This is a genomic window from Pelorhabdus sp. sgz311002 (assembly GCF_056134285.1).
Genome location: NZ_JBWBCL010000008.1, coordinates 115344 through 173014 on the forward strand (window position 1 = coordinate 115344; position 57671 = coordinate 173014).

General features: G+C 44.4%; 52 protein-coding genes (2 of these 52 cut by a window edge). 9 read left to right on the top strand and 43 right to left on the bottom strand.

Going from position 1 to position 57671, the window contains the following annotated elements; genetic code table 11:
* Positions 1-289, top strand: partial view of an ABC-F family ATP-binding cassette domain-containing protein gene (locus AC0NJP_RS12820; RefSeq protein WP_474700043.1) — the final stretch only. 1268 nt of this gene lie to the left of the window's left edge; 289 of the gene's 1557 nt are visible here — the last part of the coding sequence; its start codon lies off the left edge, out of view; the stop codon is at positions 287-289.
* A gap of 71 nt (positions 290-360) precedes the next feature.
* Here the strand turns inward: AC0NJP_RS12820 and AC0NJP_RS12825 are convergent, their stop codons facing one another.
* The 4 genes from AC0NJP_RS12825 to AC0NJP_RS12840 all read right to left on the bottom strand — a co-directional run bounded on the left by AC0NJP_RS12825 (position 361) and on the right by AC0NJP_RS12840 (position 5475).
* The gene (locus tag AC0NJP_RS12825; RefSeq protein ID WP_474700044.1) at positions 361-1980 is read right to left on the bottom strand and encodes an ABC-F family ATP-binding cassette domain-containing protein; all 1620 of its coding nucleotides are present in this window, start codon (positions 1978-1980) and stop codon (positions 361-363) included.
* Between the two features lie 139 nt (positions 1981-2119).
* Positions 2120-3313, bottom strand: a complete 1194-nt coding sequence (locus AC0NJP_RS12830) for a metallophosphoesterase (RefSeq protein ID WP_474700045.1) — start codon at positions 3311-3313, stop codon at positions 2120-2122.
* 2 nt (positions 3314-3315) lie between these two features.
* Positions 3316-4998, bottom strand: coding sequence for a glutamine--tRNA ligase/YqeY domain fusion protein (locus tag AC0NJP_RS12835; RefSeq protein WP_474700046.1), 1683 nt, complete (start codon positions 4996-4998; stop codon positions 3316-3318).
* 69 nt (positions 4999-5067) lie between these two features.
* Positions 5068-5475 carry a VOC family protein gene (locus AC0NJP_RS12840; protein WP_474039411.1) on the bottom strand — a complete coding sequence of 136 codons (408 nt, stop codon included), beginning with the start codon at positions 5473-5475 and terminating at the stop codon, positions 5068-5070.
* Positions 5476-5711: 236 nt separating this feature from the next.
* Here AC0NJP_RS12840 and AC0NJP_RS12845 point away from each other — a divergent pair, with 236 nt between their 5' ends.
* A complete protein-coding gene (locus AC0NJP_RS12845; protein ID WP_474700047.1) occupies positions 5712-6884 on the top strand; it encodes a M20 metallopeptidase family protein in 1173 nt (390 codons plus the stop codon).
* 113 nt (positions 6885-6997) lie between these two features.
* Here AC0NJP_RS12845 and AC0NJP_RS12850 read toward each other — a convergent pair whose 3' ends face one another.
* From AC0NJP_RS12850 to AC0NJP_RS12865, 4 genes are all read right to left on the bottom strand, one after another.
* On the bottom strand, positions 6998-8455 hold the full coding sequence (locus AC0NJP_RS12850) for a sodium:solute symporter family protein (protein WP_474700048.1): 1458 nt from the start codon (positions 8453-8455) through the stop codon (positions 6998-7000).
* A gap of 32 nt (positions 8456-8487) precedes the next feature.
* Positions 8488-8685 carry a DUF3311 domain-containing protein gene (locus tag AC0NJP_RS12855; protein ID WP_474039414.1) on the bottom strand — a complete coding sequence of 66 codons (198 nt, stop codon included), beginning with the start codon at positions 8683-8685 and terminating at the stop codon, positions 8488-8490.
* Between the two features lie 109 nt (positions 8686-8794).
* Complete coding sequence (locus AC0NJP_RS12860; RefSeq protein ID WP_474700092.1) at positions 8795-9574, bottom strand: tRNA threonylcarbamoyladenosine dehydratase; 780 nt, start codon at positions 9572-9574, stop codon at positions 8795-8797.
* Positions 9575-9588: 14 nt separating this feature from the next.
* Positions 9589-10737, bottom strand: a complete 1149-nt coding sequence (locus tag AC0NJP_RS12865; protein WP_474700049.1) for a cobalamin B12-binding domain-containing protein — start codon at positions 10735-10737, stop codon at positions 9589-9591.
* Between the two features lie 199 nt (positions 10738-10936).
* Here AC0NJP_RS12865 and AC0NJP_RS12870 point away from each other — a divergent pair, with 199 nt between their 5' ends.
* The 5 genes from AC0NJP_RS12870 (at position 10937) to AC0NJP_RS12890 (ending at position 15432) form a co-directional block, all read left to right on the top strand.
* A complete protein-coding gene (locus AC0NJP_RS12870) occupies positions 10937-12388 on the top strand; it encodes a bifunctional diguanylate cyclase/phosphohydrolase (RefSeq protein WP_474700050.1) in 1452 nt (483 codons plus the stop codon).
* 20 nt (positions 12389-12408) lie between these two features.
* Positions 12409-12741, top strand: a complete 333-nt coding sequence (locus tag AC0NJP_RS12875; protein WP_474700051.1) for a hypothetical protein — start codon at positions 12409-12411, stop codon at positions 12739-12741.
* Positions 12742-12858: 117 nt separating this feature from the next.
* Positions 12859-13056: a hypothetical protein gene (locus AC0NJP_RS12880; protein WP_474039418.1), complete on the top strand. Its 198-nt coding sequence runs from the start codon at positions 12859-12861 to the stop codon at positions 13054-13056.
* A gap of 226 nt (positions 13057-13282) precedes the next feature.
* Positions 13283-14350: an HD-GYP domain-containing protein gene (locus AC0NJP_RS12885; RefSeq protein WP_474700052.1), complete on the top strand. Its 1068-nt coding sequence runs from the start codon at positions 13283-13285 to the stop codon at positions 14348-14350.
* Positions 14351-14364: 14 nt separating this feature from the next.
* Entirely contained in the window at positions 14365-15432 is a 1068-nt protein-coding gene (locus AC0NJP_RS12890) for an HD-GYP domain-containing protein (RefSeq protein ID WP_474700053.1), read from the top strand.
* A gap of 62 nt (positions 15433-15494) precedes the next feature.
* Here AC0NJP_RS12890 and AC0NJP_RS12895 read toward each other — a convergent pair whose 3' ends face one another.
* From AC0NJP_RS12895 to AC0NJP_RS12915, 5 genes are all read right to left on the bottom strand, one after another.
* Positions 15495-16607 carry an acyl-CoA dehydrogenase family protein gene (locus tag AC0NJP_RS12895; protein WP_474700054.1) on the bottom strand — a complete coding sequence of 371 codons (1113 nt, stop codon included), beginning with the start codon at positions 16605-16607 and terminating at the stop codon, positions 15495-15497.
* Positions 16608-16611: 4 nt separating this feature from the next.
* Positions 16612-17277 (bottom strand): 3-oxoacid CoA-transferase subunit B, encoded by a 666-nt coding sequence (locus AC0NJP_RS12900; protein ID WP_474700055.1) that lies wholly within the window; start codon positions 17275-17277, stop codon positions 16612-16614.
* Positions 17278-17315: 38 nt separating this feature from the next.
* Positions 17316-18059 carry a CoA transferase subunit A gene (locus tag AC0NJP_RS12905; protein ID WP_474700056.1) on the bottom strand — a complete coding sequence of 248 codons (744 nt, stop codon included), beginning with the start codon at positions 18057-18059 and terminating at the stop codon, positions 17316-17318.
* Between the two features lie 228 nt (positions 18060-18287).
* Positions 18288-19643 carry a sigma-54 interaction domain-containing protein gene (locus tag AC0NJP_RS12910; protein ID WP_474700057.1) on the bottom strand — a complete coding sequence of 452 codons (1356 nt, stop codon included), beginning with the start codon at positions 19641-19643 and terminating at the stop codon, positions 18288-18290.
* A gap of 19 nt (positions 19644-19662) precedes the next feature.
* Positions 19663-20502: a DMT family transporter gene (locus AC0NJP_RS12915; protein WP_474700058.1), complete on the bottom strand. Its 840-nt coding sequence runs from the start codon at positions 20500-20502 to the stop codon at positions 19663-19665.
* A gap of 139 nt (positions 20503-20641) precedes the next feature.
* Here AC0NJP_RS12915 and AC0NJP_RS12920 point away from each other — a divergent pair, with 139 nt between their 5' ends.
* Positions 20642-20794, top strand: coding sequence for a hypothetical protein (locus AC0NJP_RS12920; protein WP_474039426.1), 153 nt, complete (start codon positions 20642-20644; stop codon positions 20792-20794).
* Between the two features lie 107 nt (positions 20795-20901).
* Here AC0NJP_RS12920 and AC0NJP_RS12925 read toward each other — a convergent pair whose 3' ends face one another.
* From AC0NJP_RS12925 to modA, 23 genes are all read right to left on the bottom strand, one after another.
* Entirely contained in the window at positions 20902-21960 is a 1059-nt protein-coding gene (locus AC0NJP_RS12925; protein WP_474700059.1) for an Ldh family oxidoreductase, read from the bottom strand.
* A 53-nt stretch (positions 21961-22013) separates the two neighbouring features.
* Positions 22014-22844, bottom strand: a complete 831-nt coding sequence (locus tag AC0NJP_RS12930) for a transporter substrate-binding domain-containing protein (protein ID WP_474700060.1) — start codon at positions 22842-22844, stop codon at positions 22014-22016.
* Positions 22837-24042 (bottom strand): pyridoxal phosphate-dependent aminotransferase, encoded by a 1206-nt coding sequence (locus AC0NJP_RS12935; protein WP_474700061.1) that lies wholly within the window; start codon positions 24040-24042, stop codon positions 22837-22839. Before AC0NJP_RS12935 ends, AC0NJP_RS12930 begins: the two co-directional genes overlap by 8 nt.
* 190 nt (positions 24043-24232) lie before the next feature.
* The gene (locus AC0NJP_RS12940) at positions 24233-24922 is read right to left on the bottom strand and encodes an HAD family hydrolase (protein ID WP_474039430.1); all 690 of its coding nucleotides are present in this window, start codon (positions 24920-24922) and stop codon (positions 24233-24235) included.
* A 28-nt stretch (positions 24923-24950) separates the two neighbouring features.
* Positions 24951-26660 carry an ABC transporter ATP-binding protein/permease gene (locus tag AC0NJP_RS12945; RefSeq protein ID WP_474700062.1) on the bottom strand — a complete coding sequence of 570 codons (1710 nt, stop codon included), beginning with the start codon at positions 26658-26660 and terminating at the stop codon, positions 24951-24953.
* A gap of 231 nt (positions 26661-26891) precedes the next feature.
* On the bottom strand, positions 26892-27707 hold the full coding sequence (iolB, locus tag AC0NJP_RS12950) for a 5-deoxy-glucuronate isomerase (protein ID WP_474700063.1): 816 nt from the start codon (positions 27705-27707) through the stop codon (positions 26892-26894).
* 128 nt (positions 27708-27835) lie between these two features.
* Positions 27836-29086 carry an ROK family transcriptional regulator gene (locus AC0NJP_RS12955; protein WP_474700064.1) on the bottom strand — a complete coding sequence of 417 codons (1251 nt, stop codon included), beginning with the start codon at positions 29084-29086 and terminating at the stop codon, positions 27836-27838.
* A gap of 157 nt (positions 29087-29243) precedes the next feature.
* The gene (locus AC0NJP_RS12960; RefSeq protein WP_474700093.1) at positions 29244-30458 is read right to left on the bottom strand and encodes an ABC transporter permease; all 1215 of its coding nucleotides are present in this window, start codon (positions 30456-30458) and stop codon (positions 29244-29246) included.
* A gap of 2 nt (positions 30459-30460) precedes the next feature.
* Positions 30461-31150, bottom strand: coding sequence for an ABC transporter ATP-binding protein (locus tag AC0NJP_RS12965; RefSeq protein WP_474039434.1), 690 nt, complete (start codon positions 31148-31150; stop codon positions 30461-30463).
* Between the two features lie 5 nt (positions 31151-31155).
* Positions 31156-32256: an efflux RND transporter periplasmic adaptor subunit gene (locus AC0NJP_RS12970; protein ID WP_474700065.1), complete on the bottom strand. Its 1101-nt coding sequence runs from the start codon at positions 32254-32256 to the stop codon at positions 31156-31158.
* 16 nt (positions 32257-32272) lie between these two features.
* Positions 32273-33553, bottom strand: coding sequence for a TolC family protein (locus AC0NJP_RS12975; RefSeq protein ID WP_474039436.1), 1281 nt, complete (start codon positions 33551-33553; stop codon positions 32273-32275).
* Between the two features lie 118 nt (positions 33554-33671).
* Entirely contained in the window at positions 33672-34901 is a 1230-nt protein-coding gene (locus tag AC0NJP_RS12980; protein WP_474700066.1) for a sensor histidine kinase, read from the bottom strand.
* A 3-nt stretch (positions 34902-34904) separates the two neighbouring features.
* Positions 34905-35579, bottom strand: a complete 675-nt coding sequence (locus AC0NJP_RS12985) for a response regulator transcription factor (protein ID WP_474700067.1) — start codon at positions 35577-35579, stop codon at positions 34905-34907.
* A 169-nt stretch (positions 35580-35748) separates the two neighbouring features.
* Complete coding sequence (locus tag AC0NJP_RS12990) at positions 35749-36981, bottom strand: amidohydrolase family protein (RefSeq protein WP_474700068.1); 1233 nt, start codon at positions 36979-36981, stop codon at positions 35749-35751.
* An 89-nt stretch (positions 36982-37070) separates the two neighbouring features.
* The gene (locus AC0NJP_RS12995; protein ID WP_474700069.1) at positions 37071-40325 is read right to left on the bottom strand and encodes a DEAD/DEAH box helicase; all 3255 of its coding nucleotides are present in this window, start codon (positions 40323-40325) and stop codon (positions 37071-37073) included.
* A 13-nt stretch (positions 40326-40338) separates the two neighbouring features.
* Positions 40339-41202 carry a pyridoxamine kinase gene (locus AC0NJP_RS13000; RefSeq protein WP_474700070.1) on the bottom strand — a complete coding sequence of 288 codons (864 nt, stop codon included), beginning with the start codon at positions 41200-41202 and terminating at the stop codon, positions 40339-40341.
* 67 nt (positions 41203-41269) lie between these two features.
* Entirely contained in the window at positions 41270-42322 is a 1053-nt protein-coding gene (locus AC0NJP_RS13005; RefSeq protein ID WP_474700071.1) for an HD-GYP domain-containing protein, read from the bottom strand.
* A gap of 141 nt (positions 42323-42463) precedes the next feature.
* Positions 42464-45337 carry a PAS domain S-box protein gene (locus AC0NJP_RS13010; RefSeq protein WP_474700072.1) on the bottom strand — a complete coding sequence of 958 codons (2874 nt, stop codon included), beginning with the start codon at positions 45335-45337 and terminating at the stop codon, positions 42464-42466.
* Between the two features lie 105 nt (positions 45338-45442).
* Entirely contained in the window at positions 45443-47425 is a 1983-nt protein-coding gene (locus AC0NJP_RS13015; protein ID WP_474700073.1) for a methyl-accepting chemotaxis protein, read from the bottom strand.
* Positions 47426-47612: 187 nt separating this feature from the next.
* Positions 47613-47816, bottom strand: coding sequence for a TOBE domain-containing protein (locus AC0NJP_RS13020; RefSeq protein WP_474039445.1), 204 nt, complete (start codon positions 47814-47816; stop codon positions 47613-47615).
* Positions 47817-48005: 189 nt separating this feature from the next.
* Positions 48006-48674: an ATP-binding cassette domain-containing protein gene (locus AC0NJP_RS13025; RefSeq protein ID WP_474039446.1), complete on the bottom strand. Its 669-nt coding sequence runs from the start codon at positions 48672-48674 to the stop codon at positions 48006-48008.
* Positions 48674-49357, bottom strand: a complete 684-nt coding sequence (modB, locus tag AC0NJP_RS13030) for a molybdate ABC transporter permease subunit (protein WP_474700074.1) — start codon at positions 49355-49357, stop codon at positions 48674-48676. Before modB ends, AC0NJP_RS13025 begins: the two co-directional genes overlap by 1 nt.
* 20 nt (positions 49358-49377) lie before the next feature.
* Positions 49378-50181, bottom strand: coding sequence for a molybdate ABC transporter substrate-binding protein (modA, locus tag AC0NJP_RS13035; RefSeq protein ID WP_474039448.1), 804 nt, complete (start codon positions 50179-50181; stop codon positions 49378-49380).
* Positions 50182-50441: 260 nt separating this feature from the next.
* Here modA and AC0NJP_RS13040 point away from each other — a divergent pair, with 260 nt between their 5' ends.
* Positions 50442-51377 (top strand): substrate-binding domain-containing protein, encoded by a 936-nt coding sequence (locus AC0NJP_RS13040; RefSeq protein WP_474700075.1) that lies wholly within the window; start codon positions 50442-50444, stop codon positions 51375-51377.
* Between the two features lie 21 nt (positions 51378-51398).
* Here AC0NJP_RS13040 and AC0NJP_RS13045 read toward each other — a convergent pair whose 3' ends face one another.
* The 7 genes from AC0NJP_RS13045 to AC0NJP_RS13075 all read right to left on the bottom strand — a co-directional run.
* The gene (locus AC0NJP_RS13045; RefSeq protein WP_474700076.1) at positions 51399-52142 is read right to left on the bottom strand and encodes a hypothetical protein; all 744 of its coding nucleotides are present in this window, start codon (positions 52140-52142) and stop codon (positions 51399-51401) included.
* Positions 52143-52180: 38 nt separating this feature from the next.
* Positions 52181-53614 carry a sodium:solute symporter family protein gene (locus tag AC0NJP_RS13050; protein WP_474700077.1) on the bottom strand — a complete coding sequence of 478 codons (1434 nt, stop codon included), beginning with the start codon at positions 53612-53614 and terminating at the stop codon, positions 52181-52183.
* 32 nt (positions 53615-53646) lie between these two features.
* The gene (panB, locus tag AC0NJP_RS13055) at positions 53647-54483 is read right to left on the bottom strand and encodes a 3-methyl-2-oxobutanoate hydroxymethyltransferase (protein WP_474039452.1); all 837 of its coding nucleotides are present in this window, start codon (positions 54481-54483) and stop codon (positions 53647-53649) included.
* A 59-nt stretch (positions 54484-54542) separates the two neighbouring features.
* Complete coding sequence (larAH10, locus tag AC0NJP_RS13060; RefSeq protein WP_474700078.1) at positions 54543-55856, bottom strand: NPN-dependent 2-hydroxyacid racemase, LarAH10 family; 1314 nt, start codon at positions 55854-55856, stop codon at positions 54543-54545.
* 142 nt (positions 55857-55998) lie between these two features.
* Positions 55999-56436, bottom strand: a complete 438-nt coding sequence (locus AC0NJP_RS13065; protein ID WP_474039454.1) for a YgjP-like metallopeptidase domain-containing protein — start codon at positions 56434-56436, stop codon at positions 55999-56001.
* Between the two features lie 10 nt (positions 56437-56446).
* Positions 56447-57103 (bottom strand): MgtC/SapB family protein, encoded by a 657-nt coding sequence (locus AC0NJP_RS13070; RefSeq protein ID WP_474039740.1) that lies wholly within the window; start codon positions 57101-57103, stop codon positions 56447-56449.
* Positions 57104-57162: 59 nt separating this feature from the next.
* On the bottom strand, positions 57163-57671 hold the 3' portion of the coding sequence (locus AC0NJP_RS13075; protein WP_474039455.1) for an MFS transporter. 808 nt of this gene lie beyond the right edge of the window; only the last 509 of its 1317 coding nucleotides appear in the window; the start codon falls outside the window, past its right edge — the gene reads right to left on this strand; it ends in the stop codon at positions 57163-57165.

Consider the following 57671-nt stretch of genomic DNA (forward strand, 5'->3'; position numbering starts at 1 on the left):
CTTAGCTCGCTGCGGTCTTACCAATGAGCATATTACGAGCCAGATGATGGTCTTAAGCGGCGGTGAAAACGCCAAAGTCCGTCTCTGTAAGCTCATGCTCAGAGAAATCAACTGGCTGGTGCTTGACGAACCGACAAACCATCTGGATGTAGAAGCAAAAGCGGAACTAAAAAAAGCCTTAATCGACTTTAAAGGAACCGTTCTGCTTGTCTCCCATGAGCCTGAATTCTATGAAGATTGGGTCACTCATGTTTGGAATGTAGAAAATTGGACGACGAAAGTGATTTAAATGACTATGTAAACAACGAAAGCCGGAGAACAGTGAATACACTGTCTCCGGCCTTGTTATTTTGCGTTGGTTTAGGCACGCCCATACAGAACGTCAAGCTGTTCTTTTACATCAGGGTTTTCCAAATATTCATCATAGGTCATACGGCGGTCAAAGAGGCCATTTGGCGTAATTTCCATAATACGATTCGCAATGGTCTCAACAAACTGATGGTCATGGGATACGAATAGAATCGTTCCTTTATTATTAATCAGACCATTATTGAGAGACGTAATCGACTCTAAATCCAAGTGATTGGTAGGCTCATCTAACAGCAGCACATTAGCGCCGCTCAGCATCATCTTAGCTAGCATACAACGAACCCGCTCGCCGCCTGATAATACATTGGCCGATTTTTGCGTTTCTTCCCCGGCAAAAAGCATCCGGCCCAAGAAGCCGCGGATAAAGGTCTCTTCCTGATCTTTCGAAAAAGGACGAAGCCAGTCCACCAAATTATCTTCTGTATCGAAATAAGCAGAGTTATCTTTAGGGAAATACGCCTGTGAGGTCGTAACGCCCCATTTAAAGCTACCGGAATCTGGTTCGATTTCTCCCATCAATACTTGAAACAATGCTGTCTTCGCTTGTTCATCTGGGCCGACAAAAGCAATTTTATCGCCTTTGGTAACCATAAAGCTAAGATCCTTAAAAATCTGTACGCCATCGATCGTCAAGCTCAAGTTTTCTACTGTCAGCAGTTGATCGCCTGCTTCTCGGTCGGCTTTAAAGTCAACATAGGGATATTTACGCGTAGACGGCTTAATATCTTCTAACGTAATTTTTTCAAGCTGTTTTTTTCGCGACGTAGCCTGTTTGGCTTTTGAAGCATTCGAACTAAAGCGCTGAATAAAGCTTTGCAGCTCTTTCATCTGATCTTCTTTTTTCTTGTTCGCGTCTTTGGCTAATTTTAAGGCTAGTTGACTGGATTCCTGCCAGAAATCATAGTTGCCCACATAAAGCGTAATATTGCCAAAGTCAATATCGGCAATATGAGTACAAACTTGATTTAAGAAATGGCGGTCATGGGATACGACGATAACTGTATTTTGAAAATCGGCTAAGAAGTTTTCCAGCCAGCGAATCGAAGCAATATCAAGGTGATTTGTCGGTTCGTCCAAAAGCAGAATATCAGGATTACCAAAAAGCGCCTGCGCTAAGAGAACACGTACTTTTTCCTGTCCGTCAAGTTCAGCCATTTTTTTATAATGATAATCTTCGCCAATGCCCAGACCATTTAAGAGCTGTGCCGCTTCACTTTCCGCTTCCCAACCGTTGAGTTCCGCAAACTCGCCTTCTAATTCAGCCACTTTCAAGCCGTCTTCATCAGAGAAATCGGCTTTGGCATAGAGAGCTTCCTTCGCTTCCATAATCTCAAAGAGGCGAGAATGTCCCATAATAACCGTCTTTAAAACCTCATGCTCGTCAAATTCAAAGTGATCTTGCTTTAATACAGCAAGACGTTCCCCTGGGGTAATAATAACTTCACCTGATGTTGATTCTTCTTCGCCTGATAAAATCTTCAAAAAAGTGGATTTTCCAGCGCCATTAGCGCCGATTAAGCCATAGCAGTTGCCTGGCGTAAATTTAATATTTACATCTTCAAAGAGCGCCCGTTTGCCGTAGCGCAGAGTTAACCCGCTTGTACTGATCATTTTCCTACCATCTTTCTGTAAAAATTCGTTATAAACAATAATATCTCACTATAGCATAAAAAAAAGGGAAAGTCGAATTCGAATTTTTTTCTTTACAAAAAAACAGCAGCGATGAATTCCACTGCTGTTCGTAAAAGCTTTATTTAGTTGCAAAAGTAAATAGCGTCACCTCAGCCGGACAGCCAAGGCGAAACGGAAGCCACTGGCCTGTCCCCGGGCTCACATAGCCGTAGCAGCCCTGATCTTCATACATGCCTAGCATATACTTATACTGCACTGGCGATAAAGATCGGCCAAAAGCGGCAATTTGTCCACCATGCGTATGGCCAGATAACGTTAACGGAACTTTCGCCGCAAAGGCTTCCGTAAAATAGTCAGGATGATGCGCCAAGAGAATCGTAAAGGCACCAGAAGGAATCTTACTAAGCGCTTGCTCTAAATCTTTTTGACGAATCTGATCTGAGTCAGCGGTGGTCTTCCCCCAAGGATAATCAACTCCTGCTAAATAAACGGGAGTATCTCCCGGCAGAAGCAGTCGACTGTTGTTATCAAGCAAAGTCACGCGACTCTCTCGGATAGCTCGTTCAATTAAGGGCTTATTGCGAAAGTATTCATGATTGCCCCAACAAAAGAAAATTCCTTGCGGAATAGACGGGCTAAGCGCATTAAGCTTAGCAATCGCTGCCGTTAAAAGATCGAGGTCATCAATCAAATCACCAGTAATCACTAACAGATCCGGCTCCTCAGCTTTGACCAGCGCTAACGCTTCATCCAACTTTTCTAAGGGAAAGAAGGGACCTAAGTGGGCATCACTGATTTGGGCAATCTTGAACTGAGCTAAAGACGCTGGTAGCTGCGCAAATTTCACTTGCTGCTTGACCGCATCGAGTCTTGTTTCTCCGTCTACAACACCCTTTGCCGCCAGCCCAAAAGAAGTGAGCGACAATAAGCCAGCCGCTCCGCCCAAAAAGCGACGCCGCGATAGACCGCCTGAACGTGAATCGCTAGAACTCAGCCTGTTAGCCATAACCGTAAGCAAAAAGACAGCGCCTAAGAATAAAGTGAAAAAAACTTGTCCGATCATCACCGCATAAGCACCGTCGAGAAGCACACGGAATATAGGCGTAATCGCCAGACTAGAAACCTTTAGCGCGCGGGGGATAAAAACCATGCCAAAGGAGAGCAGCGAAAGAATCCAGAAAGCCTTGCGCCAGGGCCGATACGCCTCTGCCCAACACTTACGACACAACAAATCGTTCACAGCAAGAATCACCATAGGCAGCGATACAAAGAGCAGTAAGAAAATATAGGAAGGTCCTGGCGTCTGTGTCATAATCAGCCTTTATTCGCTTTAGCCCAGCTGTCACGAAGCGAAACAATCCGATTAAAGACAAGCTGATCTGGTTTCGAATCAACTGTATCAGTGCAGAAATAGCCCTGCCGTAAAAATTGATAGTGCGTACCACCAACACTTGTCGCTAAGCTCGGTTCAGCCATACAGCCCGTAAGAGTTTCCAATGAATTGGGGTTTAGCGTTTCTTTAAAATCCTTTGCATCAGCATCGTCGTCGTCGAGCAGCAAATAGTCATACAAACGAACGGTTGCCTTCACAGCTTGAGCTGCCGCTACCCAATGAAGCGTTCCTTTAATTTTCCGGCCTGCCGTAGCCCCGCCGCTCTTGCTCTCGGGATCGTAAGTGCAGCGAACTTCTACTACCTCGCCAGTAACCGGATCTTTAATCACTTCTTCACATTTAATAATATAAGCATGTTTCAACCGGACTTCCTGGCTTGGCGTCAACCGGAAAAATTTCTTCGGCGCTTCTTCCATGAAATCTTCCTGTTCAATATAAAGCTCGCGGGAAAACGGCACCGTTCTCTCACCCATTTCCGGATGGGCTGGATGATTTTCCGCTGGTAGCTCTTCTACCTGACCTTCAGGATAATTGGTAATCACTATTTTTAATGGATGCAGTACGACCATGGCCCGGGCAGCCGTTTCATTGAGATCTTCCCGCACACAATGTTCCAGCATGCCAATATCAACTAAACTATTGCTTTTTGCCACACCGATGCGTTCGCAAAAATCACGAATCGCCGCAGGCGTATAGCCACGACGACGCAAACCGGAAATCGTCGGCATCCGGGGATCATCCCAGCCGCTAACCAGTTTTTCTTCGACAAGCTGGCGCAATTTACGCTTGCTCATAACCATATGAGTCAAATTTAAACGAGCAAATTCAATCTGGCGTGGTGGATTTTCCCATTGCAGACTAGCAAGAACCCAGTCATACAACGGACGATGATCTTCAAATTCCAAGGTACAAATCGAATGGCTCACCTTTTCAATGGCGTCAGAAATAGGATGGGCAAAATCATACATGGGATAAATGCACCACGCATCACCGGTTCGGTGATGATGGGCCCGTAAAATACGATATAAAGCAGGATCGCGCAAATTGAGGTTTGGTGAAGCCATATCAATTTTAGCGCGCAATACTCGCGAACCATCAGGGAATTCGCCCGCCTTCATCCGCGCAAACAAGTCGAGATTTTCTTCTACTGACCGGTTGCGATAAGGGCTGTCTTTGCCTGGTTCCGTCAAAGTGCCGCGATACTCACGCATTTCCGGCGCTGATAAATCACAAACATAAGCTTTTCCTGCTTGAATCAATTTAACCGCACATTCATAGAGCGTATCAAAATAATCAGATGCGTAAAACATGCGATCATCCCAGTCAAAACCGAGCCAGCGCACATCTTCTTTAATAGATTCTACATATTCTACTTCTTCTTTGCTAGGATTTGTATCATCAAAGCGCAGATTGCATAAGCCTTGGTTTTCCCTAGCCAAACCGAAATTGAGGCAGATTGATTTGGCATGGCCAATATGAAGATAGCCATTCGGTTCTGGTGGAAACCGTGTATGAACCGTCTTCGTGCCATTCGGCTTCTGTAAGTCTTCATTAATTATATTTTGTATAAAGTTAGCTGGTAGTGTAGTATTTATTGTTGTCATAGCCCTAACTCCTCATGAAAATTTAGCGTAATTGGCATACTTCTCCAAAAAAACGGATTTTCCTCCCTTTTATTTAAAAGAGTCGTAAATTGCCTGATATTCAGGCGTCGCCGGAATGAGGGTATAGATGTAGACGAGAACACCATTGGGATCGAGCACGACAAAACTGCGTTCTCCCCATTGCTTATTCTGTAATTTCTGATAGATATGAAGTCCTTCTTCCTCTAATCGCTTGTACTCGGCATCCACATCATCAACCTGGAAAGATAACACAAGACCTTTACCGTTAAAATACATACCTTCTTCCCGCTCTGGTAAGGTAAAACTGATGCCGACAGAAGGCAGTTCTTTCGATACAAGCTCTACATACCAGTCACTTTCATAAACGAGCCGAAAATCAAAATGTTTCATATAGAATTCTTTCGACTCTGTTAATTTCTCGGTACTTATGGTCGTGTCCACCCGTTTCATCTTCATATAAATCCCCCTTAACCCTTTCGATACTAGTGTAGACATATATTACTAAAAAGATTCTGTAAGGAAAAGCTTTTTCCCTGCCTTGCCGCAATGAAACCACTCAAAATCCAGGAAAAGGCAGGAAAATCAAAGTCGATCTAGTATAGTTATATTTATGTTTACTCTTACAGGTTCGGCTTTATTTTCACTTCGTATCTGTAAACTTAATATACCCATTGTCATTGGAGGTTGTATTCATGGATTCACTGAAAAAACTGGCCCAAAAACACCATGAGTCAGTCATCGCCCTGCGTCGCCATTTCCATATGCATCCCGAGCTCAGCGCTCAGGAGTTCAATACGCAGAAAAAGATCATGGAAGTTTTAACGGAACTGGGACTTACGCCCAAAGCAATTGCGAAAACTGGAGTTATGGCCGACTTAAAAGGTGCAAAGCCAGGCCGTTGTATCGCCATTCGCGCCGATATGGATGCCCTCAAGCTGCAAGATGAATGCGGCAAACCCTATCAATCGCAAAATTCCGGCGTATGCCATGCCTGTGGCCACGACGGCCATGTAGCAATGCTTCTCGGCGTAGCTAAAGTACTTGTCGACTATAAAGAAAATTTAAGCGGTACGATTCGCTTTTTATTCCAGCCTTCCGAGGAGCACTTCCCCGGCGGCGCTATTTTCATGATTCAAGATGGCGCTTTAGAAGGCGTTGACGCTATTATTGGCGCCCACCTCTGGCAGCCTGTACCGTCTGGTTCGATTGGCATCAAGAGCGGCCGTTTCATGGCCTCGCCTGATGAGTTCACGATTACCATTCAAGGCAAAGGCGGCCACGGCTCCATGCCGCATCAAACCATTGATGCCTTACTAGTGGCTTCGCAGATTGCTGTTGCATTAAATACAGTAGTCAGCCGTAGCATTGACCCCTTAGAACAGGCTGTTCTCTCCCTTGGTTATCTTCATTCAGGCGATACCTTTAATATCATCCCGGACAAAGCGGTTATCAAGGGAACGGTTCGCTCTTTTGATCGGTCGATCCACAATCTAATCTTTGACCGCATTCACGCAATTACGAAAGGGATTTGCGAAAGCGCTGGCGCAACCTATACGATTGACACCGTAGACAGTTACCCTGCACTCATTAATGAGGAAACAACGACCAATGCCATTATTCAAGCCGCTAAAGAATCGTTGGGAGAAGACAAAGTAATTGCTGTCAATCCAAGCATGGGCGCTGAAGATTTCTCCTATTACGTAGAAAAAGTACCAGGAGCCTTTATGTTTGTCGGCATTGCCAATGAAGCCAAAGGCATTGTCTACCCGCAACATCATCCCAAATACGATATTGATGAAGACGCCTTAGCCTATGGTATGGAAGTTATGGCTCGTACTGCTGCCAATTTGGCCGCAGAAAAATAACAAACACAACCAAGAAAAAGGACTAGACGGGTATATCCCGCCTAGTCCTTTTATATTACTTGCATGTATCATTTATGCAATTTCGTGTCTTTTTTATGTCTTGCAATGCAATTCTATTCGTGGCGCGTTTCTCTAACACCGGAAGAAGTCAAAAGACTTACCACAACATAGACAACAAGATTGGCTACAAGGGCCACAAAACCAGCATTTAAATTCATGCCAAGAATCGGCGTCGGATCCATTTTCCCTAAGATCAAGCCAAATACGAGAGCTTCGCCGACAAGCAAGCCAGAAAAAGCCGCGATTTTCGTTCCTTTATGCCAGAAAAGCCCCAGAACAATCATCGGGAAGAACTGCGTAACACCGGAATAACCAGTTAATAATAAGTTAACCAGCATATTGGGCAGGAAAATGGCTAAGCACAAGGCAATTGCAGTTAAACCAAGCACAGCACCCTTGGCGACTTTTGCCGTTTTTTCCGGCGTGGCATCTTTACCAACAGTTTTACCATAAATGCCTTTGGTAAAGAGCATCGAGGTAGAAAGCAGCAAATCAGCCGCAGGAATCATACAGGCCAAAGCACCAGCACCGCCAACGAGACCTAAGGCCCAACTGGGAAAGATCTGTTTTACTAAGGACATAAACGCCATATCGGGCGTTTTCAACGGTTCGCTAAGAACTAGTAAAGCCGTAAAACCGACCAACATCGGGAAAAGCATGCAAATCTGATACAAAGGCAAATATGTTGCGTTGTGACGCAATACATCAGGATTTTTTGCACTAAAGCTGTTTGGCACAAAGTGAGGCCACATGTAAAAACCTAGAGCTGTCAACATGAGCGTCGACATAAACCAGCTCACATCAAAATTTTTCGTGCCGCCAGGTAAAGATAAGAACCCTGGTTTTGCCGCTTCAAGGGCTTCAAACATACCGCCGACACTGCCAAAAAAGTGATATGGCAAATATAGACCAAAGAAAGCCACGGCTAGCATCATCAGAACATCTTTAAATACAGCTGTCGAGGCAACCCCTTTTAAGCCGCTCAAATACACAAAAGACGCAACAAGTATGAAAGCAATCATCATTGCTGGTACTCGGGTCAATAAACCGTAAGAACAGGTTTCAATAATAAGTCCCAAACCAGTAAGCTGTAATTGCAAGTAAGGCAGAAGAAAAGCAACGCCAATGACTGCTGTAAAAATGGCTAAAGGACGGCTGTTATAAAGATGCTCAATCAAATCCGGCTGGGTCATTAAACCATATTTTTTCCCCAACGGGGAAATCTTCGGCAGTAAATAATAGCCGACAATATAAGCAAGAGCGCCATAGCCAACAACATAAAAAGTCGGGCCGCCGCGGCTATAGGCCCAGCCGCTTGCTCCAAGAAATGCAAAAGCTGTATAAATTTCGCCAGCTAAAATGAACCAGCTCAGCCAATGGCCGAAGCTGCGCCCGCCTACGGCCCACTCTTCTAGATTCATTTTGTGTTTTAAACCAGGCATCATGCCAATGCCTGTAGCAAATAAAATAAAGGCAAAAATCACGATTAATGAAATTATTTGGTCATTCATATGTATACACCCCATTTTCTACCGCAAAAGGTTTACGGCTCATGTTCTGCTTTGGCATCAATTCGATAAATGATCTGCAAACAAACAAAGGCTACAAAAATGCCTGCGACAAGCCAAAACCCTAAAAAAGGAAGCCCCATCACAATAGGATGAACCTGATTGACAAAAGGAACCATCCCTACAGTCCAAATAAATGGAATCAACGTCAAAATGACTTTCAAAAACTTCATAGCAACCCCTCCTTTTAAAAAAATAGAGACACTTCGCCTAAGTGCCTCTCCCTTGAGTAAATCAATTCTGTTACAAAAATATTATAATACGTATTTATCGAAAGAACAACTATTTTTTCGCACCACTTGTCTCCTGGGAAAGAGCAATCGCCTTCACAACTTCGCCAGCAATGATTAAACCGACAACCGAAGGAACAAAAGCGATACTCCCTGGGATCTGATTGCGCGTCGTGCACGTACGAGTACTGCCACTCGGACAAATACAGCTCGTCGCACAACTAGAATTTTCTGTTTCCTGCGGCACTAACGGCTGTTCCTTCGAATAGACGACTTTCAGCTTCGGTATGCCGCGCTTTTTCAATTCCTTACGCATCACTTTCGCCAAGGGACAAACGGATGTCCGGTAGATATCAGCCACTTCAAAGCGCGTCGGATCTAGCTTATTGCCTGCTCCCATGCTGCTAATGATCGGAATATTACGCTTATTAGCCTGCACAACAAGATCAATTTTGGCTGTCACCGTATCAATGGCATCAACAATATAGTTATAGTCGCTAGCGAGCAGCCGATCGGCCTGATCTGGCAGATAAAACTCTTGAAAAATTTCGACTTCAGCTTGGGGATTGATCTCTAAAATGCGCTCACGCATAACCTCAACTTTCGGTCTTCCCACTGTTTTCGTGGTAGCATGAAGTTGTCGGTTAATATTCGTTAGACAAATACAATCATCATCGACAAGAACAAACCGTCCCACACCGCTGCGAACTAGACCTTCCACAACGAAAGTACCTACACCGCCAATGCCAAAAATAGCTACCTTACTCTGTTTTAATTTTTCTAACCCTTCAGCGCCAAGCAAAAGCTCTGTTCTAGAAAATTTATGAAGCATCATGTCACCCTTTATTATTTAATATTATTTGAATTCGTCAGCCCATAAAGCTGATCGGCATACAAAGTTAAATCATGGAGATCTGTCATATACTCATCAGCGCCAAAAAGATTTTTTACAGTATCCCGCGGCAAAGCGCCGAAGGCGGCGCCCCCGACAAGTACTTTTATATTATCAAACGCCTGGTCTTTGCGCAGGCTAGTAATAATCTGCTTAGTATCTGGTAAATGATCCGAAAGAGTCACCGAAATCCCCAAAAGTTTCGGTTGTATTTGCCGCAACACGCCTTCCACATCTCGCGACGGGACATTACTGCCCATAAAAGTTACATCCCACCCCTTTAAAAATAAAATATCAGCAGCCATTTTAGCACCAAGCTCGTGATATTCTTTGGCTGTTGCAAAAATCACAGCTCGCGGCCGTACCGTTTCAGCTGACGGCAACGTTTCCAGCATCGCCCGGGCAAATAAAACCGCCATAACTTGACTAGCTGAAGCAGTAGCAATATGCTCTTGGGCAGCGCTAATTTTCCCCTGCTGCCATTGCCTACCAATATAATACATCACTGTTTTGACAGTCTCTTCGTAAAAATCCAACAGTGAATCATATTCAGCCCTAGCTGTTTCAAAAACAGGTAATACCTGACTAAAATCTTTGCTAAGCAAAATATCTGCTAGTTCAAAAATCGTAAACTTTTTCGCGATAAGTTTATTTTCATCCTGCTCTTTGCTGGTTTGACTCGCTTCGATGAAAAAGGAATGATACATAGTAAGCTGCTGCAATAGCTGCGCTAAATCGGCCATACAACGATTGCCGCTTCGTTCTAGTAAGGCCTTTTCTAGGCTTTGAAAGAGAAGTGGAAAATATTCATAGGCAAACCCGCGCGCCTGATAAGTCCCATAGAGCCAGGAAATTTGCTCAAGTAACATTTTCTGATTCGCAAAGTGACAGTACACTAGCAAAATAGCGTTGAACCGATGCAATGTTTCATACATCAGTGGTCGTTGTTCGGTCTGTCGACCAATAAGCTGATCAAGCATGAGATGCTTTTCCAGTTGCTCTCGTGTTTTGAGAAAAACAGAGTAACGCGCCACTTCATAAAACTGCTTCGAGACAATGCCAATTTTAGGCAAAGAAACATCAACTACCGCTAATGACTCCATCGAACCCTTCTCCTCTTATGCGTTTACCTTTATTGTACTATAGAATGATCACTCTGAAAACCTTGTAAGACTTTTTATTAGCTTTTTTTGATTTTTTATATCGTTTTTTGTCGATAGCAATCTTAATGAGCAGGATTTAATCTATCTGTTAGGGAAATAGTTACAATCGTCCTATTCTTTTTTGGTTGGGAGTGAAATTATGAAAGAGCTGAATCTTTTACTCGCCACGAAGCAGAATCGAGACATAGATCTGATCCAGCAGCATCTTCAGCAATTTGGCTTTATCTTTACAATTACACCGATTGCCACTTTAGAAAATTTTACAATGCACCTCATGCCATCCGCTTGGGATGTCATTATTGCCGAATACGAACCGTATTTCCTCTTAAAAGCCCTTACATTCTGCCAAAAGCAGCAGAGTTCGCCACCTTTTATTATTCTAGCTGATATAGCTGATGAGGCTACGATTGTAGAGTGCCTCCATGCTGGCGCCTGTGATTTTATCACGCGCTCTCGCCTGGAACGCCTCGGTCCAGCTCTCCTGCGCGAACAAGCGGCAAATCGACTTGCTCAATTCGGCTCTTTGGCAAACACCGAGGACGGTAGAGATCGTTTTCGTTATTTAAGCCAACATGATTTTTTGACAGAACTATATAACCGTTCCTACTTTGAAGCGGAAATGCTACGTCTGTCGCAAGAAAAATATGCCCCTATCGGTATTATTGTTGGCGATATTGACGGATTAAAACTTGTAAATGATACGCTAGGCAATGAAACAGGCGATGTCCTACTCATGATTGCCGCTGGACTTTTGCGCGAAGCGGCGCCGCCGCAAGTCTGCGTAGCCCGTACAGGCGGTGATGAATTTGCTATTTTACTGCCTAATACAACCTTGGCAGCCCTAGAAATCATCGCTAAGGAAATTCGCTATAAAACGGCTTTAATCAATCAAACACAACAAAGTCTCAATTTAAGCCTATCCATTGGGTATGCTTTATCAGACTGCAACCCGCATCCTGATTTAATTGCCTGCTACAAACAGGCTGACACTCACATGTATCGGGAAAAACTGCATCGTAATAAAAGCGCCCGCAGCTCGATTGTTCAAACAGCTATGAAGCTTTTAGAAGCGCGTGATTTTATTACGGAAGGCCATGCTGATCGAATGCAAGATCTTGCCGAAGCATTAGGAGAGCTGCTTGCGCTACCGCAAGAAAGCCTCAGCGATTTAAGACTCTTGGCTCAGTTTCATGATATTGGCAAAATAGGTATTCCTGATCGGATTCTCTTTAAACCAGACAGTTTAACAACAGAAGAATACAGTGAGATGCAACGTCATTGTGAAATTGGCTATCGTATCGCCTATTCTGCGCCAGATTTAATTCCTATTGCCGAGCAAATTCTAAAACACCATGAGTGGTGGAATGGCCAAGGCTATCCTTTCGGCCTAGCAGGAGAAGAAATCCCGTTAGCTTGCCGCATTTTATCGATTGTCGATGCCTATGATGCTATGACAAGCGACAGACCTTATCGTAAAGCCATGCCCTCAGAACAGGCGCTGCAAGAACTGCAACGTTGCGCCGGCAAGCAATTTGATCCGACACTTGTGGAAGTCTTTACTGAGCTAATAAAAAAACATATATCGCCCTGATAGAGAGGAAGTAAATTACCATGGACAAAACTTGTACCCCTGAAAATTCGCTATTCACTTTTTATGAAGCTCTCGGCTTTGAAGAGGTGGAAATTGAAGATGGTTTAACAGCGCTTTGTGTAGAAGAAAAATTAGACGGTCCCTACGGCTTGCTGACTGATGAAGCAGGCAATATCCCCGCTTCTTTAGCCAAAGGCCTTGTTTTTGCCTGTTATTCCGAGCAAGATGCTTTTCTCTGGAGCGCCACCTTCAAAAACTCCCAGCAGTTTCGCGATCTTTGGTTAAAGGCAGCCTCTCTGCCAGACCGCTTTGCCGCTATAGCTGAATATAGCAAAAAACAGCACGAAGAGTAGATAAAATTTAGTCAAGCTATTTTTCGCAATTTTTTGTAATATTGTTGTATTTCCCCTCACAAGAGCCTATAATAAAGCTAGAGAGACATAGAGAAAAGTAGTGAGGGGGATTTGAAAATGGCACAACTGGCGGCTATCTTACAAAGCGACTCAAACGCTACAGCAAAACACTTACTAGAAGAGCTTGATTCTTTGGAGGACAGAACCTGCAGTCACTGCACCCACTGTACAAGCTGCAACATAGAATGCGGCGATATTCGGATCTTTGAGAATATGCGTAAAGAAATTCTCGAACTAACAAGTCATTCCTACTAGTTAAACCGAGAAAAAAGGACTATCACCAAAGCAGCTATACGCTGCTTTCCGGCGATAGTCCTTTTTTACCGATCATTTACAATAACAGGACTTTTCGCCTTGTCTTTTCCATTAAAATCCCGCCTCTCCTCCCATTGCCGCCGCTGCCGTAATAGGCTATCATATTTATAATAAGCAACTATTATAATATTGTAAATTTTACGGCAATAGAAGGAGGTGTTCATGTATGCCAGCCCAAGAATTACACTCTTATGAATTACCAAAGTTAAAGGCCGGAATGCTGCTCGGCAAAAGCGTTCTCGATCTACGCGGACGTATTTTGTTATCAGAAGGAACTGTTTTGAGTGATCCGCTCATTGACCGCCTCTTCCGTCTCGGCGTAGAAGATGTAATGATTCAAGAAGAAGCTAGCGTAACACTGGAAGGCTCAGTGACACTGGAAGCTGCCAAAGTTGAATCATTGCACAAAGCCGCAAAAGTCATTAAAGACGCCTTTAAGGCCATTGAGCATTATGATAAAGTCCCTGTAAAAGTATTTGAAAACGTGGCTAAAAGTGACCTGATTCCTATCGTCAACGGCCCTGCTTCACTCAATTATTTAACACTCGATCACCCTGCTCCAGAATATCTCTTTAACCATTCGATGAATGTAGGCCTCTTAAGCGGTGCGATTGGCAAATGGCTCGGTTATGAAGAAAAAGCAATCTCTGATCTTATTATGGCCGGATTATTACATGATATTGGCAAAGCTAAAATTCCCGCGGAACTTGTAATTAAACCAGGCAAACTCTCTGAAGCGGAAATGAAGGTTATGCGTCTTCATGCTACTTATAGTTATAGTATGATCGCTTCCCTTCCCGGAATTTCCAAAGAAGCCGCTTTTGCGGTTCTCCAACATCATGAGCGCCTTGACGGTAGCGGCTATCCCGGCCATTTTACGGCTGATAAAATCCATCCCTATAGTCGTATTATCGCCATCGCCGATACCTATGATGCCATGATCTCCAATCGACTGTACAGTGAAAAAGTAACTCCATTTGCCGCAGCGGAACACTTAAGCAAAAATATGTATGGAAAATTCGATATTGAAATTTGCTCAACCTTTCTCAATGAATTTGGACAATCTATATCAGGCAATATGGTCAAACTGACTGACGGCTCAGAAGGACAGCTTATCATTACGGGTCCTTTTGTTACTGCCAAACCGATTCTTCATCGGTTAGATGGACAGTTTGTCACCCTACCCGATTTTAAAAGCATCGCCGAAATTATGCCTTATCCCATTTCTTCATAAAGGAGATGACAACAATGGCGGCCTTTGCCCGGCTTTATGCTTTAGACGATGTACAACCCGGTATGAAACTCGGTGATGATGTCTTAGATAGCCGCAATAAAATCCTTCTTGTCAAAGGTACGACTCTGAATGAGTCGCTGCTGCTTCACCTAGAACACTTGGGGGTAGAATACGTTCCAATCGAAACGGAACAGCCGGTTATTTCCATCCAGCCAATCGTGTTAGAAAAAGGTAAACTGGCCTTGCTTGAAAATGCCGTAACAACACTCAAACAAGCATTTCAAGTCATCGCCACACGCAAAGTTGTTCCTTTAAAAGTTTTTATAACGATTGCTGAAAACTATGTACTGCCCCTAGCCTTGTCATCTGGCGCCATTAGTTACCTCAATGTGGAAAATCCAGCAGAAGATTATCTGTATCACCATTCAGTCCGTGTAGGCCTCTTAAGCGGCGCCATGGGGAAATGGCTCGGCTATAGTCGCACAGAAATCAAACAACTTACGCTAGCAGGTCTGCTGCATGATATTGGCAAACTCACCTTAAATCAAGCACTGCTCGATAAACCGGTAAGCCTGAGCCCGGAAGAGTGGAAACTCATGAAGGAACACCCGTCGCAAGCCTATAAAATGTTGCTTAGCTGTCGCGGTATGGAACCGCCTGTAGCGCTTGCTGTCCTACAGCATCACGAACGTCTTGATGGTAGCGGTTATCCTGGCGGTTTTACAGCGCCAAAGATTCACCCCTTCGGCCGTATTCTAGCCATTGCTGACAGTTATGATGCGATGATATCAGACCGTTTATATCAAGAGCGTATGAGCCCCTTCCAAGCGATCCAAAGCCTCATTGGCGATATGTACACGAAGCTCGATGCCGAACTTTGTACAACCTTCTTAATTCAGTCCTCTTACGCAATGGTTGGCAACGTAGTAGAACTAGAAGATGGCCGAGAGGGCGAAATCATCTATTCAGGTCATTACTTAAGCCCACGACCCATTCTGGCTTTTGAAAACGGCGAATGTCTCTCGTTAACTGATTGGAAAGGCATTCAACGAATTCGTAGTTGTATCCCCTCTATTCATTAAAAACCAAACCGGAACAAGGCGCTTATTCCTGTTGCCTGTTCCGGTTTATTTTTTCTGTGTCCTTATGCCAAATAGGTACTACCCAAAACCATTTTCAACACTTCTGACGAGCCAACGCCAATATCCATCAGCCTGGCATCGCGAGCATAGCGCTCTAAAGGATGATGCTTCATATACCCATGACCGCCAAGTACCTGCAGGGCTTCATAAGTAATCTCCTGCGCCGCCCGTGCACCATAGAGTTTGGCGATAGATGCTTTTTCACTATAATCACTGCCTGCGGCTCGTCCTTTGACAGCATCAGCCGTTAACAGACGATAGGCCTGTAAGGAAATGACCATGTTAGCCGTCTTTTCCTGCATCGCATAGAGCTTACTGATCGGCTTACCAAAAGCTTGCCGTTTCTTCGCATAGGCCGTAGCCGCTGCAAATGCCGCTTCAGCAATGCCAAGCCCCATAACAGCCATTCCTAGCCGTCCGCCCACAAGACCGTATAAAGCCGCTTTAAAGCCACTATTCACATTTCCAACAATCTGCTCTTCCTGAATCTCAACTTGGTTCAAGAGCAAGCTCGTCGTCTGCGAACTCCGGCAGCCAAGCTTCTCTAGCGGTTCCCCAATGGTTAATCCTGTTGCGCCTTTTTCTAAAATTACAAGACTAATTCCCTTAGCGCCGAGATCAGGCGCTGTTTTTACGGCAATAAAATAAAGATCCGCCAAAGCGCCATTGGTACAAAAATACTTTGTGCCAGAAAGCGACCATCCTTGCTCTGTTTTTACCGCCAAAGCCTCTATCGCCGCGGCATCAGAACCAGCTTGCGGTTCACTAATCGTAAATGCGGCAATCTTATCGCCCTGAAGCATGGGCCTTAAATACGTAGCTTGCTGCTCCTTCGTACCAAATTTCAGTAAAGTATCACAAGCCATCCAATGAACAATTAAGGTGAGGGATACACCAGCGCTTGCTTTGGCGATTTCCGTAACAGCCTGGTAAACCGTTTCCATATCCCGCCCAGCGCCGCCATATTCTTGCGGATATTGACTCCCCCATAGCCCTAGCTCCTGTAAATCCCCCAACAATTCACGAGGAAAACGGTTCTCCTTATCAAGGGTATAGGCAAGCGGCGACAGTTTTTTATCGCAAAAGGCGCGGACTTTCTCTAACCACTCCTCCATGGCCTCAGCCTCCTAATACCATTTCGTGAAAATCATCAGCTACGTCAAAATCGGCCTCAGTAATGGCTCTAACCTCATCAATCGTAACGCCAGGAGCCGTTTCTCGTAAAATTAGACGATTTTTTCCGACGTTAAATACAGCTTTTTCCGTAATAATCATCTTAACAGTACCTTTTCCGGTTAGCGGCAGCTCGCAGCGTTTCTTCACCTTGGAAACTCCCTCTTTATCAGTATGCATCAAACAAGCAACCACTTGCTTCGTCCCATAAGTCAAATCCATAGCGCCGCCAATCCCTGGCCACCATTTTCCTTTGCGCTTTACAGCCCAATTGGCAATATTTCCTTCCTGATCGACCTCTAATGCGCCTAAAATCGTAATATCAAGAAATCCCTTGCGCATAATGGCAAAAGAAACGCCCACAGAAAAGATCGATGCGCCTGGCAGCATCGTAACTGGCTCGCCGCCGGCATTACCAATATCAGAATCGGCAAGATCGGCCTTCGGACTCGGTCCGAACCCTAAAGCGCCATTTTCTGTATGAAAAATTAAATTTACACCTTCCGGCAAATAATTGACTGCTTGGGTAGGCATGCCAAACCCCAGATTGACAATCTGCCCATCCTTCAATTCCTGTGCCGCCCGTCGGGCGATCAATTCTCTCGGATCCATCAATGATACCTCCCTTATTTTCCCTAATTCTTTATAAGTTACGCCTTCAACTTGCCTTTAGAAAGCCAGTCGCGTCGATAAATATCATCCTGTTCAGCTAATGTGTAACCTTTGACGACAGCATTCACAAAAATCCCCGGCGTTCCTACCCGTTCAGGTGAAATAGTACCGACAGGTACAATTTCATTAACTTCTGCAATCGTAAATTGTCCCGCCATAGCGACTTCCTGCTGATCATTAATTCCGGTCTGACGATATTCTAAATTGCCCATTTCATCGGCCCGCCAGGCTTTGACAATGGAAACTTCCGCCGTTAAAGCAGGCTCAATGAAGCATTCTATTCCATTTATAACAAGTTTCGCCTTCGGCTCTTCTAAATGAGGAAATAAGCCCGCTTCATCTAAGATTCCGACACCAACTGGAATGAGCGCCGCTGGTAATCCCACGGCCCCCGCATGGACCTTTTCTACCCAGGTTCCCATCGGAAAAAACTGCTTTACCATAAGTCTGTCAGCTAAATACTCTTCCGTAGATTCCGGGGTTGTCCCGACATGGCTTGAAATCAATTCTTTCACCATTTGATGCTTATAGAGAAGCGCTTTGCCAAACCCAGCTCTACCTGGCGTAATGGCAATAAGAGTCAGATCCTTTACCTGTTTTTCAATAAGACCTTCAATACATTTTAGAGGAGTGCCTACATCTAAGAAGCCCCCCATCATGATGCGACTGCCATCATGAACGACTTCTAGCGCCTCCTTCAAGGTCATAACTTTGGATTTCACAGTAAAACCCCTCCTTCACCAAGGCAACATAACTGTTACGCCTGGTTTTTTTGTCAATTTTATTAATTGCAAGAATAATGCCAAAAGTCACGATTCTTATTTTATCTGAGTTTCAGCCCTTAGATACGATTGAATAGTGAAAAAAGCGTAAAAAAACGTCACCAAAAGGGACATACCTTAATGATAAGGTGTCTCTTTTGGTGACGCTAACTTGACTAAAAGTACGATTCAAAGTGAATCTAATTGCAACCGTTTCAACTTTTTATATAAGACAGACCGTTGCATGCCCAGTTCACGGGCTGCCGCTGCTTTATTTCCCTTATGACGCTCTAAGGCTTCCAACAACAATGTCCGTTCCTTTTCCTCAAGAATCGTTTGATAAGAACCTTCCTGTTCCAGTTTCTTACTGATTGGATCATTTTTCTCTAGAAAACCCGGGATAACTGCCAAATCAATAAGCGGCTCATCACTCCAGATTACAGCTTGCTCTAAAAGATTTTCTAGTTCCCGTACATTTCCCGGCCAAGAATAATTCGTCAGATACTCCATCGAAGCTGTTGTTACGCCGCGGGCATCCGTCCCCAGCTTCTTATTTAGCTTATCAATCAATCCCGCAATAAACATGGGAATTTCCTCGCGTCTTTCTCGCAGCGGCGGAATCTCGATTTCTAAAACCTTCAAGCGATAATAAAGATCCTCACGAAACCGATGCTCGGCCACCAGTTGCGGCAAATTCTGATTGGTAGCGGAAATAACTCGAATATCGTCAAGCCCAATAGATTTCGTATCGCCAATACGTTCTACCTGCCGTTCCTGTAAAACCTGAAGTAACTTGGCCTGCATAAATAAAGGCATATCGCCAATCTCATCTAGAAACAACGTACCGCCGAGAGCCAACTCAAATTTACCGGGTTTTCCGCCACGGCGGGCGCCAGTAAAAGCGCCATCTACATAGCCGAACAGCTCTGACTCCAAAAGTGTTTCTGGTATAGCCGCACAATTGACACGAATAAAGGGACCTTCACTACGAGTGGAACGACTATGAATCGCTTCCGCTAAAATCCCCTTGCCTGTACCGCTTTCGCCAGTAATCAAAAGATTCGAACTCGTCCGGGAAGCTCGCCGCGCCAATCGCTTTACGAGCAGCATCCCTTCTGATTCGCCAATAATCTGCCGACAAGTGTGAAGTTCACGAAAAAAACTATTGCGGCAAACATTCGGACGAACGAGCCGATTGGCTACTTCATGAGCCGTAATCATATCAGGAAAAAGCGTCTTGACAACAGCGCCAATAATTCGCTTGCCTTGTTTTAAGGGAAAACGAGCTACAACCAATTCATGACCGCCAAGGTTTAAGGTCTCTCCCCATTGCGAGTGGCTTTCCGCTACCGTATCAACTAACCGGCAATCAGGAATGACCTCCCACACATTTTTACCCAGAACCGCCTCTTCTGTAAGGCGAAGCAACTTTAAGAAAAAAGAATTCACATAAATAACTTGACCTGTTGCATCAATAGCTAAAACACCCTGAAAAGGCGTATCAAGCATCGCTTCTAGCCATTCATTCCGTTTGATTTCCACCATATGAGGCCTCCTTCTGTTTCTACTTTGATGATGAAACCGATCGCTGGGCCGCCCACCCACGGGCCAAAACAGCAATAATCACAATCACGCCACCGATGAAAGCATACGCTCCTGGCACTTCACCTAAAATGAAGAAAACCCAAAGTGGATTTAAAATTGGTTCCAGCGTAGTAATCAAAACAGCATCCAAAGCTTTTACATAGGAAATCGCCCAGGAATAAAGTACATAGGCCAAGCCGAGCTGTACTACTCCCAGATACGCCATTGCCGTTAGATTGGCAACACTAAGCGTAAGTTCACCCCAAAAGGGAAACGTCAAAAGAAAAGTGATCCCATTGCCAAGCAATATGGAGCTATAAGGCGACTCATCTTTTTGACGCCGCATGAAAATAAATAAAAAAGCATAGGCAATGCCACTGCCAACGGCACATAAATTACCAATCATCCCATCAAGATTCACCCGATCGAAAAAGAAAAAAACCATACCGATAAACACAAAAAAAATCGCAATCCAATCGCGCCGCTTCGCTGGTTCTCCCAAAAGCCAACCGCCGAAAATCGCCACATAGAGCGGCGCCGTATACTGCAATAAAATGGCATTTGCCGCTGTTGTCATTTTAGTGGCAATAACAAATAATGTTACGGCACTGCAATAAGCCACAGCGCCGCCCCAAACGACAGGTCCCAGCCGAAAGGGCTGACGACGAAAACAAATTGCGATGACAAAGGCTGCAATGAGACTGCGCACCCCCGCTACAGCCAGAGGGTTCCACTCAACCCATTTGATCATTACGCCGCCGGTGCTCCAGATGAAAGCGGTGCAAAAGAGAGCGACTGTTGCTTTATTATTTATTGTCATGAACGAAGATGTCCTTTCTGAGCAAGAGCGAAATTATCGCAATACACTTTCTATTGCGTCTTTTTACTTTTCTGTTTACAAGATTGATCTGAAATGATAGTATGACAACGTTATTAAATTAAAGAGGTGTTAAGGATACATGGAAAAGTTAAACCTTTTGGCCCGCATTAACAAACTGGCAACCCTCGTACACAGCAAAGACGTAGCACAAACCCTTTCGACAGAAACGTTAACGGAATTAAAAGCGACTCTCGACGAAATGACAGAAGAATATATTGCAGCTTACTGCTAAAGAATCTATAAATAGAATTCTTTAGAAAAATTCCCGCTTTAAACAAAAAAATCCTGCAAAAAACAGCAGCCGGATCTCATTGATGAGACCCGGCTGTTTTGTTATATTTAGAATACCTCTCTACTTGTTAAAGCATGGCTAACCTTATAAGTTTCCCGTACCCATAGCAAGTCATGGAAAACAGCTTCACTCAAAATTAGCCCTCTAGAAAGATTTTCTTCCTTTCGCAAAAATTCCAATTCCCCTGGCATATAAATTTTATTAACTTTGTCAGCATGACGCGATGCTTTCAAAGAATCAATCAACGCATCCACTCCTTCTTTGAATTCTTCCTTTTGTAAAAAAGCCTCAATGCTAATAGCGCCAAGAAAAAAACCTACACCATCTTTAATGCTTCCATCGTAATTCTTCGTTGCGGCTAAAAAGGCCCCGCTTAAGACACCGCTTAGCACTTGAACCATAATCGCTAAGCCCGATCCCTTATAACCGCCAAAAGGAACTACTCCGCCAATTAAAGCTTCTTTCGCATCTGTAGTAGGGTTACCATTACGATCAAGCGCCCAATCTGCTGGAATCGCTTGCCCTTCCAAGGCGGCGTTTTTAATCCGATTAAATGCAGCATTACTTGTCGCTGCATCAAAAACTAAGGGGTAGCGTTCTTGCGATGGCACAGCGATACAAATAGGGTTTGTGCCAAGAACACGTGAAGTCCCGCCATATACACTCATATTAGGATTACTATTACATAAAGCAATTCCAATCATATCATCTGGCAAAGCCATCATCGCATAAAATCCGGCAATACCAAAATGCCGCCCTCGTTGCACCGTAGCAAAGGCGATACCTGCTTCTTTCGCTTTAGCAATACAGCGTTGCATTGCAAAAGTACCACTAACAGCACCTAAAGCAAAATCACCATCAATCGCCAAAGTTGCTGCGGTTTCTTTGGTAATTCGAATGTGAGGTTCAGGACGAAAAAGCGCTTGAGCTAAACTGTCAGCATATTCTCTGACGCGCGCCACCCCATGAGATTTCACGCCGCGCAGTTCCGCTTCGATGAGATTATCCGCCGTAATACAGGCATCGATTTCTGAGACGCCAAGCGAAACAAAAACAGCTTGGCAAAAAGAATGTAGGTCACGATGATTGATACAGTACTGCGTCATGAGATCAGCTTCTTCCTTATTTATGAACTTAAATGGTTATACTCGGTCGCTGCTTACTTTATTTCCGAAGGAATTGTAAAGTCACCTTCTAAAAATTTTTCTGATAACGCTTTCAATGTTCCATCTTTTTTCATATCTCTAATAGTAGCATCTATACGGTCTGCTAATTTAGCTGATTCAGCATCTTTGCGCAAAATATAAAAAGTAGGAACAGGTGTAAGGTTCTCGCCAATAGCCTTAAGACCATAATTTAGCGTAGCATTTGCTTCCTTGACGGTAATCCGATTATCGATAGAGGCATCGGCCCGTCCGGTAGCCACCATATTAAGCGTTTCTGACGCGCCTTTATCGGTCAGCAGAAATTTGATTTGGGGCTCGGCTGTTTCATTATACTTTTTTAAATCCCGATAGGAAGGGCTTGTCGGTACCAAAGCCACTGTTTTGCCTCGCAAATCATCTAAGGTCTGAATATCATTTCGACTTTCTTTAATGACAATCTGATTGTCTTTTAAGTTATTGGCCTCTTTGGTAAATAGATATTTCGTATCACGGTCACTGTTATGAACCATTTGATTAGCGATTATATCTATCTGCTTCGCTTCAAGCGCCACAAAAGCACTTTCCAAACTCATTAGTTTATAGTCAAATTTAATATCGGGATTACGTTTTTCGATTTCCTTTAAAATTTCAATATCAAAACCTGTCAAATTGTTTTTTTCATCCATATAGGTATAAGGTTTATAGGTTCCCCTTGTTGCTACGTAGTAAGTCTTTACCTTACTGCTATCGGCTCCGTTACTCTGTGAACCGCAGCCAGCCGCCGCCAAACTAATAATCCCTATTACTACGATGGCAAAAAAACAGATCATTCTTTTCTTAATCATAGCGCGCTTCCCCTTTTACCTGCTCTAGTTTTTTCAGCCGCACAACAGCTTCCTGCAAAACACTTTCTTTCATACAAAAAGCGAAACGCAGCCAAACCCGACCGGTTTCACGCACCTGATCATCAAAATAAAACCCAGAAAGGGGGCGTGCGGCAAGCCCCACCGTCTCAATGAGATAACGCGCGAAATCCCAGTCGTCGGCAATACCAAACCGCGAAAAATCAGCTAAAACGAAATAGCCGCCATCAGGCTTTACATAAGGAATCTTCAGTTCTTCAAAAGCATCTGTCAAAATACTTAAGCGTCGTTTATAATCAACCCGTAGTTTTTCATAATACGAGGCTTTAACCTGCAGCGCCTCGACCATGCTGATTTGAAACGGCAAAGCCGAACTTAGCGTTAAATACTGATGGACCTTACGAATTCCCTTAGTAATAATTGGCGATGCAATCACATAGCCCAGACGCCAGCCGGTTACAGCATATACTTTAGAAAACCCATTCGTAAGAATTGTCTTTTCTCGTAAGCCAGGCAAAGTCCATATAGGCAGCGGCGGCTCCGCTTGATAGTAAAAATCATCATAGATTTCATCAGTAATCACAAACAAATCGTAGTCTCGCACAAGTTGAGCGACCGCCTCGGTTTCTTCGCGCGTAAAAATCCGTCCAGAAGGATTGTGCGGCGAATTAAACAGGATCGCCTTTGTTTTTGGCGTAATGGCAGCGGCGACTTTTGCTATATCCAAATGAAAATCAGGCTCGATTAAGTCGACATAAATAGGCTTCCCGCCTGCCAAAAGTATACCGCCTTGATAGGAAGCAAAGGCTGGCGACAAGATAATCACTTCATCACCAGGATCCAACAGGGCTAAGAAAGCGGCTGTCAAACTTTCCGTAACACCGCTGCAAACTGTAATTTCCGTTTCGAAATCAAAAGAAACATTCCACTTTGCGGCAATTCTCGTTGCAATCCCCTGCCGCAAGCTTTTCAACCCCATGGTCGGCGCATATTGATTGCAATCGCGCTGAATCGCGTCAATCGCCGCCTCCTTAAATTTTTCCTCTGTGGGATAATCAGGTTTGCCACTCCCCAAATCAACAGCTTGATAGTGCATTGCCAAATCACCTAGTTCCTTAAAGCTTGGAACTTGAATCTTATTCAGTCTTGTCGCTAATTTTCTTTCAGATACATGCTGCATTCCCGCCAACTCCTCCTCGACGTTTCCCGCTAGCCCGATAATAAAAAAAGGCCAGAGAAATCCCTTCTTAGGATTTTCTCTAGCCTTCATAGATATGATCAGCTTGACAGAAACAATAGTAATTTTCCTATAAAATATACTAATTGAAAATTAAATTACCATACTATCAAATTTTTGTCAATTGAATTTTTTAATCTGCACTATTTAGCTTGGCTTCAAATTCAGCAGGCGACGGCAGCGTTTCTACAGCCCACCAGGGATCGCAAGCTTCAAGTTCATGAAGCGCATAATTTCCTGTGGCTATCGCAATCGTTTTCGCGCCAATACTTTTACCACAGCTCACATCATTGGGCGTATCCCCAATAACAAAAAACTGCAGCGACTCATGGTGGCCATAATGTTTTTTCATTTGTGCCAGAGCGTGTGCGGCAATATCATCACGGTTACTAAAACAATTGCAAAAGGCACTATGATCAAAATTAAAATACTTAGCAAGCTTAAAATGATTGAGCTTAATATCGGCCCCAGTCATCGTATTGCCTGTTAGCAACAACATTTCATAGTTCGCTTTCTTGCCTAGTGCCTCTAGTATGTCAATGACCGAAGGCATAATCCGTCCTTCTCTCACAGCAAGCTGCGCAGCTAAAAAGCGCTCATACGTCGTTGTAAGATGAACCGTTTCTTCATAGGAAGGCTCTTTTCCTGTGATGCGCCGGATAATCTGCTCAGAAATATAATGATCAGTCATCCCTGCTGTGCGAATTCCTTCAAAGGAAATGGATTTTCCCCATAGTTCGTTAACGGCTTGATCGAAGGCGATCAAGCCGGCTTTGGCTGTACGAATCAAAGTACCGTCAATATCCCAGAATAAAATATTCATATTTTGTACCCCTCTCATAATATAAAACCTAAGCAATTTCTGTAAGCTGCCAGGCCCCGTCAGGCTGGATTGTCAATTTTGCTTGATGAAATTGACGGAGCGTACCGCGATGTCCCACACTAACCAAGGCCGTATTTACCAGCTTGCGCCGCAACAATCCATATAGGGCTTGTTCACTCGGCTCATCAAGAGCCGAAGTAGCCTCATCAAGAAACAACCAGTCTGGTTGCTGCAGTAGCGCTCTAGCAAAAGCAATGCGCTGTTGTTCTCCCAGTGATAGCAGATGCGACCAGTTTTCTACTTTATCTAGTTTATCAGAGAAAGCCTCTAATTGGCAAAGTTTCATAACTTCTTGCAATTTTTCTTCCATGCCCTCGCCTTTTCCGGGATAAAAGAAGGCTTCCCGCAGCGTACCTAGGGGCAAATAGGGCTTCTGCGGCAGAAACAATACCTTCGGCTGCTCAGGAAAGGCAATCTGCCCATTGCCAAAGGGCCAAATTCCAGCCAAAGTTCTAAGCAAAGTACTTTTACCGCAACCAGAAGGCCCCATGATTAACAGACTTTCTTTGGTCTTTAGCGTCAAGCCTAAATCTTTCAGTAACTTTTCGCCACTGGGCAAAGTCACATTTAGTTTGGCTACTTGTACATCTGACCGTTTTTCCTCGGAAATAGCTACAATAGATTCTTTTTGTAAATTCTGGACTTCTTCCATATGATCAATAAAACCAGTAAGACGGTTTACTACGGCGCGCCATTCCGCTAATACCGAGTAGCTATCCACAAAAAACGATAAAGCATCTTGCACTCGGCCGAAAGCGGAAGAAATCTGAATCAGTCCGCCTAGCTGAATTTGATTGCTGAAATACCGGGGCGCTGCCACTATAAAGGGAAAAATAATGGCAATTTGACTATAGCCTGAAGTAAACCAAGTTAATTTTTTCTGGCATTTCATGAGTGCTTTAAAATTATCAAAAACGTGCTGAAACCGTTTTTTCAGCACTTGACCTTCCTGAGCCTCGCCGCTGTAAAAAGCGACGCCCTCGCTGTTTTCCCGAATCCGCACAAGACCAAAACGAAAATCCGCTTCATAACGCTGTTGAGCAAAATTCAGTCCAATGAGGGGACGCCCAATTTTTGCCGTCAGCCACGTACCAACTATGGCGTAAACAATGGCGACCCACACCATATAGCCGTAAATCGTCACACCAAAAACTTCGATTGTGCCAGATAACTGCCACAAAATAAAAATAAAAGAGATCAAGGTAACGGAAGCTTTCAGCAGTCCCAGGCCTAATTGAATCGTTAAAGTCACAAAGAGTTTCAGATCTTCACTAATTCGCTGGTCAGGATTGTCCGCTTTAGAGTCGGTAAGTTCGAGGAAATGATAGGTCTTATTATTAAGCCATTTTCCTAGGTATTCTTCCGTAATCCACCGTCGCCACTTGTTTTGCAGCATTTGCCGCAAATACAATTCATAAACAGCTACAAGAATATAACAAGTCGCTAAAATGCCGAACTGGCCAAGTGCCTGAAAAAAAGCGTCCTCTTGTCTGTTTTGCAATGTGTTATAGAATGTATTATTCCACTGATTTAACAAAACAAGTATGTAAACATGAGCCAGCGTAAGCGAAATAATCACAGCAAGCAAACCACGTGCCGACCATTTTTCACGAGAAAACCAGTAAGCGCGCGTCAACTGCCAGATTCTTTTAAAAAAAGTCTTATTTACTGATTTCATAAGTCATTCCTTTCCTGTCCCAATAAGTACTTTTAGCCTAACTGTTAAATAAAGGCTTTGCGGTTTCATTTACTCCTTATACTATGGACACCTACCAAAAACCTTTTTTGAAAATAAAGAAAACAAAAGCCCGCCCTGCCAAAAGGGAGAGACCCTTCTGAGCAAAGCGGACTGTTGGAAAGGATAATGTTATCTCGCCCATAGCATGAGCTATCGGCTAGTAAGCTCCATTTAAGGCAACATCGGCGCAATATTGGAAATCCATTTCAACTTGGGATCGTCATTTGGTACAAGTTTGCGGCCATAATCGCCGCCCATAACCCATAAATAGTAGACACGGAATCCTGGCGCTGAAGCAACAGGGTGATAGCCCTTCGGCAAAGCCACAGCATCGCCATCTTTTATGATATGAGCTTCTCGCAGGGAAAGGTCGTCAGTATACATAACTTGAATGCCAAAACCTTCTTGCGGGGCTACCTTAAATAAATAAATTTCATCCATTTTCGCTTCATAGGGCGGATTATACGTATCATGCTTATGGGAAGGATAACTCGACCACTGGCCAGAACAAGAGAAAGTTTCACCAAGGACAATCCGATGGACTTTTCCCTCCACTTTGTCTGTTAAAATATCATAGACATCGCGCTGCCAGTTTAAAACGCCGCGATGGGCCTTGCCAACCGTTTCGGGACGTACAATAAACGCCGGAAATTTCTTTTCAGCCGGAACAGATGCTACAGCCACTTCCAGTGCACGTCCGCCTGTTTCCTTGACTTCCCAGACACTATCAATTGGCACATACACCGTGGTAGCGGCTTCCGAAAATACATCCTTACGGCTTAAATGTTCGAATACTTGTCCATCAACAGTAATCTGGCAGGTTCCTGACAGCAAAACAAGCGCTACTTCTTCTTTAGCACTGTTGCCGGAATAGGTTTCTCCACCCTGCAAAGTTAAAACAGCCATACCAGTAAATTCGGTCGTTTCACCGGCCTTGAACAGCTCTTTATAACCCGCCTGCGCCGTAAAAGGTTTAAAATACTGCATAACTCATTCTCCCTTTCTCTCGTAAACTTTTCCACTAACATAATTTATTTAATTAATTAAGTTATTTGTATGATTCTTGTTTTCTAAAAAAAATCCTCCCTAAATTTAGAGAGAATTTTCTAAAATATTTATTCTACTTCCTCGCTGACAGAAAAAGCAAACAAGGGAGAATCGGCTGAATGCAATAATTTTCTTAAAGCCAAGGCACAGGCGCCGATGACGCCAGAATCAGCGCCCATAGCAGAAATTTCTACAGGCGTTACTGCGCCGACTTCAGAAAACACATGGGCGCGAACAACTTGATGCAATTCAGCTAAAAAAAGCTCCGCTGCAAAAGCGAGCTTGCCGCCAATAAATACTTTGTCAGGATTATAAAAGTTAATCATGTTAGCTACAGCCATCCCCATATAACGCATTGCTTCTTTCGCTACAGAACTGGCGCAGGTATCCTGATGATTCAAAGCTTGCAAAAACTCACCAACCGATAAAGTCATTTTTTCTTTTTCCTGCAGCTTCAACCAGTCATTTTCCTGCAAATGATGCCAATTATCTCTTACTCGCTGCAATAATGCCGGAGCGGCGCAAAGCGCCTCCAAACAGCCACGATTGCCACAACGACATAATGGGCCGTCCTCTTCCATAACCATGTGACCGATCTGCCCAGCATACCCTTGTGATCCTTGGAAAATATTGTGGTTTAAAATAATCCCAGCGCTAATTCCCTCTCCCATATTAATATAAATCAAATTTTCACAGCCCTTACCGCCGCCAAACCATTTTTCACCTAAAGCAGCCGCCTTAGAGTTTGTTTCCAGAAATACGGGAAGTCCCAGCGACTCTTCTAAAAAGCTTTTAATCGGATAATCTCGCCAAAGGGGACCCAAATTCACGGCCCGACGTACATCACAGCCACTTATGGTGAGCATCCCAGGAAAAGCAATTCCAATGCCAAGAATCTTCTTACTTTGCTGAGCGCAGCTTGCTAGCACTTCTTTCACCGCAGCTGCTAAGGCGGGCAAAGCGATCTGCGGCTCATTCATTGACAAAGGAAAGCTCTTCAAGAGCTCCGGCTTATTCTGAAGATCCGCCAGAGCCAACGTCGTCTCTTTACTAGTAATTTCGATTCCCAAAACATAGGCCGCCTGGGCATGGAAGGCCAATTCGACTGGACGACGTCCCCCTTGCGACAGACCAAGACCGCTCTCTTTGACAAGACCTTGCTCGATTAAGTCGCGAATAATACCAGTAATGGCCGGTGGGGTAAGTCCCGTCATTTCGGCAATCTGCTGGCGTGAAATCGCTTCATTCTTCTTAATTATGTTGAGAATATTCATTCTATTCAACGTCTTCATATACTTGCTATTACCTGGCCGCTTCATATCGATCTCCTTCTACCTTACCTGCTAAAACTCGCAACAGGCTAGTTGTCACAAAATAATTCTTTTTAAAGATTCAACAGGGAGAGACAAAATCCTTTTGTCTCTCCCTGTCTATTCTTACCATATACTTACTATTTCTACCAACAATCCAGTGTATTCATTCATAGCGCAAAGCTTCAATGGGATCAAGCAAAGCGGCCTTACGGGCGGGATAAATTCCAAAAAAGAGGCCAATAAGCACCGAAAAGAAAAAAGCCGCGCCTACTGTAGGAAGCGAAACAACGGTCTGCCAACCAGCAAAAAAGGAAATGCCATAAGCTGCCCCAATACCAAAAGCAATTCCTAACAGGCCGCCAGCTAGACCAATTACCATGGCCTCAATCAAAAATTGCAGCAAAATATGGCGGTAATGAGCACCTAAGGCTTTACGGATTCCAATTTCCCGTGTCCGCTCCGTCACCGAAACCAGCATAATATTCATAATGCCAATTCCGCCTACCAAGAGAGAAATCGCGGCAATATTCCCAAGCAGCAGCGTAATGGTATTGGTCGCCTCACTGGCTGTCGCCATGACCGCTGCCAAATTTTTTACCGTAAAATCATCATTTGCCGTGGCGGCTAAACGATGTCTAGACCTTAGCAGTGAAGTAATCGCTTCCTGCAAATCAGTGATCACATCGCCGTTTTCCGCCTGAACATAAATCGTTTGAACATAGGTAATGCCTAGCAGCCGTTCCTGCGCTGTCGTGAGCGGCACAAGCACCGTATCATCTTGGTCCATGCCAGCACCTGACTGCCCTTTACTTTCTAAGACGCCAATAATTCGAAAAGGGGCTTTATTAATCCGTATCGTCTTGCCTACAGGATCAATACCCGAAAACAGATTGTCAGCTACGGTCTTGCCAATTACAGCAACACGAGCGCGCGCGTCCACATCTTGAGTCGTAAATGAAGTCCCTTCGGCGATCGCCAGACTTCGAATCGAAAATAAATCAGGCGTAGTCCCTTGCACCGACGACAGCCAATTTTGATTGCCATAAATGAGTTGGTACTGGCGACTCACCACTGGCGCTGCCGCCAAAACACCAGGCAGCTCTCTGGCAATAGCCGTTGCATCTTTATCTGACAAGGTAATGCCCGAGCCTGCCGCCTGCTTGGCTCCGCCACTGGTGGCCGTCCCTGGCGTAACGATTAAAAGATTACTGCCAAGTCCGGCAATAGAATTTTCTACCTTCTGTCTGACTCCCATACCAATGGAAACCATGGCAATAACAGCGGCTACGCCAATAATAATGCCAAGCATCGTAAGAATTGAACGTAGCTTATTTGCCACAAGACCAGCAAAAGCAATTCGAATGCTTTCCCAAAACATCATCAGGCCTCCTTTCGTTCATCGCCCATGATTCTGCCATCTCGCACAAAAACGATACGTTTGGCCTGCTCAGCAATATCTATTTCATGCGTAACAAGCAGAATCGTCCGGCCTTGATCGTTGAGTTCCTGCAAAATCGCCATAACTTCATTCCCAGACTTTGTATCAAGGTTTCCCGTCGGTTCGTCAGCCATGATCAAGGTGGGGCGATTTACGAGCGCTCTAGCAATGGCAACACGCTGCCTTTGTCCGCCTGACAATTCGTTGGGCCTGTGGTCTAAGCGACCGCTTAGACCCACCATAGCTAACGCATCTTTGGCTAAAGCCAGTCGCTGCTCCTTGGCAAAGCCGCCATAAACAAGCGGCAAAGCCACATTCTGCAGCGCCGACAACCGTGGTAAAAGATGAAAGCTTTGAAAGACAAAGCCGATTTTCTGATTTCGACAATCGGCTAAGGCATCATCGCTGAGATCAGCCACTTCCTGTCCGTCTAATTCATAAGAACCGTTCGTTGGTCTGTCGAGACAGCCTAAAATATTCATAAGTGTTGACTTGCCTGATCCGGACGGGCCCATAATAGCCGTAAAATCGCCTACCGACACGGCAAAATTCACATCAGCTAACGCTTGAACCTGATTTTCTCCCATAGAATACACTTTGCAAATGTTCGTCAGTTTAATGCATATAGCCATGGTGATCACCTACCAAGTCCGCGCAGCATATTCATACCGCCAGCGCCTTGCGGTCCGCCAGAGCTTGTTGGTCCTGTCTGACTTTTTGCTTGCGGCAGAACCACTTGATCGTTGTCATTTAACCCACTCGTAATTTCGATCTGCGTATCACTAGCAAGACCTGTCGTTACAGCTACGGCTTCGCTTTTGCCACCGCGCAACACCGTTACTGTTGTTTGTCCGTTTACTGTTTTAAGCGCAGAGAGCGGTACAAGCAGCGCCTGCTCATTGACACCAACCGTAATCGTAACCCGAGCGGTCATCGTTGGTCGCAGCAATCCCGACGGATCATCAATATCGACTAACACGCTATAGTAAACAACATTTTGCTGTACTGTCGCCTTTTGCGATACATTGGCTACTACACCAGTAAAAACTTTTCCCGGATAAGCGTCCACTGTAAAAGTTACTTTTTGTCCAGTTTTGACTTTGCCAATATCGGATTCGTCGACTTGGGCCTGAATTTGCATTTTGGACATATCCGCCACAGTCATCAACACCATGGGCGTAGAAATACCAGGAGCTACAGCCTGACCGGCTGGAATCGGTTTACCAATGACCGTACCGCTAATCGGCGCTTTGATTACTGTATCAGCGAGTTGCGACAAGGCATCATTATAAGAGGTCTGGGCCAACTGATAACTAAGACGGTCTGCAGCGAACTGCTGATCTGACATAGCTCCAGCCCTTCTTAATATTTCACTACGTTCATAAGTGGATGCCGCTTCCGCCAGTCTGTCACGGGCTTGCTGCACCTGACTTTGTAAGTGTGAATCATCAAGTGTCAATAAAATCTGCCCTACTGCCACTGCTTCATTCTCGCTAACTTTCACTTCCTTGATTAAACCGGATATCTTCGAACTAATATCCACCATATTGACAGGATTAATCGTCCCAGTAGCAGCTACTTCCGCCGTAATAGAGCCGCGCTCCACCAGTTTTGTGGCGCTACTGCTAATAGGAGTGCGGCTTTTACCGCCTTGAAAGAACAGGTAAAATACTGGCAAAGCAATGAGTAAAAGTAATGCAAGGAAGCGCCATTTATAGCGAAGCAAAAAACCTACCATATGTTACTTCCTCCTTTTACTTGCCGTCTACCGTAAGATTTACGGCCTTTTCTAAGCTGGCTTTCGCCACATTGTAATCATAGCGAGCCTGCGTCTCATTCGTTTTTGCTTGCGTTAAGGCCAGTTGCGCGTCAATTACATCAAGATTTGTGCCAGCACCAGCGGCATACTTCACTTTAGCAATTGATAAGTCTTCTGTAGCTTTGGCTGCGGCTTCACTTGAGGTTGTAATACGCTGCTTCGCTTCATTCATCGTTAAATAAGTTTGACGCACTTCGAGTTCCACAGCATTTCCCTGCTGCTTCGCTTGTTCTTGCGCCTTCAAAGAAGCCGCTTTCGCTTCTGCCGCTTTCGCTTTCGTCGCACCAGCATCAAAGAGATTCCAGCTTGCCGTAACACCAACGGACCAATTCCGGTTGCCTAAATCAAGATCTTTGCCTGACCAGCCTTCTGATCCGGTAAGACTCACTGTTGGCAGACGACCACTATTCGCAATCTGTTCGCCAACTTCAGCTGCTGTCACATTATTTTGCGCCTGCGCTAGTTCCGGACGATTTTGCGCCGCCATAGCAATGCTGTCCTCTAAAGAAAGTGTATATGGTTCAAAAGGCAATTGATCCTGATAAGAATAATCAAAGGACAAATCGCTGCCAATCGCATCATTTAACGCCGCCTTAGCCACATCATAGGCATTTTGAGCCTTCGTGAGATTCTGCTGAGCATTGGCCAATTCCACTTCACTGCGCAATACATCCTGCTTAGCAATCGTACCAGCAGCAAACTGCGCATTCACATTTTGCAGATGGTCTGTTAAGTTGCTTACCGCTTCCTGATTGACAGCAACCATATTTTTGGTCTGTAGTACTGTAAAATATTTTGTGGTTGCCGCTAAGCGCGCATCAGCCAAAGCTTTTTGCACACCAAGCTTGGCACTATCGGCACTCAGTTCTGCCTGCTTTACCTGTCCTTGCAAGCGCCCCCCGCTATAGAGCGCCCAGTTAAGGTGAAGTCCCGTCGATAAAGTGTCGCTGATTCCCTGTACAGCACCGCCGCGCGTTTCGCTGGCGCCTAAAGACAGCTGCGGCCATAAGCCTGATTTAGCGTCTTGGATGCCCCAGTTTGCTTTGTCTTCATCGGCTGCTGCTATTTTTACCGAAGGCTGATTCTTCAGCGCCATAGCCACACTATCATCAAGCGACAAGAGCGGAGCAGCGGCAAAAACCTGACTAGCAGCAAAAGCGAAGAGACTCGTAAGAGCTGCCGTTTTTCCGGTCCGAGATAAAGATCGTACCTTCATTTGTGTCATCCTCTCTGAATTTAAAAGCTAAAATAAAAAATCTGCGTCAGAAAGCAGCGCCTTAGCACTTGCTACTCTGTCACAGATTTCATTGTAGTCAGCCTTTTTTTGATTCTCTTTAGAGCGGCAGCCAAACCGATATAGTCGTTCCCGCCCCTAGAACACTTTCTAAACGCACCTTGCCCTTATGCTGATCAACAATCCACTGCGCAATGGCTAGCCCTAGCCCCGTACCGCCGCTTTGGCGGTTGCGGCCTTTGTCACTGCGAAAAAACCGATCAAACACAAAGGGAATATCTTCCGCCGCAATCCCGCAGCCCGTATCGGTAATCTTAAACATGATCTGCTCCTGCTCTTTGGCGCAGTAAAGCTCGATCAGCCCCCCTGGCGGCGTGTATTTCACGGCATTGTCTAAAAAAATAATCACAAGCTGCCTCAGTCGCTCCTGATCGCCTACAAGAAAAAGATCCTTGGCAATCGACTCTGTTAACACAAGCTTTTTCTGCTCCACGAGCGGTCGAAACTGCTCAATAATCTCCAGCAAGAGGTCACTAAAGGAAAAAAAGGTCTTTTCTAGTTCTAAGCGGTTCGCATCAGAACGAGCCAAAGTAAGGAGCGTACCAATTAAATTCCCCATGCGAATGGCCTCACTTAAAATCACACGAAGACGCTTCAATTCTGCTTGAATCGTTCGTTCTGGATGGCGCAATAATAGCTCCGTGCTGCTTTGAATAATGGCAATAGGCGTACGCAGTTCATGAGAAGCATCGGCCACAAAACGTTGCTGCTTATCCCAAGAGGCCTGAATCGGCACAAGGGATCGTTTCGCCAAAAAATAACTGGCCACAGCACTTGTCAATCCGCCAAAGAATAGGCTGATCATAATAATGCGGAATAAATGGAGCAATACTGCCGCCTCCGAGTCAATCAGCGCTACTGTCACTAGATCAGCCATATCGGCCGAAGGCTGCGCAATACTCTGCCGCCATAAACGATACACATGGTTGCCAATTCGATGAGTTTGGGGCTGATTGTTGAGCTGCTCAATCTGTTCGGTAATTTTATCCCGTTCCGCCACAGGCAAGGGCGCTTCACTAAAGAGTACACCTGCCGAGTTATGCCAAAAGACAAAAATTCTTGGATCTAAAAAACCAAGTTCATCCCGTTTTCCCGCCTGTCTGTCGCGCCCCAAGACAAAAACATGGGCTTTTCGCGCCAAGGCATCATCGGTATCACGGTAGGTCTCATCAGCCACATAGCGATACAAAATGTAGCTAAAGCAAAGAAAGAACAGCAAAAACACCGAAAAATTCCAGATCGTAAGCCTTAGGAGCGTCTTTTTAAACATCGCTTACGCCTTCAGCATAAAGCCAACGCCGCGAATGGTATGAATAAGACCATCGCACCCAAAGGGAGCTAGCTTTTTTCGTAAATAATGAATATATAAATCAACGATTCCTTGTGTCGCTTCTGATTCAAAGCCCCAGATCCGGTCGAAAATCTGCTCACGCACCAAAATTTGCTCTTTATTTAAAATCAAGAATTCCAAAAGCTCATATTCCTTGCCAGTAAGCCCTATGGGGCGACTGTCCATAAAAGCTTCTTTTCGTTTGATATCTAATGAAAGACTGCCGTAGACAAGGCTGCTCTCCTTGACGCCAGCTTGGCGCCTTAGCAGAACTTTGATCCTCGCCAACAGTTCGGCAAAGGCAAAGGGCTTGACGAGATAATCATCAGCGCCGCTCTCTAGGCCGCAAACCTTATCTTGAATACTGTCGCGGGCTGTTAAAAAGAGAATTGGCGTAACGATTGCTTCTTCGCGCAGCTGTTTTAAAATAGCCAAACCACTCATGCCTGGCAGCATCACATCAAGAATCAGCAGATCATAAATATTCTGCCTGGCCAGAAACAGCCCCTCATCGCCCTGCAGCGCCCGATCCACTAGATAGCCTTCTTCCTGCAAAAGCGTACTGACTGTATCTCCTAAGTTTTGGTCATCTTCTACTAGCAGAATCCGCAACAACATTCATCTCCACTACAACGCGATTTGCTTTCCCTAAACTTAGTATAGGCAAAATAAAGAAGATTCATCAATGAAACTTTACGTAGCAATGCAAAAGGCTGTCAGGCTAAGTAAAAAATTTCGATAGCGAAATTTCCCCTAGCCTGACAGCCTGTTCAGTACATCTCATTCTTTAGTCGAGTCGATAAAGCCGCAAGGCGTTTTCACGCAAAATCTTTTTGGCAATAGAAATCGCCGTCGCCTCATCAATAATATCATCGTCAATCATCGAGCTTAAAGCAAAATAAACAGCATCGCGACCTGTTCTGGCGCAGGTATACACATAACGTTCGCCCCAAAGCACATCAGAGCCATAGAGAATTTTATCCCAAAGAAGCGGTTTTTCGAGCCAACTCCGCAGCATTTTAGCAATGATTTTCGGATGATTGGCAAACATAATGCGGCCGGAAATATCGATACACACTTGATTTGGCGTGAGACCGCCTAGCGCAAGAACTTCGGCGTTTTGGAACCGCGGATAACCGCCGTGTAAAATGACGATCTTAGCTTGTTTTAATTCTTCATCAGCAAGCATATTCGCAAGATTCAAGGGATCAAAATAATTCACATAGTTATCGGTAATCGCGTAATGAAACTGCACGGCCATATCGTGACGAACGATCCAGCGCATAATATGCCAGACTAGCAGATCCTGCAATCGGACATAAGCCGCTTCATCGCCTTGTTTCGCCGCTTCATAGAGATTTTCGCCCTCAGCTTCAGCGACTTTATCAAAATTCGTATCACGAGCATAGGCAATGACAAATTTGAACGCGGGAATATTTTTTTGCTGATAATACGCAGCAAGCACCGTATCGACAAAGGCCAAATACCCAGAGAACCCCGTTTCTTCATAGCCATTTTCCTGTTTCAGTCGGGCTAATTCATATTCAAAGTAACCGAGAAAATAGTCGCTTAAGACTCGTTTTTTCAAAAAACTATTATCAAAAGGGAATACTAAGGGATCAACGGACGGTACAAAGCGAATCCGTCGATTGTTTTTTAAAGCATCAGGTAAAGCAATGTTTGCCATGAGAATATCCACACCCGACTTATCGAGCAATTCGTCAATCCACTTATCGATTGTTTGGCGTTTTTCTTCATAACGCGCTTTAAGCTGCTCGATTTGTGCCGGATCAGCCATAGCTTCACGAGTAAAACCATAAAATTCTTCATAGGCTTTGGCATGGAGTTCACGCAAATAAGGAAATCCAGCACTGCTTTCTGCCGGCGATTTATAACCATCCACAGCAAATGGAATTCGCTGTTTTTCCGGCAGGTTCGAAAAATACATGGCAAAACCGGGGTGTCCGTGATCATCAATGAGAGCAATCGATTCAATAGTCTCTTTTAAGCGGTCATACATGGCAATCCCCTCCCAAACAAAAAATGGAAAAGCTGTTTCTTCTTCTAATCTATGCTAGACTATTTGCCCTGTCAAGTAAAAGGTTCTCGCTAAGAGAACAATTCCCGCAATTCGTCTTCCGTCAACTTGCCAAGAAACGTCTCCCCTACGGCAAGAACATCTGAAACCATTTCTTTTTTCTTTAATTGCAGTTGGAAAATTTTTTCTTCAATAGTATTTTGCGTAATCAGCTTATAAACTTGCACAAAGCGCTGCTGACCAATTCGATAGGCCCGGTCTGTAGCCTGATCTTCTACCGCGGGATTCCACCAAGGATCACAATGAATCACCATATCAGCGCCAGTTAAATTCAAACCAGTTCCGCCCGCTTTCAGCGAAATCAGAAAAACTTCCTTCTCCCCCTGATTAAACGCTTCCGTAAGGGAAAGCCGTTCCGCTGCTTTCGTCGCTCCATCCAAATAAAAATAATCAATCCCTAGTACCTCTAATTCCGCCTTCAGCAAATGCAGCAACGCTGTAAACTGAGAAAATACGAGCACGCGGTGCCCACTGCTTAAGGCTTCCTGTAATAATTCTTTTAACAAACGGATTTTTCCACTACCGCCTTGATAATTTTCTAAAAACAAAGATGGATGACAAGCAATCTGTCGCAGTCTTGTCAATAAAGCTAAAATTCGCATATGACTTTTTGCCAAGCCTTGCGAACTTAGCTCCGCTTCAATTCCCTGCCTTGCTGCCACCAGCCAAGTAGCATAAACCTTTTCCTGCTCACTTGTCATCTGACAAAGCAAACGACTTTCCAGCTTGGGCGGCAATTCCGGCAAAACCGTTTCCTTCATCCGCCGCAGGATAAAGGGTTTGATTTTACGTCGCAACTGTTCACCAATCTTCTGATCTCGTTGTTGCTGCAACGGCATTTCAAACCGACTGGCAAATTTCTTATAAGTCCCCAAATAACCTGGCATCAGAAAATCAAAAATCGACCAGAGTTCGGTAAGGCGATTTTCAATCGGCGTCCCTGTTAAGGCAAAGTAGCTAGAAGCTTGAATTTTTTTCGCTGCCTTGCTATTTAAAGCTTGGGGATTTTTTATATTTTGCGCCTCATCTAAAATACAATAATAGAACTTCTTTTTACTATACAGTTCGATATCCCGTTTTAGCAAACCATAAGAGGTAATCAATAAATCAGCCGTTTCACTACTCAAAAGCAGTTCTTCTCGTTCCGTCTTCGCCCCAGCAATGACCTTAACTCGCAAATCAGGCGTAAATTTTGCAGCTTCCTCCTGCCAATTATAGAGCAGCGAAGTAGGCGCCACAACAAGCGACGGATAAGGCGAGGCTTGCCGCCTTGCTAGTAGAAACGTCAGAACTTGCAGCGTTTTTCCCAGCCCCATATCGTCAGCTAAAATTCCGCCAAGACCATAATCAGCTAAAGCCATAAGCCAGGAAAACCCTTTTTTCTGATAATCACGCAGCGTTCCACTTACACCGTCAGGAATCGAATAAGCAGCAACGCTTTTCCGTTGTAACTGGGCCGTCATCTCTGTAAGCAATTGATCTTTTTTTAAAGCAAAATCAGGGTGATTTTCCTGAAACTCATCTAAATACAAAGCCCAATACTTCGAAAGCTTCGTAAGCGGCCGCATTACATCGCTTTGCCGTAGTCCCAGTTCGCTAATAAGCTCAGCAACAGTCTGAAAAGAAGCATCCTCCAAAGAAATAAAGGCGCCATCAGGCAAGCGATGATAAGAACGTTTTAGCTTATAGGCCGCTAACAGCGATGCCATCTCACTGGCTGAAAAATTACCATAGTCAAAAGAAAATTCCAAAAGATCCGTTGTTTGATTCAAGCGAACTGTCGCACCAAACTGCGTTGGCTTTAATTCCATAGTTTGAAATTCCTGCGAAAAAGAGACTTTAGCCATCTGTAGCAAAATAGCTAGACCCCGCTGCAAAAAAGAATACGTTTCGCCCTCGTCGCTTAGTACAAAAAGCCCCTCTTGCGCATTAAATTTTTGTTTTGCAAAAAACCCCAGCAAATTTTGCTCCGCCACAAAATCGCGAATCAACAGACGTCCGTCAGACAGTTTAACGGGAAAGGTTTCCGTCAGTGGATTGCAGACATAGTCACCATATTGAAAAAGCACGCTGGCACTCATCCCTTGACCATAGCGGTCCAAGGACACGAGCTTTGCTAAAGGAAGACGTTCAATTTGTTTAACAAGCTGTGGCGAAACATTCACAGTGGCTATACTCTGCAGCGTTGGCGCCAAAATCCCGAAAAACTCAGAGAAATCAATGCGATCAATGGCAACCTCACTTTGACGACTGCGACTAAAGCTATCCAAAACAGGGCTTAAGATTTTCGCAAACTCCTGGTCAACTAAGTAAATCGCATGATTATAGTAAAGAATCTCGCCGTTTTGATCTAGTTTTTCAATGATTTCTGTGGCACTTTGCCAAGCAAGACGCAAGCCGCTTGCCGTCGGTTCCACCACAAAAGCAATAGGAGGCCTGCCAGAAGTAACCGTTACGCTTTGTTCATCCTGACGATTTAGAGAAACGAGCAATGTTTCACCCACTTGAAGCTCTAAAAAACGGCGAAGCTGAAAATCCGTAAAATGACAAAACCGTGCTTCCGCGAAAACAGCACTTAAAGAACTGCCATACTGCCAAGCTGACCGCTGCATTTCTTCTCGATACAGATTGAGTAAAAATTCAACAATTCGCCGAGACTTCAGCTCAAAATCCATGAGCGAACGAATCGTCAGCGACTTTCCTACCAAAAATTCTTCTGTTTGTAACAGACTCTGCAAACATTGGAGTAAATTCTTAACAATATATAAACGGTCATGTCCCATACTAAGCTGCAGCAGCGCTTTCTTGCCACTGACGCTACCTTGTATTGATAAATGGGGAATCACTTTAACAGTTGCCACTGCTTGATCTGACCCAAAGGCGGTTTCAATCCGCTCTGAACTATCCCGGCGAAAATGCTCTAGAAGCTGCTGGGCTGGCGAAACCGCCGCAAAAACAGACGAACTTTTCGAGAAATAGTGAGCCCAGCCCGCCTGAATCGCCTTTAATACGGCTACAATGTGCTTACAGGCGCCATCATACGCCGCAAAAGCCGGGCAGGTACATTGACAATCATGCATTTCCTGATGACGATCAAATTCAATGGCAACTTCATAAACTTGCTCGCCGCGCACCTGCGCCGTAAACACTCGTTTATCAAAACTGAAGCGAAGTTGTCTCACTCTCCCTTCATGAAAATAGCTAATTCCCTTGGTAAAGGTACTATTTTGTGTAACCATCGCCTGAATTTTTCCTTCTGTCAGCATAGCACCGTCCCTTTCACTGGCCTTCGACTGGCTCTTGCAGCAAATAAGGCAGCATTTTTTCCAGCAACACGCCTTCTCGGCGCGGCGTTTGGGCCTCATAGGTCTTCTTCACAGCCAATTCTACAAACTGAATGGCCTGATCCATCGCCTCAGACAACGATTTTTGCGCTAAAAGCTGGCCTAACAGCAGGCTAGCAAAAAGATCGCCTGTACCAGGATAGGAGACAGGAATCCGTTCGCTAACCTTCTGCCAAAATTCCCCTGACACGCTATCATAGCCAGCATTCAGAAGTTTTCCACCAGCTAAAGGAATTCCCGTAATAACAACCTTATGCGGTCCAAATTGGCTGAGAGCAATAAGCCACTGATGAATTTTCTCGGGTGTACTCATAGGTGTTTCATAAGCTTCTTTAAGTAAAAAACAAGCTTCCGTATAATTTGGCGTAATAACATCCGCTTGCTGCACTAAGCGACGCATATGTTCCTGCATGGATTTCGTATAAGGAGAATAGAGCTTCCCATCATCGCCCATTACTGGGTCGACTAGAATCAACGGGTTTGTGGCAGCAAAGCGATCAATCGCTGCTAAAACGCCATCAATCTGCGCTTCTGACGCCAAAAACCCACTATAAATCGCTTCGAAAGAAACTTTTTCTTGCTGCCAGCTTGCAGCAAACGGGGAAATATATTCCGTAAAATCGCAGGAGGCAATATGAGAAAACCCGCCGAAATGGCTGCTAAGAATTGCTGTAGGCAAGGGGCAAACTTGAATCCCCATCGCTGACAATACTGGTATAATTACGGTCAGAGAGCAACGTCCAATGCAAGATAAATCATGAATTGCCGCCACTTTTTTAATATTACTGTTCTGAGTCATAGTATGCGTCAGTCTCCTTTGGGCAAGAAATAAAAAGACACAAAGCTTCTTGCTCTGCGTCTCTATGTTAAAAAATAAAATCGACAATATTAAGATCTTTTTGCCGTTCTAGTTCGATGCAGCGACCATCAATTGTCTGTACGATTGGTTGAACTAACGGATCATTTAAATATATCACTTTGGCAATCGCACCATCACTTAATTCAACGAGAGATCCAACGAGAGCCTTCTCGGTACTGGCAATCAACGCCAGACAAGCTTCACTGTCAAGGCGTCCGTACATTTCTTTAAGCAATTCTCGCCTTACGACAAGCGGCGATAAAGCCCGTTGATAGACACGATGGGATGTCATAGCATCATAAACATCAGCAACAGCAATAATCTTGGCCATAGGCGATATCTGAGTATCTTTAAACTTACAAGGATAACCGCTGCCATCACTGCGCTCATGATGTTGTAAAATGGCTGTTTTAATTGAACCCGGCATATCATCTGTACCCACTAAGAGCTCATAGCCAAACATTGAATGTTTTTGCATGATAGCCATCTCCGCCTCAGTTAAACGGTCCGGCTTATTCAATATTTCAAGCGGAATGCGCGCCTTGCCAATATCATGAAGCAAGCCAGCAATAACAAGTTCTTTAATAGTTTCTTTACTTTTGCCAAGACATCGCCCAATCACGCCAGCAGTCACAGCTACGTTAACACTATGACGAAAAGTATAATCATCATGAGAGTTAATAATATGAAGATAGCTGAAAACGCCGGGAACACTGAGTAGCGAAGCAATAATTTGATCAGCCAGACAAGATATTTGACACATTGGCACACATTGAAACTGGCGAGCTTTATAAAAAGCCTCTGCCATGGAAGTGGTAATTTTCCGGTGCTCTTCTACAAATAAATTCTGCTCATTCTGTAGAATTACAGGAGGGAAAAACAACCTTTCTTCAAACACGGACAACTCTTGAATACCCAGCAAACTCAATCTACGAATCAAAGAGTCGGTCAAAATAGTTTCTTCTTCCAGTAATACCATTCCAGTTTCCATATAAAGAGCTCGCGCAAGACGCATGCCAGGCTGAACTTGCGAAATGAAACATCGCTTGATTCCGGACAAAAGAAAATGCCTCCTCTTCCAATAAATCGCTAACGAAAGATATCTTATCATACTTCGACAAAGCATACAAAAACGCTAAAAAAAGCATCAAAAAAATTACTTTATGTACATTAAATATTATAAAATTTAAAAGATTGACCGTCAACGCTTATTCCATGTTTTTCCTGTCTCCATCGGCTTATTTATGTTTTTTTTCACGATGCGGCAAAAAATAGCGACTAAAGCTGGATCAAACTGTGTTCCCGCATTTTTTTCGAGTTCCTGAAGCGCCGCTTCCAAACTTTTCGCCTTGCGGTAAGGCCGATCATGAGTCATGGCATCAAAAGCATCAACAATCATAAGCATTCGACAAGGTAAAGGAATCGCGTCTTCCTTCAACCCCAGCGGATAGCCCTGTCCGTTCCACCACTCTTGGTGCTTTAAAATCAAGTCAGCAACTCCCGTTAACTGAGGTGCCGCTAAGGCAATCCGATAGCCAATTTCACAGTGTTGACGCATAATCATCCATTCCTCGTCGGCCAGTTTATCCGTTTTAAATAAAATACTGTCAGGAATACCTACTTTACCAATGTCATGAAAATAAGCGAGTAAGCGCAATGTTTCGATCTCTTGCTCAGGCAGCTCCAGCTGAATTGCAAAATCCATAATGAGTTTCTGCATTCTGTCGCCATGACCATCCGCAATAAAATCACGTTTCTCCAACGCTTTAATCAAGAAGTTAATAATCATTAGCCGAACTTCTTTTTGCCGATTCATTTTTTCCCGATACATATTATTGTCGGCTTCTTTAAATAGAGCAACCATATCTAAATTTTGTTCCTGGCTTACAGCAAATCCCATGGACAGGCTTAGCGGAACAACCGGTTCCGCTTCATTATAAGCAGCAATTTGCCGCCGAATTTTTTGGCAATGCCCTTCATATACACCAACAGATAATTCGGGCAAAACGACAGCAAACTCATCTCCGCCAATTCTTGCCACCACATCATGACAACGAAAAGCATTCTTTAAGATCGCTGCTACATCTTTTAAAATCAAATCACCTACGGCATGGCCTAACGTATCATTAATCAATTTAAGACCGTCAACATCAAATACAAGAATCCCCGCTCCACCCTTACGATCCCGTTGAAAACGCTTCATTTCTTCTTCAAAAAAAGCCCGATTGTAAAGATCCGTTAGCGCATCATGAAGACTCAAATACTCCAGTTCTGATTGCATGCGTTTACGATCAGTAATATTACGGACAATCACCAGAACCTCCGCCTCACCGCTCGCGGCAATGCGAAACTCATACTCCTCCAGTTTACCGCCAACATAAAAAGCCTTTTCGAAAGTTTGCGCTTTTTTCAAATCAAGGGCCTGTCCAATTTGCGTCAATAAAGCTACTGCTACATCAGCTGGAAAAATTTCAAAAATGGTTTTCCCGATCAGAGTTTGCGGCAATAAATAAGGGTCAGATTTTGGAGCGATAAACCGTACCAATGTACCGTCCCGCCCTAGCACGAACAATGGGTCTGGAATTGCCTCAAGCAAAGCCTGCATACTTTCCTGGGATTTTTTCAAAATAAGCTCTTGTTCTTTTCGCTCTGTGATATCGCGAATAAAGCTCATCACCCTGAATTTATCTTCTATTAAAATTTGTTTTAAATTTACTTCTAGCCAAATCATTGATCCATCGTGGCGTCGTTTTTGCCATTCAAACAACTGCGGCCCATACTGCGCGGCTTTTTGCAACCATCTTCTGAGATCCGCACGACTATAAGGCGGGGTACCTGTACCAATTTCGCCACTTTGACCTGCTATAAATTCATCATAACTATAGCCATATAATTGGCAAGCACGTTCGTTTACATCAACAATCTCACTCGTCAAGGAATCATGAATAATAATTCCATCATTAGCAGCCTGAAAAATAGTACGGTAGTTCTGTTCGGATTGTTTTAGAGCCGCTTCCGTTTTTTTATGCTCTTCAATCTCTTGCTGAAAAGAATCTAACAACGCTACATTATCAATGGCAATCATCGCAAGATCAGCCATCTGTTGCAAAAGCGACAGTTCAAGATTCGTTAAATAACCGCGTTGCTCGGAAAAAGCTAATCCTAAAATAGCGAAAACTTTTTTCTCCCTGATAAGGGGAACCTGCACAAAGCCGTAGCAATGGTCATAAACTTTCTGCGGTAACCGCTCTAACCAACTGCGATAATTGTATACAAGCGCTAATTTTCTCGTTCGATAAGCCTGACCAACCAAACCGTGAGTCAGCGAAATCTGGTCAGGAAATTGAACAGCTACCTCGCCTAAAACTATCTTTTTGCGAAATATCTGCTGCTGCTCATCAACTAAATAAATCCAGCTATCAAAAGTATGAAGCAACTGATTCGTTTTGGCCGCCATCATTTGCAACAATTCATCCATAGTCCGGCGCTGCATTAGGCTCACTGCCACATCATGAAGCGCTGACAGAACCATATTCTGATGATAAATTGCCTCATCACGTAACATGAGCTCCTCAAATTGCTGACGGAGTTCTTCTTCTGATGCGACAAGTTCCTCATGAGTAGCCGAAAGCTCTTGATTCGTTTTGCTTAGAGCTTCGCTGCGCTGAGCCAATCTTTCTTCCAAAAGAATTGTTTCTGTAATATCGCGCACGACGCTAACAAGAGCTACCTTGCCGTCAAAGAAAATAGAACGGGAATTCACCTCGACGGGAAAAATTTCGCCATTAGCACGGCGATGTTGCGCACGAAACAAAATCCCTTGTTGCGCCGCCTGTCCCATCTGCTGCCAAATGACACTTCTGGAATCAGCCGCACGCAACTCTTCAATTGACAATCGATAAAACTCGCTTAAGGAATATCCATAAGCCTTTAAAGCAGCTTGATTGCCATAAAGAAGACTCCCATTTTCCGCCACAACTAAGATGATATCCCTAGCTTCTTCCATAACGGTCCGGTAAAAGGCAGTCTCTTCTTCTGTAGTGACATCAGGAAAGCGCTTTTCTCTACCGACCATGTTTCAGCCTCCAAATCGAATCTTCTATATTTAGACATATTCTTCACGTTTCAAGGTCTTAAGTCCTGCTTTTGAAAAAATTTAATCTTTCACCTAGCACTTTGCCTATTTCACACGAAATTTTTCAATCGCTTCTTGCAAAGAACCAGCTAGTTCGGCAAGCTGCCTGCTTGATGCTGCAATGTCCTCCATGGAATCGGCCTGCCCTTGAGCCGCTGCCGAAACATTGTCCACTTCCTTCGCGGTTTGATTCCCCACTGTAGCAATCTGGCCAATCTCGCCAACTAATTGATGACTCGCCGCTACAATCGCGGCAATTTCTGCTGAAACAGCCTGTATCTCTGCTGATAATGCCACAATGGAGTCCATGATTTCTTTAAAGGCGCTGCCTGTTAAGGCAACAATGCGAATTCCCTCTGTTACAGCACCGGCACCTGTTTCCATGGCCGCAACGGCCTGATCCATATTATTCTGATTCTTTTGGATTAAAGCGGCAATCTGCTGTGCCGCTAAATCGGATTCTTCCGCTAAGTGGCGTACTTCCTCCGCTACGACAGCAAACCCTCGACCTTGCTCACCAGCTCTGGCAGCTTCAATCGCAGCATTTAAAGCAAGCAAATTGGTCTGGCCGGCAATAGTAGAAATAACGCCAATAATTTTTGTAATTTCAGCAGATCCGGCAGCCAATTCGCCAATTGCATTCTGAACCGTTTGCGTACCAGCGCCGATTTGTTCCATTTGCCTGGCTGTAGTTTCTACTGTTTGTCGTCCTTGCTCCGCTTGATTTGCCGTTTCTTGGGCTATGACAGCAGCCCCTTGCGTTTTACGAGAAATCTGTTCAGTGCTATCGGCAATTTTCTCCGCTACATTTGTAATATGATTGACCGAATCAGCCTGCCGCTTCGTTCCTGCGGCAATCTGATCGACCGCCTTTGCCGCTAAAGCGGCGCCCTGGGCGGATTGGTCGGCTGTAGCATTTAGTTCCTCGCTAGAAGCAGCCAGCGTACCCGTCATCGTATCAACCCGAAAAACCAAAGACCGCAAGGCTTCCACCATATGATTAAAGCTTTCGGTCAAAAGACCAATCTCATCGCGTGAAGTCACAGCTGCTTTTTGCGTCAAATCACCGCGAGCTACTTGTTCCGCCGTATTAACAAGCTTATGGATTGGTTTTGTTAAGTTTTTTGCAAACCAAATTGTTAAACCAAGACAAATTACCAAAACTACTAACGCTATAGCCACAATAGTATATATCATTTTCGCGCGGCTCGCCGCTAAATCGGCACTATCTCGTCCAGCAAAAAGAACGCCAATCACTTTTTGGTCCTGCCCCACTAAGGGCATATAGGCAGTTATATAATCCTTACCCAGAATTTCCGCACGACCTTTATAAACCTTACCTTCTTTTAAGACAATAGAAGCTACTTTTTCACTTAGCTTTGTACCAATGACCCGTTTTCCTTCATTTATGATCGTCGTAGAGATTCGTTGGTCACCTAAAAAAATCGTATTATCTACATGAAACATCGTTTTGACACGATCTACAATCTCTTCCCGATTGGCATCGTAGCCTGGTGTAATCACGCCAACAATTTTACCTGCGCTGTTTTTCACTGGCACACCGGCTCGTACAGATAAGGGAACTACAGTACCAGGTTCCACTAAGGCCGACACAGTTCCGCTCAGCGCGAGCTTTACATTGTTTTGGTTAAAGACACTGTCACCAGTCTTTGTATCATGCGTTCTGGCAATGACAAGCCCCTGTTCATCAGAAATCGTAACAGAGTCAAATTTTGCACTTTTGGCGATGGGGGTAATCAGCTGACGTAAGGCCACTGCATCTTTCTTCTCAACGGCCTCAATGATTTGCGGTTGCTGCGCTAAAATCACTCCATAATTTGTAACCTTTTCTTTATACTCATCAAGTACGCTATTTAGTCCTTCCATTCCCAAAACGACTTGTTGTTCATAATCTTTTTCCATATCATTCGAGAAATACGTTACGGCCGGTATGGTTACTGATAAAACGGCTACTAAAATAAAAGCAGTAATATACACGATCATCTTCTTTTGAATTGTCAGCGCCATACTGTTCACTCCCTTTATCCAAAACCTTATTGAGTAAACAATTCGTCGATTTTTGCTGCATTACCTGCAAAGAGTAAAATTTTTCAAAGGCTCAAGTAAATGATTGTATACAAAGAAACAGAGCTGTACATCCAGCTCTGTTTCTGCGTCGGCCAAGCGATTTAATTCTTTGTTTTTAAAGTCCCCTTTATTTTAAAACCATCATTTCTGTTGCTTTCACTAATGCGGTTACTTGATCGCCTGGTTTTAAATCTAACTCTTCCACGGAATCCACGGTAATTGCAGCAACAAGTTCACTCCCTTTATAATCCATAACAACTTTTGCCATAACCGCGCCTTTAACAACTTCCTTCACTGTAGCTGCTAGTTTATTTCTACCACTAATTTTCATACAATCCCCGCCTTCTTTTATTCGTTTTAAGCAGAAAAAAACAGAGCTTAAGAAAGAAATCTAAGCTCCGTTGCTCACTAAATAGTGGATCTGCTTCTATAGTATTATAAATAAGCACATTTGTCCATATTAAAAAAATCGCAATAAATGAAATTTGAATAAAAACTGTATCATGGTAATTTTTTTACATTATCCTTGCCTCACGGCAGCACCCATAGCGGAAAACGCAACTTGGCGCCCTTGTTCCATAAATAAAATGCGGTCGCCAAGCGCTTCTGCCTCGGCAGCGTCGTGAGTCACTAAAATAAAAGGAATGCTCCAAAGCTGCTGCATCCGTTTCAATTCTTCCTGCACTTCGGCGCGACTCTTCTGATCAAGGGCTGAAAGAGGTTCATCGAGCAGCAGAATTTCCGGTTGAGCCATGAGAGAACGAGCCAAGGCGACTCGCTGCTTCTCGCCTCCGGATAACTGATGAATCGCCCGTCTCTCTAGCGAATGAATCCGTAGTAAATCTAACAGGTTTTCATATAATTCTTGTGCCTTTATCTCTGTCTCTTTTACACCATACCAAATATTCTTCTTTACACTCATATGCGGAAATAAGGCATAATCCTGAAACATATAGCCGATATTGCGCTTGCGTGGCTGCACAGAAACCTTAGCCTCACTATCAAAAAACACCTTTCTTGCAGAAATAATTTTCCCCTTATCCGGCTTAGTAAGACCCGCAATGCAGCGCAGCGTTGTCGTTTTGCCGCACCCCGAAGGACCAAACAGCACTAGCGTTTCCTGGTCTACCGAAAAATTCACCTGCAGCGTAAAATCGGCCAATTTCTTTTCAACTGAAACTTCCAGCATTAAAATCCCCCCTTAAAGGGCATCGCAATTTGTTTGGCATGAGACCACAAATTTAAAGCAAAAATCAATAAAAAAGTCATGCCGCTAATGAGCAGAACATACAGACCAGCTGTCGATAAATCATTACTTTCCGCCGCAAAATAAATCGCTAGCGGGATAGTTTGGGTCTTACCAGGAATATTACCTGCAACCATAATGGTTGCGCCAAATTCGCCCAATGCCCGCGAAAAAGAAAGTACCATGCCAGCTACGAGACCATGCCAAGCCAAAGGAAGCGTAATCGTGAAAAAAACCTTAAGTTCACCAGCGCCTAACGTGCGAGCTGCATCTTCCAGCCGCATATCAATATTTTGCAGCGCCGCTTTGGTACTTTGATACATCAAGGGAAAAGCAACAACCATTCCCGCTAAAACAGCGGCGTAAGGCGTAAAGATAATCTGTCCCAGACCATATTCGGCCATGAGTCGCCCGATCGGCCCCTGACGCCCGACTAGGAGCAACAGCAAAAAACCCGTTACGACAGGCGGCAACACCAACGGCAAGGCAAAAACAGCCTCAATCGCAGCTTTGCCAGGAAAACTCCAACGCCGCATTGCATAAGCGGCGGTAACGCCGAAAACTAGAACTAAGATCAAAGAGCACAATGCCACTTGAATCGAAAGAATAATTGGCTGCCAATTCACGATTTTCAAGCACCTTTCCGCTATTTACTCATCGTAAAGCCGTATTTTTCAAAAACAGCAGCGCTTTCTGGCGTAGATAAATAAGCAAGAAAATCAGCTGCAGCCTGACTTTGCTTCGTATTCGCCAAAATCGCTACAGGATACAAAATTGGTTTATGGCTTCCCTCGGGCGCTGTTGCTGCGATTTTCACTTTCTTACTGGAAGCGGCATCGGTCTTATAAACAATCCCAGCTTCGACATTCCCTGTTTCCACATAAGCTAAAACAGTCCGTACATCTTTTGCCAAAACAAGTTTGCTGCTTAATTGGTCCCATAAGCCCAGCTTTTTGAAGACTTGCTGCGCATAGTCGCCAGCAGGTACAACAGACGGTTCACCAATTCCAATTTTCTGTACCTTGTCATTCGTTAAATCTTCGTATTTTGTAAGGGAAAGCGAAGAATTTTCCGGTACAATCAATACAAGTTTGTTTTCTACTAAGTTTTTACGTGTTCCTTGACTCAGTAAATTCTTTGCGGCTAAATCATCCATTTGTTTCGGTGCCGCTGAAATAAAGAGATCTGCTGGGGCTCCTTGCTCAATCTGTTTTTGCAATGAACCTGACGCGCCCAAATTATAGAGTAATTTTACATTAGGATGCTTTGCCTGATAGTTTGTTTGAATCTCTAGTAGCGCATCTTTTAAGCTCACCGCTGCCGATATATTCAGCTCTACTGGCGCGGGCGCCTGTACCGCCGGCGCTTCTTTTTTTTCTGAACCACAGCCGACTGTAAAAATCATAGTCGCCAGTATCAGACTTGCCATTACGATCCACTTCTTGTTCATACTCATCGCCTCCGTAAATGTACTATAAAATAAAAAATCAAGTAACTGCCGCCTGTCAGCGTACAAGTTACTTGACACAACAGCGTATCATAACTTAACGAATATAAGTGAATTCAATGATGTAAATTTGAACAAAACCAAACATAACTAAACATAACCAAACTAAAACTACTATGGCATAATTATAGTATTTGTTATAAGATAATTGCAAGAACTTTTTATAATAATTTGTTTTACCGATCAAGAATGGAGTGACTTATATGGCAGAATCAATCTCTTATACGCCAGAAGAAGTGGCAAAGATCCTAAAAATATCCCGATTTACTGTCTATGAAATGATTAAACGCGGTGACTTGCCCGCCTATCATATTGGCCGCAAAGTGCGAGTGGAAGCTCCTGACTTAGAACAATACATCCAAAAATCAAAAACAGCACCGCCGCTTCTATCAACTGATTCGGCGACGCTGCCTGTTTCGACTGCAAAGAATGAAAATCAGTTCATTCTTTGCGGTCAAGATCTTTTGCTTGATATTCTTATAAGGCACTTAGAAAAACAGCTGCCAAGCTGTCGCTGCCTACGCAACTATGCTGGCAGCATGGAAGGTCTGCTTGCCCTCTATCGCGGCAAAGCCCATGCCGCGACCTGCCATCTATGGGACAGCGATACTGATACATATAACCTACCTTACGTTCGCCGTCTCTTGCCAGGCCAAGCAACTCAAATTATTAACCTCGCCTGCCGTACTGAAGGATTTTACGTTGCCAAAAACAATCCCAAACAAATTGCCGACTGGGGCGATTTAGCCAGAGAAGATATCCGCTTTATCAATCGTGAGCCAGGATCGGGCGCTCGCGTTCTACTTGATGAAAAGCTGCGTCTCTTAAAAATAGCTACGGAATCTGTTCACGGCTACGAACAAGAAGAAACAAGCCATCTTGCCATTGCTAGCGCGGTTGCCCGCGGCGAAGCCGATATCGGTCTTGGCATTGAAAAAACAGCGCTCCAAGTAGAGAAAATTTCCTTCATTCCTCTCCACCTAGAACGCTATGATCTCGTAATACGAAAACGCGATATTGCCAAAAGTGAATTTCAAATTCTTATCGCAATCTTGCGCTCTAAAGAATTCCAAAAAGAACTAACAGGTATGGGCGGCTATGATTTAACCTATACGGGACAAATCATGGCCGAAACCTAAGATGTTCTTTATATTGTTTAGTTAGCGCCATAGAGTAGACAAATCATCCGTACCATATTTTGCTTTGGCTTTTTTCATTAAATCCTGCGGCGCTACATCGGCAATTTTATCAATAGCCGAGCCTGATCCAGTTAATTTCCAGCCATCATTGCGCCGCGTCAATTCAAAGGCGCTTGCGGCGATTTCAGAGCCGTCAGACCAGCGAATTTCTTTGCCAAGGCCGCGTGTATAAACATAATATCCCGTAATCGACATCGAATCAGCCGAAAGAATTTCCACATAGCGCAAGGTAAAACCGCCATAGCCGCCGATCCAATCCATAAATTGCGCTGGAGCTAACGACCGCGATTCTACATCGACATTTTGAAGTTTCGCCAGATTCTTCTCATTAAAAGCATCCATACGCTGCTGAAGTAGATAGATAGCCGTTCGCTCGCCTTTTGGTAAATCTGGCGATAGCGAGTGAACATTTTTCAATTCCACAACTTTCCCCCACATAATGGAAGTAAAGGTGTCGTCTTTGGGCGTTGCCGTAAATGCAATGACAGCGCCTTCCTTACGAAACTGGCGTGGCAAATTAATCGGCTGATATTTGATTCCGTCATCGCCTAAAATACCAAACATTCCATCTTCCGTAGCTAAATAATGTACTTCGCCTGTACGAAAGATTGCCGCTGGCGTCGCTGCTGAAGTGACAGGAAACTGGCCAAAAAAAAGAGCCATTGCTAATAAAACAAGAAACTTTGCACAAATGCGCTGAAACAAACTATCCATCTCCTATTAGAACACTATTAAAAATTCCATTACACATCGCTTGGGCGTTTTTCCTTTGCTGGCGCCAAAAACATCATCGCAAGCATAATCAGTATCGTTAGCAAAATAGCTGTTGATTGCGCATTTAAAATGCCCAGCCCTTTGCCGCCATTGCCAAACTGCAGAGCAATTGTCACGAAAATACCGGCTCCGGCTGAAATAAAAGCAGCTGTCGTCGTTGGCCGTTTGGAAAACAACCCGAACAGAAGCGGCGCCGTAAGTGAAACTGACATGAGCGAGTAAAAAATCGACAAGGCTGTAATAATATTGGGCAGCATAATGGCCATTCCTACGCCAATGACACCCGCTGCCGCTGTTACAATTCGACTGCTTTTAAGCAGTTTTTCATCGCTGATAGCTGGATTTACGAAAGATTTATATAAATCTTTCGTAAATGAAGAAGTGATCATATACAATACAGCATCAGCCGCACTAACTTCAGCGGAAAAAATGGCAGCAAGGGCTAGCGCCGAAGCCCAGAAGGGCATACATTCCTTCATAATCGTCGGTAACGCCAAGTCGCGCTCTGTCAAGTTGGGCACAACTACCGAAGCAACCATCCCCAACAGGACAGGAATAACCGCAAATAAGAACATGACAAGACCGCATAACGCCGTGCCGATCCGCACGGTTTTTTCGTCTTTCGCGCCATATATTTTACCAACAAGGCCTGGTGAAATAAAGAAAGACGGTGTCAACATCATGAAAAATCCCATAATTGCCGACAGCCCCAAACCGTCTAGACTAAAAAAAGCTTCCGTCTTAACAGGGTCATTGATAAGACTAGCGGCTTTCATCTCCAGACCGCTCCAGCCGCCGACAAAAGACAGTACAAAGGGAACGGCAATAACAAAGCCGATCAGTTTGACAGAAGCCTCAATAATATTGACATAAGCGGCAGAAAGCAGCCCGCCAGCGCCAAAATAAAGTACCACTACGACAGCGCCAATCAAAATTCCCACAGGCTTTGATACATCAGCCACCGCCGATAAAATCCAGCCAATTCCCATAAGCTGTCCAGCAAAAATGGCAATTGTACCAATCGCCATTAACAGCGAAATCATGCCGCGAAAATTACGGTTATAACGATAATCAAGATAATCGCCGAGTGTGTAAAAATTATGTTTCGTCGCCAATCGCCATAATGCCGGTCCGACCCAGCCTGCCAAAATAAACGTGCCTGCCGCCGAAGCAATAATCCACCAAACCGCCGACAAACCAGACTTATAGCCAAGGCCAGCCACGCCGACAGTTGATCCGGCACCAATATTCGGCGCTACGAGAGTAATAAACAGCAGCAAAGGCCCAAACTTTCGTCCGCCCACAAAGAAATCAGCTGATCCCTTTACTCGCTTTGTCACAACAAAGCCGATTCCAATTAGCAGCAACGCATAAAGCGCAATGACCCAAATATAGCCGTTCATGGGCACGCTCCTCTCTCTTGGCCTTTATTCTATTAATAGAGTTTTTTAAGAACTTCTTCCTTCATGCCGAAGCAGTGGTCTGGCCCAGGAAAGGTTCCCGCCGCGACTTCGCTCGCATACTGTTCCAAGGCCTCAACCATAATTTTATTCACATTGGCATACTGTTTGACAAACTTTGGAACAAAGCGATCAAACATGCCGAGTAAATCCTGCGCTACTAAAACCTGACCATCGCAATCCGGGCCAGCGCCAATGCCAATTGTCGGGATTGATAGCTTTTCAGTAATTACTTTCCCTAAAGGCGCGGGAACACACTCAATCACAAGCGCCGAAGCGCCAGCTGCTTCCAAGGCCATCGCATCGTCAACTAATTGCTGCGCTGCCTCAGCGTCTTTCCCTTGCACTTTAAATCCGCCAAGCTGTGATACAGTCTGAGGCGTAAGCCCAATATGGCCAATAACGGGAATCCCCGCCCGAACTAAAGCCTTAACGACCGGCGCAAAAGCTTCACCGCCCTCTAGTTTGACACAGTCAGCGCCGCCTTCTTTCATTAACCGTGTACCATTCGCTACGGCCTCGGCCTCTGTCCCATTATAAGACCCGAAAGGCATATCCCCGACGATCAGGGTATGAGGCGCACCTTTCACGACAGGCCTCAAATGATGAATCATATCTTCCATCGTAACTGGGACAGTGCTGTCATAGCCAAGAACCACCATGCCCAACGAATCGCCGACTAATATCGTTTCAATCGGTGTCTGATCAACGACTGATGCCATTAAGTAATCATAGGCTGTAACCATGCGGAATTTTTGTCCTGCTTCTTTTTTAACCTTGAGCTGGGGAATTGTAATTTTCTGCTTATCCATTGCCTTCGCCTCCTAAAAAATTAAGTAGAAAGAAGAATTCTTGCACCCAAATTAGCTGATCAGCCAATCGTGGGCTTCCCCTCAAAAAGCGGTACTGTATTGGCGCCCTGAGGCATTACAATATAGGTTGGCTCAGAAGTCAAAGAGCGTTGCTTTGCCAAAGCCAAAGCTTCGTCTAAGGACGCTGCTGCTGTCATATTTGCTTTCGTAACAAGTTCTACATTTTCTGGTCGTGTCACCATAATAAAAGAAGCTAAATCGCTACATTCCATTTCCTTTAGAACGACCCACCCGGGAATTGCAAAATTGTCGCGCACAGCCGTTTCAATCTTATCTTTCGTACCATGTTTAAACCAGTCAGAAAACTCTAGTGGCTCATAAATATCGGGACATTCACTTAATAAAATGACCACCCCGCCGCGTTTTACGGCATAACAGGCATTATCCATGGTCTTACCTGTCTGATACAAGTTAATATCTTTAGGATACCCGCCAGCTGTCGTAATTACAATATCAGCCTTTGCCGGAATATCTACGCCGTAAATTTCATCAACAAGCTTTGTCCCCTGCTGCCAAGCCGAAATCCAATTGCCAGCAAAGATTCCACCGACCTTGCCATCAGGCGTCGGTACCATATTCACAATAAAATCAGGTTTTACAAATGCCGCAATTTCCATCATGTCTTCGTGACATTCGTTGCCAGAAGTCTTACCGGAAATACTATTAGGATTCGAACCGCTGCCGTCTTGTTGGCCAAGCGCCCAAAGATGATTTTGCCGAATTGTTTGAATCGAGCTGCAGCCAGGAATAATACTCTTACGTCCGCCGCCATAACCAACCATGTAGTGATAAATAATCCCACCGGTTAAAATCACTTTATCCGCTTCAGCCATGATCCGATTCACCGAAACTTTAGTCCCTCGGCTCGTCTTACCGAGATAAACCATATTTGCTTCGTCCCAAGCGTCATGATTAAGAACTCTTACCCGTTTAAAAACCTCTTCACCACAGAGCAGCTTACATTCTTCTATGGTATTTTGACGGTGTCCGCCTACAGCAATCACAATCGTTATATTTTGGTCAGGTATGCCTGCTTCATTTAATTCTGCCAGCAACACAGGTAAAATAAGATCCATCCTCTGCCAGGCCCGTGTAATATCACTGACGGTAAGAACTACTTTCTCGCCAGGTTTAACAATTTCCCGAAGAGGCGGCGCATCAATCGGCTGACGAATCGCCTGCCTGACCGCTGCTACTACATCAGGCAGGGGCGGATATTCCTTGCCTAGCACCTCACAGATAAGTTGTTTTTCTGGAATCGTTAGGGACATTTCTTCTTTACCATATTTCAAAAAAAATGTTTTGTCACTCAAGCCTTCTCCCCCTCATCCTTGTTATCGTCATGATAAAACCGTACTAATTAGGTTCGGCTTTCCTTGGCAAATCCCTCTTCTGACAAAACAGAAAAGGAATCTTTACCAAGTAATGGGTAAAGATTCCTTTCGAATGATTCATTCAAGAGGTACGCGCCAGTAAATAATCCTGAAACAAAGCCTGATACCGTTTATAATCCGGCAAAATCGCCGCAAGTAACCGATAAAAATCAGGCTGAGCCTGCTCATAAATGGTACGACACAATTCATAAAAAATAATATATTCCACAACTGGGTCAGGCGGCATCGCACAAGGCCACCGTCTGCGCCTTGCCAAACTTAACGGTCGTCTGTTGTGTAATTCCTTTTGATTCAGACAGATTAAATATCGTTCTACTCGTTTTTGCATCCTACTAAGTGTTTTATTCTTGCTCCATGTGGCAAGAACAGCTTCTCCATCGGGCAGTTTAGCCACCTGATGAAGCAAGGTATGATGATGATAAAACCGCAGCTTCATTTTATCGCCTTTCGCTACAATCTGCAGCGAATAGTCCCAGCCTAACTGCAAAAATCGTTGCATAAGTACCTCCTTAGGAATCCCGCTTTACTTCCACGATCCCGTCAAGCTCAATCAAATCCTGCATAATGGTATTATCATTTTCTAAATTGCAAACAACAATACCAATAATAAGCTGCTCCTGACGATGCTCAATCACACGGATATCCTTGATTCCCACACCATGTTCACCCAAATAGGAACCAATTCGCCCAACTTGGCCTGGACGATCTAAAGAAGTGATTGTCAAATAGACATCACAGTTATTAATAAATTTCTTCTCAAAGCGCGAGAGCCACGTAAGCGTCGCATAAGACAAAGCTGTCGTAACCAAAGCGCAAATCATATACCCGCTGCCTACAGCCAAGCCGATCGCGGCTACAATCCAGAGGCTTGCTGCCGTAGTAAGTCCAACGACAGTCAGCCCTTCCTTCATAATCGTACCAGCGCCTAAAAAACCGATGCCGCTGACAACCTGAGCCGCTAATCGCGCCGGATCAGCATTCGTAAACCCTTGTACCTGACGATAGAGGTTGATTGATAAAATCATCACGAGGCAGGAACCCATAGAAACAAGTACATGAGTACGAAGTCCTGCTGATTTTCGCCGCCACTGCCTTTCTCCGCCTACAATTGCCCCAAGTATCAGGGCCAGCACCAGCCGAATCGCAGCATCGATATCTCCTACCATCATGACCGTCCTCCTTCACCATCTTACAAAATCAAAATATCTGCTGTTAAAAGGACAGGCTATTGCGCTTGATAATGATCTTTCTCACCGCGATAAAGGAAAGGAAAGAGCAGTCCGCCAACAATTCCTACAAGACCTGCCGTAAGAACGCCTGCCGTATAATGACCTGTAGCCTGCACGATATACCCCATAAAAATTGGAGCAATAATTCCAGGAATATGGCTGAGAATCTGTACGAGAGCACAGGCATAACCAGCCGCTTTTTTGCCGCCTACATCAGGCGGAATCGCCCATTGTGGTCCTAGAATAAACATAATCAGAGAATAGCCCAATGACAACAAAACTACGCCAGTCATCGGGTCCTGGGCTAGCGCCGCTGGAATCATCATGATACCGCCGGCTACCAGTCCGCTAACAATCGGAACATTTTTAGAAAGCTTTAAGTTGCCTGTTTTCTTATAAAGCCAGTCAGCAGCAATGCCGCCGCAAGGAATTGTTATCATGGAAAATAAGAAAGGAAGCATCGCAACAAAACCAGTTTTAGCAATCGTAAAACCTCGTTCATGTT

What these genes read in the sequence shown, in the direction of transcription:
- AC0NJP_RS12825 (WP_474700044.1), bottom strand. Translation starts at nt 1,980, where the DNA reads ATGATCAGTACAAGCGGGTTAACTCTGCGCTACGGCAAACGGGCGCTC.
- AC0NJP_RS12830 (WP_474700045.1), bottom strand. Translation starts at nt 3,313, where the DNA reads ATGACACAGACGCCAGGACCTTCCTATATTTTCTTACTGCTCTTTGTA.
- AC0NJP_RS12835 (WP_474700046.1), bottom strand. Translation starts at nt 4,998, where the DNA reads ATGACAACAATAAATACTACACTACCAGCTAACTTTATACAAAATATA.
- AC0NJP_RS12840 (WP_474039411.1), bottom strand. Translation starts at nt 5,475, where the DNA reads ATGAAGATGAAACGGGTGGACACGACCATAAGTACCGAGAAATTAACA.
- AC0NJP_RS12845 (WP_474700047.1), top strand. Translation starts at nt 5,712, where the DNA reads ATGGATTCACTGAAAAAACTGGCCCAAAAACACCATGAGTCAGTCATC.
- AC0NJP_RS12850 (WP_474700048.1), bottom strand. Translation starts at nt 8,455, where the DNA reads ATGAATGACCAAATAATTTCATTAATCGTGATTTTTGCCTTTATTTTA.
- AC0NJP_RS12855 (WP_474039414.1), bottom strand. Translation starts at nt 8,685, where the DNA reads ATGAAGTTTTTGAAAGTCATTTTGACGTTGATTCCATTTATTTGGACT.
- AC0NJP_RS12860 (WP_474700092.1), bottom strand. Translation starts at nt 9,574, where the DNA reads ATGCTTCATAAATTTTCTAGAACAGAGCTTTTGCTTGGCGCTGAAGGG.
- AC0NJP_RS12865 (WP_474700049.1), bottom strand. Translation starts at nt 10,737, where the DNA reads ATGGAGTCATTAGCGGTAGTTGATGTTTCTTTGCCTAAAATTGGCATT.
- AC0NJP_RS12870 (WP_474700050.1), top strand. Translation starts at nt 10,937, where the DNA reads ATGAAAGAGCTGAATCTTTTACTCGCCACGAAGCAGAATCGAGACATA.
- AC0NJP_RS12875 (WP_474700051.1), top strand. Translation starts at nt 12,409, where the DNA reads ATGGACAAAACTTGTACCCCTGAAAATTCGCTATTCACTTTTTATGAA.
- AC0NJP_RS12880 (WP_474039418.1), top strand. Translation starts at nt 12,859, where the DNA reads ATGGCACAACTGGCGGCTATCTTACAAAGCGACTCAAACGCTACAGCA.
- AC0NJP_RS12885 (WP_474700052.1), top strand. Translation starts at nt 13,283, where the DNA reads ATGCCAGCCCAAGAATTACACTCTTATGAATTACCAAAGTTAAAGGCC.
- AC0NJP_RS12890 (WP_474700053.1), top strand. Translation starts at nt 14,365, where the DNA reads ATGGCGGCCTTTGCCCGGCTTTATGCTTTAGACGATGTACAACCCGGT.
- AC0NJP_RS12895 (WP_474700054.1), bottom strand. Translation starts at nt 16,607, where the DNA reads ATGGAGGAGTGGTTAGAGAAAGTCCGCGCCTTTTGCGATAAAAAACTG.
- AC0NJP_RS12900 (WP_474700055.1), bottom strand. Translation starts at nt 17,277, where the DNA reads ATGGATCCGAGAGAATTGATCGCCCGACGGGCGGCACAGGAATTGAAG.
- AC0NJP_RS12910 (WP_474700057.1), bottom strand. Translation starts at nt 19,643, where the DNA reads ATGGTGGAAATCAAACGGAATGAATGGCTAGAAGCGATGCTTGATACG.
- AC0NJP_RS12915 (WP_474700058.1), bottom strand. Translation starts at nt 20,502, where the DNA reads ATGACAATAAATAATAAAGCAACAGTCGCTCTCTTTTGCACCGCTTTC.
- AC0NJP_RS12920 (WP_474039426.1), top strand. Translation starts at nt 20,642, where the DNA reads ATGGAAAAGTTAAACCTTTTGGCCCGCATTAACAAACTGGCAACCCTC.
- AC0NJP_RS12925 (WP_474700059.1), bottom strand. Translation starts at nt 21,960, where the DNA reads ATGACGCAGTACTGTATCAATCATCGTGACCTACATTCTTTTTGCCAA.
- AC0NJP_RS12930 (WP_474700060.1), bottom strand. Translation starts at nt 22,844, where the DNA reads ATGATTAAGAAAAGAATGATCTGTTTTTTTGCCATCGTAGTAATAGGG.
- AC0NJP_RS12935 (WP_474700061.1), bottom strand. Translation starts at nt 24,042, where the DNA reads ATGCAGCATGTATCTGAAAGAAAATTAGCGACAAGACTGAATAAGATT.
- AC0NJP_RS12940 (WP_474039430.1), bottom strand. Translation starts at nt 24,922, where the DNA reads ATGAATATTTTATTCTGGGATATTGACGGTACTTTGATTCGTACAGCC.
- AC0NJP_RS12945 (WP_474700062.1), bottom strand. Translation starts at nt 26,660, where the DNA reads ATGAAATCAGTAAATAAGACTTTTTTTAAAAGAATCTGGCAGTTGACG.
- iolB (WP_474700063.1), bottom strand. Translation starts at nt 27,707, where the DNA reads ATGCAGTATTTTAAACCTTTTACGGCGCAGGCGGGTTATAAAGAGCTG.
- AC0NJP_RS12955 (WP_474700064.1), bottom strand. Translation starts at nt 29,086, where the DNA reads ATGAAGCGGCCAGGTAATAGCAAGTATATGAAGACGTTGAATAGAATG.
- AC0NJP_RS12960 (WP_474700093.1), bottom strand. Translation starts at nt 30,458, where the DNA reads ATGTTTTGGGAAAGCATTCGAATTGCTTTTGCTGGTCTTGTGGCAAAT.
- AC0NJP_RS12965 (WP_474039434.1), bottom strand. Translation starts at nt 31,150, where the DNA reads ATGGCTATATGCATTAAACTGACGAACATTTGCAAAGTGTATTCTATG.
- AC0NJP_RS12970 (WP_474700065.1), bottom strand. Translation starts at nt 32,256, where the DNA reads ATGGTAGGTTTTTTGCTTCGCTATAAATGGCGCTTCCTTGCATTACTT.
- AC0NJP_RS12975 (WP_474039436.1), bottom strand. Translation starts at nt 33,553, where the DNA reads ATGAAGGTACGATCTTTATCTCGGACCGGAAAAACGGCAGCTCTTACG.
- AC0NJP_RS12980 (WP_474700066.1), bottom strand. Translation starts at nt 34,901, where the DNA reads ATGTTTAAAAAGACGCTCCTAAGGCTTACGATCTGGAATTTTTCGGTG.
- AC0NJP_RS12985 (WP_474700067.1), bottom strand. Translation starts at nt 35,579, where the DNA reads ATGTTGTTGCGGATTCTGCTAGTAGAAGATGACCAAAACTTAGGAGAT.
- AC0NJP_RS12990 (WP_474700068.1), bottom strand. Translation starts at nt 36,981, where the DNA reads ATGTATGACCGCTTAAAAGAGACTATTGAATCGATTGCTCTCATTGAT.
- AC0NJP_RS12995 (WP_474700069.1), bottom strand. Translation starts at nt 40,325, where the DNA reads ATGCTGACAGAAGGAAAAATTCAGGCGATGGTTACACAAAATAGTACC.
- AC0NJP_RS13000 (WP_474700070.1), bottom strand. Translation starts at nt 41,202, where the DNA reads ATGACTCAGAACAGTAATATTAAAAAAGTGGCGGCAATTCATGATTTA.
- AC0NJP_RS13010 (WP_474700072.1), bottom strand. Translation starts at nt 45,337, where the DNA reads ATGGTCGGTAGAGAAAAGCGCTTTCCTGATGTCACTACAGAAGAAGAG.
- AC0NJP_RS13015 (WP_474700073.1), bottom strand. Translation starts at nt 47,425, where the DNA reads ATGGCGCTGACAATTCAAAAGAAGATGATCGTGTATATTACTGCTTTT.
- AC0NJP_RS13020 (WP_474039445.1), bottom strand. Translation starts at nt 47,816, where the DNA reads ATGAAAATTAGTGGTAGAAATAAACTAGCAGCTACAGTGAAGGAAGTT.
- AC0NJP_RS13025 (WP_474039446.1), bottom strand. Translation starts at nt 48,674, where the DNA reads ATGCTGGAAGTTTCAGTTGAAAAGAAATTGGCCGATTTTACGCTGCAG.
- modA (WP_474039448.1), bottom strand. Translation starts at nt 50,181, where the DNA reads ATGAACAAGAAGTGGATCGTAATGGCAAGTCTGATACTGGCGACTATG.
- AC0NJP_RS13040 (WP_474700075.1), top strand. Translation starts at nt 50,442, where the DNA reads ATGGCAGAATCAATCTCTTATACGCCAGAAGAAGTGGCAAAGATCCTA.
- AC0NJP_RS13050 (WP_474700077.1), bottom strand. Translation starts at nt 53,614, where the DNA reads ATGAACGGCTATATTTGGGTCATTGCGCTTTATGCGTTGCTGCTAATT.
- panB (WP_474039452.1), bottom strand. Translation starts at nt 54,483, where the DNA reads ATGGATAAGCAGAAAATTACAATTCCCCAGCTCAAGGTTAAAAAAGAA.
- AC0NJP_RS13065 (WP_474039454.1), bottom strand. Translation starts at nt 56,436, where the DNA reads ATGCAACGATTTTTGCAGTTAGGCTGGGACTATTCGCTGCAGATTGTA.
- AC0NJP_RS13070 (WP_474039740.1), bottom strand. Translation starts at nt 57,103, where the DNA reads ATGGTAGGAGATATCGATGCTGCGATTCGGCTGGTGCTGGCCCTGATA.